The 56,182-nt window shown below is 66.8% G+C and carries 53 protein-coding genes (2 of these 53 cut by a window edge); 23 read left to right on the top strand and 30 right to left on the bottom strand.

The features are described 5' to 3' along the window. Nucleotides 1–345, top strand: partial view of an SDR family oxidoreductase gene (locus tag A5745_RS16550; RefSeq protein ID WP_076117397.1) — the end only. It extends 408 nt beyond the left edge of the window; only the last 345 of its 753 coding nucleotides appear in the window; the start codon falls outside the window, past its left edge; the stop codon is at nt 343–345. A gap of 57 nt (nt 346–402) precedes the next feature. Here the strand turns inward: A5745_RS16550 and A5745_RS16555 are convergent, their stop codons facing one another. The 3 genes from A5745_RS16555 to A5745_RS16565 all read right to left on the bottom strand — a co-directional run bounded on the left by A5745_RS16555 (nt 403) and on the right by A5745_RS16565 (nt 4,249). Further along, on the bottom strand, nt 403–1,806 hold the full coding sequence (locus A5745_RS16555) for an HNH endonuclease signature motif containing protein (protein ID WP_076117400.1): 1,404 nt from the start codon (nt 1,804–1,806) through the stop codon (nt 403–405). Between the two features lie 90 nt (nt 1,807–1,896). Continuing rightward, nucleotides 1,897–3,024 (bottom strand): Xaa-Pro peptidase family protein, encoded by a 1,128-nt coding sequence (locus A5745_RS16560; protein WP_076117402.1) that lies wholly within the window; start codon nt 3,022–3,024, stop codon nt 1,897–1,899. Next, nucleotides 3,014–4,249 (bottom strand): Xaa-Pro peptidase family protein, encoded by a 1,236-nt coding sequence (locus A5745_RS16565; RefSeq protein ID WP_076117405.1) that lies wholly within the window; start codon nt 4,247–4,249, stop codon nt 3,014–3,016. Before A5745_RS16565 ends, A5745_RS16560 begins: the two co-directional genes overlap by 11 nt. A gap of 49 nt (nt 4,250–4,298) precedes the next feature. On the opposite strand from A5745_RS16565, the gene A5745_RS16570 reads away from it, so the two are divergent. Further along, nucleotides 4,299–4,775 (top strand): nitroreductase family deazaflavin-dependent oxidoreductase, encoded by a 477-nt coding sequence (locus tag A5745_RS16570; RefSeq protein WP_076059953.1) that lies wholly within the window; start codon nt 4,299–4,301, stop codon nt 4,773–4,775. 1 nt (nt 4,776) lies between these two features. Here A5745_RS16570 and A5745_RS16575 read toward each other — a convergent pair whose 3' ends face one another. Beyond that, a complete protein-coding gene (locus A5745_RS16575) occupies nt 4,777–5,922 on the bottom strand; it encodes a serine hydrolase (RefSeq protein ID WP_076117407.1) in 1,146 nt (381 codons plus the stop codon). Between the two features lie 88 nt (nt 5,923–6,010). Here A5745_RS16575 and A5745_RS16580 point away from each other — a divergent pair, with 88 nt between their 5' ends. Continuing rightward, complete coding sequence (locus tag A5745_RS16580; RefSeq protein WP_076117478.1) at nt 6,011–7,114, top strand: sulfite oxidase; 1,104 nt, start codon at nt 6,011–6,013, stop codon at nt 7,112–7,114. A 17-nt stretch (nt 7,115–7,131) separates the two neighbouring features. Here the strand turns inward: A5745_RS16580 and A5745_RS16585 are convergent, their stop codons facing one another. Both A5745_RS16585 and A5745_RS16590 read right to left on the bottom strand, forming a co-directional pair. Next, entirely contained in the window at nt 7,132–7,752 is a 621-nt protein-coding gene (locus tag A5745_RS16585; RefSeq protein ID WP_076059887.1) for a hypothetical protein, read from the bottom strand. Between the two features lie 102 nt (nt 7,753–7,854). Continuing rightward, the gene (locus A5745_RS16590) at nt 7,855–8,661 is read right to left on the bottom strand and encodes a SigB/SigF/SigG family RNA polymerase sigma factor (protein WP_076059889.1); all 807 of its coding nucleotides are present in this window, start codon (nt 8,659–8,661) and stop codon (nt 7,855–7,857) included. A 433-nt stretch (nt 8,662–9,094) separates the two neighbouring features. Between A5745_RS16590 and A5745_RS16595 the strand changes: the two genes are divergently transcribed. Next, nucleotides 9,095–9,973 (top strand): SDR family NAD(P)-dependent oxidoreductase, encoded by an 879-nt coding sequence (locus tag A5745_RS16595; RefSeq protein ID WP_076117481.1) that lies wholly within the window; start codon nt 9,095–9,097, stop codon nt 9,971–9,973. Here A5745_RS16595 and A5745_RS16600 read toward each other — a convergent pair. Beyond that, nucleotides 9,970–10,893: an antibiotic biosynthesis monooxygenase gene (locus A5745_RS16600; protein ID WP_083662952.1), complete on the bottom strand. Its 924-nt coding sequence runs from the start codon at nt 10,891–10,893 to the stop codon at nt 9,970–9,972. The two genes, A5745_RS16595 and A5745_RS16600, sit on opposite strands and share 4 nt — an antisense overlap. Here A5745_RS16600 and A5745_RS16605 point away from each other — a divergent pair. From A5745_RS16605 to A5745_RS16615, 3 genes are read left to right on the top strand one after another with little or no spacing between them, the layout of a single operon-like run. After that, a complete protein-coding gene (locus A5745_RS16605; protein WP_076117410.1) occupies nt 10,858–12,120 on the top strand; it encodes an NAD(P)/FAD-dependent oxidoreductase in 1,263 nt (420 codons plus the stop codon). The two genes, A5745_RS16600 and A5745_RS16605, sit on opposite strands and share 36 nt — an antisense overlap. Next, nucleotides 12,108–12,704, top strand: coding sequence for a DUF4389 domain-containing protein (locus A5745_RS16610; RefSeq protein WP_076117413.1), 597 nt, complete (start codon nt 12,108–12,110; stop codon nt 12,702–12,704). Before A5745_RS16605 ends, A5745_RS16610 begins: the two co-directional genes overlap by 13 nt. Then, on the top strand, nt 12,701–13,321 hold the full coding sequence (locus A5745_RS16615) for a class I SAM-dependent methyltransferase (RefSeq protein ID WP_076117485.1): 621 nt from the start codon (nt 12,701–12,703) through the stop codon (nt 13,319–13,321). Before A5745_RS16610 ends, A5745_RS16615 begins: the two co-directional genes overlap by 4 nt. Before the next feature lie 44 nt (nt 13,322–13,365). Here the strand turns inward: A5745_RS16615 and A5745_RS16620 are convergent, their stop codons facing one another. Both A5745_RS16620 and A5745_RS16625 read right to left on the bottom strand, forming a co-directional pair. Further along, nucleotides 13,366–15,873, bottom strand: a complete 2,508-nt coding sequence (locus A5745_RS16620) for an FtsX-like permease family protein (protein ID WP_076117416.1) — start codon at nt 15,871–15,873, stop codon at nt 13,366–13,368. Further along, nucleotides 15,870–16,613, bottom strand: a complete 744-nt coding sequence (locus A5745_RS16625; protein WP_371336979.1) for an ABC transporter ATP-binding protein — start codon at nt 16,611–16,613, stop codon at nt 15,870–15,872. Before A5745_RS16625 ends, A5745_RS16620 begins: the two co-directional genes overlap by 4 nt. A gap of 317 nt (nt 16,614–16,930) precedes the next feature. Here A5745_RS16625 and A5745_RS16630 point away from each other — a divergent pair, with 317 nt between their 5' ends. The 3 genes from A5745_RS16630 (at nt 16,931) to A5745_RS16640 (ending at nt 19,569) form a co-directional block, all read left to right on the top strand. Next, nucleotides 16,931–18,316 carry a wax ester/triacylglycerol synthase family O-acyltransferase gene (locus tag A5745_RS16630; protein WP_076117418.1) on the top strand — a complete coding sequence of 462 codons (1,386 nt, stop codon included), beginning with the start codon at nt 16,931–16,933 and terminating at the stop codon, nt 18,314–18,316. A gap of 93 nt (nt 18,317–18,409) precedes the next feature. After that, a complete protein-coding gene (locus A5745_RS16635) occupies nt 18,410–19,192 on the top strand; it encodes a heavy metal-binding domain-containing protein (RefSeq protein WP_076059900.1) in 783 nt (260 codons plus the stop codon). Continuing rightward, on the top strand, nt 19,192–19,569 hold the full coding sequence (locus A5745_RS16640; protein ID WP_076059902.1) for a DUF5073 family protein: 378 nt from the start codon (nt 19,192–19,194) through the stop codon (nt 19,567–19,569). Before A5745_RS16635 ends, A5745_RS16640 begins: the two co-directional genes overlap by 1 nt. 33 nt (nt 19,570–19,602) lie before the next feature. On the opposite strand, the gene A5745_RS24770 is transcribed toward A5745_RS16640, so the two are convergent. Together A5745_RS24770 and A5745_RS16650 are read right to left on the bottom strand one after the other, a co-directional pair. Continuing rightward, nucleotides 19,603–20,079, bottom strand: a complete 477-nt coding sequence (locus A5745_RS24770; RefSeq protein WP_076117420.1) for a nuclear transport factor 2 family protein — start codon at nt 20,077–20,079, stop codon at nt 19,603–19,605. Nucleotides 20,080–20,189: 110 nt separating this feature from the next. After that, nucleotides 20,190–20,780 carry a TetR/AcrR family transcriptional regulator gene (locus tag A5745_RS16650; protein WP_076059906.1) on the bottom strand — a complete coding sequence of 197 codons (591 nt, stop codon included), beginning with the start codon at nt 20,778–20,780 and terminating at the stop codon, nt 20,190–20,192. 184 nt (nt 20,781–20,964) lie between these two features. Between A5745_RS16650 and A5745_RS16655 the strand changes: the two genes are divergently transcribed. Together A5745_RS16655 and A5745_RS16660 are read left to right on the top strand one after the other, a co-directional pair. After that, a complete protein-coding gene (locus tag A5745_RS16655) occupies nt 20,965–22,065 on the top strand; it encodes an NAD(P)-dependent oxidoreductase (protein ID WP_076117423.1) in 1,101 nt (366 codons plus the stop codon). 26 nt (nt 22,066–22,091) lie between these two features. After that, nucleotides 22,092–22,637 (top strand): bifunctional 2-polyprenyl-6-hydroxyphenol methylase/3-demethylubiquinol 3-O-methyltransferase UbiG, encoded by a 546-nt coding sequence (locus tag A5745_RS16660; RefSeq protein ID WP_076117426.1) that lies wholly within the window; start codon nt 22,092–22,094, stop codon nt 22,635–22,637. A gap of 4 nt (nt 22,638–22,641) precedes the next feature. Here the strand turns inward: A5745_RS16660 and A5745_RS16665 are convergent, their stop codons facing one another. From A5745_RS16665 to A5745_RS16675, 3 genes are read right to left on the bottom strand one after another with little or no spacing between them, the layout of a single operon-like run. Then, nucleotides 22,642–22,983 (bottom strand): thiocyanate hydrolase, encoded by a 342-nt coding sequence (locus tag A5745_RS16665; protein ID WP_076117428.1) that lies wholly within the window; start codon nt 22,981–22,983, stop codon nt 22,642–22,644. A 6-nt stretch (nt 22,984–22,989) separates the two neighbouring features. Beyond that, on the bottom strand, nt 22,990–23,649 hold the full coding sequence (gene scnC / locus A5745_RS16670) for a thiocyanate hydrolase subunit gamma (protein WP_076059960.1): 660 nt from the start codon (nt 23,647–23,649) through the stop codon (nt 22,990–22,992). Nucleotides 23,650–23,699: 50 nt separating this feature from the next. Continuing rightward, nucleotides 23,700–24,554 (bottom strand): SH3-like domain-containing protein, encoded by an 855-nt coding sequence (locus tag A5745_RS16675; protein WP_076117430.1) that lies wholly within the window; start codon nt 24,552–24,554, stop codon nt 23,700–23,702. Nucleotides 24,555–24,627: 73 nt separating this feature from the next. Between A5745_RS16675 and A5745_RS16680 the strand changes: the two genes are divergently transcribed. Further along, nucleotides 24,628–25,473, top strand: a complete 846-nt coding sequence (locus A5745_RS16680) for an enoyl-CoA hydratase-related protein (RefSeq protein ID WP_076059962.1) — start codon at nt 24,628–24,630, stop codon at nt 25,471–25,473. Nucleotides 25,474–25,550: 77 nt separating this feature from the next. Here the strand turns inward: A5745_RS16680 and A5745_RS16685 are convergent, their stop codons facing one another. The 8 genes from A5745_RS16685 to A5745_RS16720 are packed head-to-tail and all read right to left on the bottom strand — an operon-like array spanning nt 25,551 to nt 34,229. Continuing rightward, nucleotides 25,551–27,260 carry an FAD-binding protein gene (locus A5745_RS16685; RefSeq protein ID WP_076059914.1) on the bottom strand — a complete coding sequence of 570 codons (1,710 nt, stop codon included), beginning with the start codon at nt 27,258–27,260 and terminating at the stop codon, nt 25,551–25,553. Continuing rightward, entirely contained in the window at nt 27,257–28,633 is a 1,377-nt protein-coding gene (locus A5745_RS16690) for an SRPBCC family protein (protein WP_139329655.1), read from the bottom strand. Before A5745_RS16690 ends, A5745_RS16685 begins: the two co-directional genes overlap by 4 nt. 14 nt (nt 28,634–28,647) lie before the next feature. Beyond that, nucleotides 28,648–30,186, bottom strand: a complete 1,539-nt coding sequence (locus tag A5745_RS16695) for an acyl-CoA synthetase (RefSeq protein WP_076117436.1) — start codon at nt 30,184–30,186, stop codon at nt 28,648–28,650. Between the two features lie 17 nt (nt 30,187–30,203). Beyond that, nucleotides 30,204–31,076, bottom strand: a complete 873-nt coding sequence (locus A5745_RS16700) for an enoyl-CoA hydratase/isomerase family protein (protein WP_076059919.1) — start codon at nt 31,074–31,076, stop codon at nt 30,204–30,206. A gap of 27 nt (nt 31,077–31,103) precedes the next feature. After that, nucleotides 31,104–31,340, bottom strand: coding sequence for a lipoyl domain-containing protein (locus A5745_RS16705; RefSeq protein ID WP_076059921.1), 237 nt, complete (start codon nt 31,338–31,340; stop codon nt 31,104–31,106). After that, nucleotides 31,333–32,331, bottom strand: coding sequence for an alpha-ketoacid dehydrogenase subunit beta (locus A5745_RS16710; protein WP_076117439.1), 999 nt, complete (start codon nt 32,329–32,331; stop codon nt 31,333–31,335). The genes A5745_RS16705 and A5745_RS16710 overlap by 8 nt, the downstream gene beginning before the upstream one ends. Nucleotides 32,332–32,335: 4 nt before the next feature. Further along, on the bottom strand, nt 32,336–33,322 hold the full coding sequence (locus A5745_RS16715; RefSeq protein ID WP_076117441.1) for a thiamine pyrophosphate-dependent dehydrogenase E1 component subunit alpha: 987 nt from the start codon (nt 33,320–33,322) through the stop codon (nt 32,336–32,338). Between the two features lie 43 nt (nt 33,323–33,365). Beyond that, nucleotides 33,366–34,229 (bottom strand): mycofactocin-coupled SDR family oxidoreductase, encoded by an 864-nt coding sequence (locus tag A5745_RS16720; protein ID WP_076059926.1) that lies wholly within the window; start codon nt 34,227–34,229, stop codon nt 33,366–33,368. A gap of 196 nt (nt 34,230–34,425) precedes the next feature. Here A5745_RS16720 and A5745_RS16725 point away from each other — a divergent pair, with 196 nt between their 5' ends. The 4 genes from A5745_RS16725 (at nt 34,426) to A5745_RS16740 (ending at nt 36,997) form a co-directional block, all read left to right on the top strand. Continuing rightward, complete coding sequence (locus A5745_RS16725) at nt 34,426–35,646, top strand: CaiB/BaiF CoA-transferase family protein (RefSeq protein WP_076117444.1); 1,221 nt, start codon at nt 34,426–34,428, stop codon at nt 35,644–35,646. Nucleotides 35,647–35,750: 104 nt separating this feature from the next. Next, a complete protein-coding gene (locus A5745_RS16730; protein ID WP_076059929.1) occupies nt 35,751–36,020 on the top strand; it encodes a metal-sensitive transcriptional regulator in 270 nt (89 codons plus the stop codon). Between the two features lie 40 nt (nt 36,021–36,060). Further along, nucleotides 36,061–36,474: a DUF302 domain-containing protein gene (locus A5745_RS16735; protein ID WP_076059931.1), complete on the top strand. Its 414-nt coding sequence runs from the start codon at nt 36,061–36,063 to the stop codon at nt 36,472–36,474. 232 nt (nt 36,475–36,706) lie between these two features. Beyond that, nucleotides 36,707–36,997 carry an ANTAR domain-containing protein gene (locus A5745_RS16740; protein ID WP_076059932.1) on the top strand — a complete coding sequence of 97 codons (291 nt, stop codon included), beginning with the start codon at nt 36,707–36,709 and terminating at the stop codon, nt 36,995–36,997. Nucleotides 36,998–37,233: 236 nt separating this feature from the next. On the opposite strand, the gene A5745_RS16745 is transcribed toward A5745_RS16740, so the two are convergent. Next, a complete protein-coding gene (locus A5745_RS16745; protein ID WP_076117487.1) occupies nt 37,234–37,980 on the bottom strand; it encodes an IclR family transcriptional regulator in 747 nt (248 codons plus the stop codon). A gap of 66 nt (nt 37,981–38,046) precedes the next feature. On the opposite strand from A5745_RS16745, the gene A5745_RS16750 reads away from it, so the two are divergent. Together A5745_RS16750 and A5745_RS16755 are read left to right on the top strand one after the other, a co-directional pair. Continuing rightward, nucleotides 38,047–39,387, top strand: a complete 1,341-nt coding sequence (locus tag A5745_RS16750) for an FAD-binding oxidoreductase (RefSeq protein ID WP_076117447.1) — start codon at nt 38,047–38,049, stop codon at nt 39,385–39,387. Then, a complete protein-coding gene (locus A5745_RS16755; RefSeq protein WP_076117449.1) occupies nt 39,387–40,196 on the top strand; it encodes a DAPG hydrolase family protein in 810 nt (269 codons plus the stop codon). The genes A5745_RS16750 and A5745_RS16755 overlap by 1 nt, the downstream gene beginning before the upstream one ends. A gap of 24 nt (nt 40,197–40,220) precedes the next feature. Here the strand turns inward: A5745_RS16755 and A5745_RS16760 are convergent, their stop codons facing one another. After that, the gene (locus tag A5745_RS16760) at nt 40,221–41,996 is read right to left on the bottom strand and encodes a DUF4407 domain-containing protein (RefSeq protein WP_076117451.1); all 1,776 of its coding nucleotides are present in this window, start codon (nt 41,994–41,996) and stop codon (nt 40,221–40,223) included. Nucleotides 41,997–42,172: 176 nt separating this feature from the next. Here A5745_RS16760 and A5745_RS16765 point away from each other — a divergent pair, with 176 nt between their 5' ends. After that, nucleotides 42,173–42,730 carry a hypothetical protein gene (locus A5745_RS16765; RefSeq protein WP_076117453.1) on the top strand — a complete coding sequence of 186 codons (558 nt, stop codon included), beginning with the start codon at nt 42,173–42,175 and terminating at the stop codon, nt 42,728–42,730. Between the two features lie 3 nt (nt 42,731–42,733). Here A5745_RS16765 and A5745_RS16770 read toward each other — a convergent pair whose 3' ends face one another. From A5745_RS16770 to malQ, 5 genes are all read right to left on the bottom strand, one after another. After that, a complete protein-coding gene (locus A5745_RS16770; protein ID WP_076059940.1) occupies nt 42,734–42,970 on the bottom strand; it encodes a hypothetical protein in 237 nt (78 codons plus the stop codon). Nucleotides 42,971–43,074: 104 nt separating this feature from the next. Next, the gene (locus A5745_RS16775; RefSeq protein ID WP_076059942.1) at nt 43,075–44,820 is read right to left on the bottom strand and encodes a molybdopterin-dependent oxidoreductase; all 1,746 of its coding nucleotides are present in this window, start codon (nt 44,818–44,820) and stop codon (nt 43,075–43,077) included. Between the two features lie 276 nt (nt 44,821–45,096). Beyond that, complete coding sequence (locus A5745_RS16780; protein ID WP_076117455.1) at nt 45,097–45,567, bottom strand: nuclear transport factor 2 family protein; 471 nt, start codon at nt 45,565–45,567, stop codon at nt 45,097–45,099. Continuing rightward, the gene (locus tag A5745_RS16785) at nt 45,564–46,448 is read right to left on the bottom strand and encodes an LLM class F420-dependent oxidoreductase (RefSeq protein ID WP_076117457.1); all 885 of its coding nucleotides are present in this window, start codon (nt 46,446–46,448) and stop codon (nt 45,564–45,566) included. The genes A5745_RS16780 and A5745_RS16785 overlap by 4 nt, the downstream gene beginning before the upstream one ends. A 28-nt stretch (nt 46,449–46,476) precedes the next feature. After that, nucleotides 46,477–48,627, bottom strand: coding sequence for a 4-alpha-glucanotransferase (gene malQ / locus A5745_RS16790; protein ID WP_076117490.1), 2,151 nt, complete (start codon nt 48,625–48,627; stop codon nt 46,477–46,479). A 341-nt stretch (nt 48,628–48,968) separates the two neighbouring features. Here malQ and eccB point away from each other — a divergent pair, with 341 nt between their 5' ends. Together eccB and eccCa are read left to right on the top strand one after the other, a co-directional pair. Then, entirely contained in the window at nt 48,969–50,486 is a 1,518-nt protein-coding gene (eccB, locus tag A5745_RS16795; protein ID WP_076059948.1) for a type VII secretion protein EccB, read from the top strand. After that, nucleotides 50,483–54,652, top strand: a complete 4,170-nt coding sequence (gene eccCa / locus A5745_RS16800) for a type VII secretion protein EccCa (protein WP_076117459.1) — start codon at nt 50,483–50,485, stop codon at nt 54,650–54,652. The genes eccB and eccCa overlap by 4 nt, the downstream gene beginning before the upstream one ends. 1 nt (nt 54,653) lies before the next feature. On the opposite strand, the gene A5745_RS16805 is transcribed toward eccCa, so the two are convergent. Further along, complete coding sequence (locus A5745_RS16805; RefSeq protein ID WP_076117493.1) at nt 54,654–55,829, bottom strand: cytochrome P450; 1,176 nt, start codon at nt 55,827–55,829, stop codon at nt 54,654–54,656. Nucleotides 55,830–55,993: 164 nt separating this feature from the next. Between A5745_RS16805 and A5745_RS16810 the strand changes: the two genes are divergently transcribed. Then, nucleotides 55,994–56,182, top strand: the 5' portion of a protein-coding gene (locus tag A5745_RS16810; RefSeq protein WP_076059952.1) for a ferredoxin. 6 nt of this gene lie beyond the right edge of the window; only the first 189 of its 195 coding nucleotides appear in the window; its start codon is at nt 55,994–55,996; the stop codon falls past the right edge of the window.

Genomic DNA, 56,182 nt, shown 5'->3' on the forward strand with positions numbered 1-56,182 from the left:
ACCGGGCTGGTTTACGCGCCGCGGGCCTTCAACCCCGGCTATTCCACCGCCAAGGCGGGCTTGCACGCCTTCACCCGGTCACTGCGACGGCAGACGCGCCGCGACCCGATCCATGTGCTCGAGGTCTTCCCGCCGCTTGTCGACACCGAAATGACCAGTGGCTATGGCGGGCCCAAAATTGGCCCGGAAGCCGTCGGCACGGCCATCGTCAAGGCGCTGGCGCGCGACAGGACCGAGCTGCGTATCGGACGGGCGAAATTTCTGTATGCGATGTCGCGGATCGCGCCGAACGGCATCTTCTCGATGATCAACCGTGCGACCGAAAAGCGCGGGCCGGTCAGCTAGGCGGACGGAGCGCTATCAAATCCTGCTGATTGCTCCAACGTCATAGAGAATGGCGCGCTATGCGGCGTCGTCGTCATCGTCGTCATCGTTGTCGTCATCGTCGTCCCCGTCGCGCAGCAGCTTCTCGGGGTACCAGTAGGTGTTCGTGCGGGGTTGGCCGCGGTCGAGGTGTGGGGGTGGGATCCATTCGGTGTCCCCGTTGGCGCGTCTTCGCGTAGTCCAGCCGCCGGGTTGCAGCAACCGGTGGTGCGGCCCGCAGCCGAAGGTGAGGTTGTTGACATCGGTGCAGCCACAGATGGCGTAGCCGACGACGTGGTGGACTTCGCTGTAGTAGCCGGGCACGGTGCAACCGGGTGCGGTGCAGCCACGATCCTTGCCGTACAACACGATTCGTTGCGCGGGAGACGCCAGGCGTTTGGTGTGATACAGCGCCAGGGTTTTGCCCTTGTCGAAGATGGCCAGGTAGTGCCGGGCGTGGCGGGCCAGGCGGATCACATCGCTCATCGGCAAGATGGTTCCCCCGCCGGTCAGTGCCCGTCCGGCGGCGGCTTCCAGCTCGGCCAGGGTGGTGGTGACGATGATCGAGGCCGGTAGTCCGTTGTGCTGACCGAGTTTTCCCGACGCCAGTAGTGCCCGCAGCGCTGCGTTGAGCCCGTCATGGTTGCGCTGTGCGGCGCTGCGGGTGTCTTTGTCGATGGCCTCTTGCGGGGGTGGTCCGTCAACAGTGGGGATTTCATCGAGGGGGTTGCACGTGCCGGGCGTGGCCAGCTTGGCCAGCACGGCTTCGACGGTGGCGCGGGCCTCCGGGGTGAGCCACCCGCGTAGCTGCGACATGCCGTCGGCTTGTTGGTTGCCCAGGCTCAACCCGCGGCGCCGCGCGCGGTCGTCGTCGGTGTAGGTGCCGTCGGGGTTGAGGCAGTCGGCCAATGTGTCGGCCAGTGCGGCGAGTTGTTCGGGGCGAAACTGGGTGCCCTGCTCGGCGAGCTTGGCTTCGACTTGCTCGCGGGTGGCGTGGTCGATCCAGCCGGGCAGCTGGTGGAAAAAGCGGCGGATCACCGCCACCTGCCCGGCCCCCAGCTCGCCCTCGCGCTGCGCGGCGGCTGTCGACGCCAACACCGGCGGCAACTGCTCACCGGTCAGGGCTTGGCGTGGCCCCAGATCGGCGGCCTCGTTAATCCGCCGGGCAGCCTCGGCGCGGCTGATCAGTGTCCGTTCGGCGATCGCATGGGAGAGCTTGCCGCCCAACTCTTCTGGAGTGGCCTGGCGCGCCAGGGAATTGATCAGCCGATGCTCGGAGGCCGGTAGCCGGCGGCGCAGCCGCTCATAGCGCTCCAACAAGCCCAATTGCTCCGGGGACGTCAACGCCTCGAAATCGAATCCGGTCGTGTCGTCAAACGCGGCATCCAGGGTATCGAACGCCGCCGCCAGCGCCTCACGATCGACAACCCCGCCCGAACTCATACCGCCAAACTAGGACCACCCACCGACAGAAATCGCTGCCTTGTGACCACAGAAACCAATGGGGCACAAGTGATTACAACAAGGTGGCGTCTAGCTCCCGTCGGGCCACGGCCCGGCCGTGCTCATTACATCGGCGCCGTCGTCAGTGATGGCGACGGTGTCTCTGCGAAAGACCGCCCCGACGCCCTCCTGCCACACGTAGCCGGTGATCGCCAGCACCATCCCGGCATCGAGTTGATCGTGTTCGCCCGCGGCCCAAAGCGTCTCGGATACCACCGGCGCGTCGAATCCCAACCCCAGCCCGTGTGCGACGGGCATCGGCGGCACCGGCTCACCGGCCGCCGCATAGGCGGTGAGCAGCTCGTGAGTCGACGCGCCGGGACGGCACGCGGCAATCATGGTGTCGTACAGCGTCTTTGACCGCTCGAAGAGGTCGCGGACCGGTCCGTCGTCGGTGCCGCCGGCGGGGCGGGTCCGGCCAACCTCGGCGACATAACCGCCCGCCAGGGCGCCGGCCGCGAAGGCGACAAGGTCGTCGGAGCGTACCTCGGTGTGCCGGGCGCGCCGCCACGGGTGTTCCCGCGAGGTCACCCAGGCGCCGTCCTGGGTGGCCGGCGTGCTCACCCCGCCCGCGGCCATGGCCTCCAGCAACGCCCCGGTCAACGTCCGCTCGGACACCCCCGGCCGCAATTCGCCGACGGCAGCGGCGAGTCCGGTCTCGGCGACGCGAAGCGCCTCGCCGATCGCCGCGACTTCATCGGTCGTCTTGATGCGGCGCGCCGCGCGCATCGCGAGCTCGGCGTCGACGATCTCGGCATGCGGAAACGCGTCGGGCAGCAAGGCCGCGAAAGTCGGTGTGAGCGCATCGGTTCCGACCCGGCGCGCCGCTTCGGCGCCGTCGATCTTCTTCAGGACGTCGATGAGCGTCATCGGATTCCAGGCCAGCCCGTACAGGTGGTCGTGGCCGATCTCCTCGGGGACCCCTTCGTCGTCGGTGCTGTTCAGGTAGATGTCCCCAGTCGCGCGCACCACCACACACATCGGTCCGAACGGTCGCGTCCCGGCGATCCACAGCTGCGGGGCTCCGGTGACGTAACGAATATTGGCTTGCCGGCCGAGGACCAAGATGTCGAGGTCGTGGGCGTCCATCTGGGCCAGCGCCCGCTCCCGGCGACCGGTCCGCAAGGCCAGCGCGTCGGCCGAAACTTCAGTCGCCATAAGGGGAGTAGGGGTAGTCGGTGATCGGCGTGAAGCCGTCTTCGTTGATCACCACGATCTCTTCACTGCGGTAGCCGCCGGTCCCGTCCTCCCACACCACCGGCTCCAAAACCAGCACCATGCCCGGCGGAAAGACGAAGTTGTCGTCGAACTCCGCACCGAGATCTGTTCCGATCATCGGGGTTTCGGCGGGGTAGGTGCCGATGCCGTGGCCGAGGTAGAAGTGCGGCAGCCACGGCTTGCGGCCGCCGTTGGCGGCGATCGCCGCCCGCGCGAGATCGCCCGACGTCGCACCGGCTTTGGTCACCGCGAGCACGGCGTCCAGGATGTCTCGCCACTGCCGGAATTGATCTTGTTGCCGTTGCGTGGGTTGCTCGCCGACGACCCAGGTGCGGCCGAAGTCCGAGCAATACCCGGCGTAGGTGATGCTGATGTCGGTCCACAGCACATCGCCGGCGGCCAGTTCACGATCGGTGGGCAGCAGCGGCAGCGCGAGATCGCCGTGGGTCGTCCATACTCCCGCGTCCCGCGAACTCGGCATCACCTGCCAGATCGCGTCCAGCATGTTGGTGGTGGCGCCCAGCTCGAATGCGCGCCGCACCAGCGTGGCGGACAGCTCCGTCTGCCGTACGCCCGGCGCCAACGCGCGCTGCACATCCACGATCGCTTCTTCGGTGATGCGGGAGGCCCTGCGCAGACAGGAAAGCTCATCCCGCGTCTTGACCAACTGCGCCGCACCGACCACGATCGCCGCATCCATGGGCTCGCCCGCCGGGAAGAGCTTTCGAGCCGCGCGGCGCATTGCGCCGGTCAGCTCGTCGACCGCGATGCGCGCCCCCGCGGGGACCAGCTCGGCCAACTCGGCGGCGAAATGCTCGACGCCGTGGTCGAATTCGAGATAGGCCGGGCCGTGAAGGTGGTCGTCGGGCACCGGTGATTCCGCGGACGCACCGCTGCGGAAGGGCATGAAAAGATGCGGATGCTCGTCATCGGCCAGCACGACCGCCACCGGGCGCTCCACGTGCGAGAGGCCCGCATCCAAAAGCGGCCAGCTGACACCCGTCGCATACGTGACGTAGCCGTTCATCAAGAGGATCAGCGCGTCGATCCGATGGTCGGCCATCGCCGACCGCAGCCGCGCGCCGGTCTCCGCGCGCAAGCGGTCCCAGTCCGGCTCATCAGGAATGTCGATGACCGAGCCGCGGGCGGCGAGAGAGTTTGCCATCGGTCAACAGGATACGCAGGCCGGACCGCCGGGTAATAAGGTGAAGCGCGTGAATCCGCTGCAGCGGGTGGCGCGAAATCCAGCGGCGTACCGGCGGCTGTTCTTGCCGGGACGGGCCATCGCCGAGGCGCTCGAATCCCTGCTGCGCTTCGCCAGCAATGGGCGGTTCGGGGTGCTGGACCTTGCCGGGCTGCCCAACGTGCAGATCACGACCTCCGGCCGCAAAACGGGCCTTGCCCGCACAGCGACGGTCCAATACGTCCCCGACGGGGACGGGATGGTGCTGGTCGGGTCCAACTGGGGCCGCGAGCGCCACCCGTCGTGGTCGGCGAATCTCAAAGCGACAGAACGTGTCATCGTGCGCCGCAGCGGCCATCGGTTCGTCGCGAAGGTGCGTTTACTCACCGGCCTCGAACGCGATAGGGCCTGGGCCACGGTCGTCGCGCACTGGCCCAACTATCAAATCGCGCAGGACCACGCCGAGCCGCGTCAGTTCAGGCTGTTTCTCCTCACGCCGGCGCCGTGATTCAGGCCGCGGCGAGCGCGTCGAAGATCCGGGTGGCGTAGGTCGCGGTGCGCTCCGAACCGAGGATTCCGGGCCCCATCTTGTTCATGACGTAGGCGACGGTGGCCCGCCGATCGGGCCACATCAACACCATCGAGCCACCCCATCCGCCCCAGAAGCAGATCTTCTCGTCCGGAACGTACGGGAGGGCCTCCGTCCCGGCCAGTCCGTATCCGAGGCCCCAGCGCAGCGCCGCCGGTATGACGAGGTCGGTCCCGTTGGCCTGCTCGTCGAAGATCATCTCGATGGTCTCCGGCCGCAGGAGTTGCACGCCACGAACGGTGCCTCCCAACGAGATCACCGACAGGATGGCGGCCAGGGAACGCGCATTCCCGTGGCCGTTGAGGGCGCCCATGTCGGCGTCGCGCCATGCCGGTGTGTTCGCGGCGTCGGCGTTGGGCGGCGGACCGCTGAACGTCTTGCGCATCGGGCTCTCTTCGGGCAGCAGGTCGAGCGGCAGCTCGAGGGGAGGCGGCGCGATGACCTCGGCGATGCGGTCGTAATCGGCAGGCACGGCGCCGATCTGGAAGTCGGCACCAAGCGGGCCGGCGATCTCGTCACGGACGAATTCCTTGAGCGTGCTCCCGGTGACACGCCGGATCACCTCGCCGATGAGGTGGCCTTGATTGTGCGCGTGGTATCCGGACGCCGTGCCCGGTTCCCACCAGGGCGCTTGCCGGGCGAGGGCCGCGGTCGACTTGTCCCAGTCGTACATGTCCTCGGTGGTAAACGGTAGGTCCCAGCCGGACACCCCCGACGTGTGCGACAGGATGTGACGAATCTCGATGTCCTGCTTGCCATTTGCGGCGAACTCCGGCCAGTAGGCGCAGACCGGTGCCGCGGGATCGACCAGGCCGCGGTCGATGAGCATCAGGGCGGCCAGGCTGGTGACGGTCTTCGTGGAGGACCACACGTTGACGATCGTGTCCTCGGTCCAGGCGGTTGTCCGCGCGGCGTCGGTGAAGCCGCCCCAGATGTCGACGACGGGTTCGCCGTCGATGTCCACGGCGATGCACGCGCCGACCTCCTCACCGGAGACGATGTTCTCGGCCAGAGCGACCCGGACTTTGTCGAAGCGCTCGTCGCATTGTCCGTGAATCGCGTCCATGGCTGCTACCGTAGCCCGCTTGCGGCCTTCAGATCGCGGCGAAGTTAATCCAGCGCAGGCTTGCCCCCTACGGGCGACAATGGTCGTCATGACGGAGTCCGCTGCGCTGTGGAGCAAGCGCGACGACATGATCGTGCGCGGGCGTCTGCCGTACAACGCCGAGCCGCCGGCCGCGGTGTTGGCGCGCAGCGACATCACTCCGATCGACGCGTTCTACGCGCGCAACCACGGCCCGATCCCCGACATCTCGCCGCGGCAATGGCGACTCAGGGTGGACGGGTGCGTGGACGAGCCGCTCACCCTGACCTACGACCGGCTCACGACGGAGTTTGACCGGCACAGCGTGGTGGCGACGCTCGCATGCGCCGGCAATCGGCGTGCCGAGATGCTGCGGGTGCGACCGATCCCGGGCAAAGACCCGTGGGCGCACGGCGCGATCTCAACCGCGCGGTGGGGCGGGGTGCGCCTGGCGGACGTCCTCGCGGCCGCGCGATACCACGATGACGACGGCCTGCACGTCGCGTTCGAAGCGCCGGACAGCGCCGAGGAGGCCCGACCCGTTCAGTGCTACGGCAGCTCGATCCCGCTGAGCAAAGCGCTGTCAGGGGAAGTGCTGCTGGCGTTTCAGATGAACTCCGAACCGCTCCCGCGCGCCCACGGCGGCCCGGTTCGCGTTGTGGTGCCCGGGTATGTCGGCGCGCGCAGCGTCAAATGGGTCACCGGCATCCGGGTGCAATCCGGCCCGTCCGACAACTACTTCCAGGCCCACGATTACCGCATCCTTCCGCCGGAGACCGACGCGGACACCGTCGGGCCGGGTGAGGGCATTCCGCTGTCGTCGCTCGCGCTCAACTGCGACATCCTCGAGCCCACCGACGGCGACCAGGTACCGGCGGGTGAGCTGACCATCCGCGGCTACGGGATCGCCGGCGACGGCCGCAGCGTCGAGCGCGTCGACGTATCGGTCGACAACGGGCTCACGTGGCGGCAGGCCGACCTGCACCCGGCGCCCAGCAAATGGTCGTGGCGGCCGTGGGCGCTGCGCGTCGACGTCGAACCGGGGCCGTTGTGCATCGCCGCGCGCGCCTGGGACGACACCGGTGCGTTGCAACCGGAATCGGTAGCGTCGCTGTGGAATCCGCGGGGATACGGCAACAATGCCTGGGCCGTAGTCCCCGTGCGTGTCGCGTGACGGACGGCGACCCCGGCTTAGCCGCCCAGCCCCTTCTTGACGGCCGCGTCCTGCTTCTGGGCGACATCGTTGACGAAGTCGTCGGGCGGCAATGAGTCGGTCGGCCCATAGAACTCGAGCGTGACGAACGCCTTGCCCTCGGTGAACAGCAGGATCAACACGCCCTTCGACTTGTCCGGGGCGTTCCCCGACAGCGTGGTTGCGCCGGTCCCGACGTTGACGGTCCCCGTCTGCGGGTCTTTGATGTTGGCGGCCAGGCCCGGCTTCGCCGCGTTCAGCGCATCGGTAGCCGCGGCGGGGTCGCTCAGCACCTGGATGGTGTCCTTGATGACGTGGCTGTTGTCTTGGGTGCTGAACGTCGTGGCGACCCCGGGTTGACCGTTCGGGTTGCTCACCGGCGGGCTGCCGTTGAACTGCACCGGCGCGTTGATATCGGTCGCCTGGATCAGCAGCCCGGTGTAGTCGCTGGGCGCCGACGAAGCCGGCGCCGAGCTGCTTGCCGAGGTGGCGGACGTGGCCGACCCCGACTTCGTGGTCGACGTGGGCGACGACGTCTTGTTGCCGCCGCATCCGGCCACCGACACCGTCAGCGCGGTTGCCGCGGCTACGGCCGCGACCACCGTCCGGGAAATCCTCATCGCACCATGCTCCTTCCGGGTTGCCTGGGGCGACGCACTCGACTTCGTCCGCCCGAAACGCACAGTACAGTGCGCGCGTCGAGCAGGGGCCCGGTGAGCCCGTTACTCCAGCCGATCCCGCAGGGATCGCAGGGTGTTGGCCAGGATGCGCGAAACCTGCATTTGTGAGACGCCGATTCGTTCCGCGATCTGGCTTTGAGTCATCGATTCGAAGAACCGCATATGCAAAACCTCGCGCTCGCGCTGCGGCAGGGCGGACACCAGCTCGCGCACGGCCTCCCGGTTGGTGATGTGGTCGATCTGGGGGTCGATAGCGCCGATCGCGTCGGCCACCAGACGCGGCTTGCCCGAGCCGTCACCCACTGGGGCGTCCAGGGACTCCAGCTGGTAGGCGTCGCCGGCAACGAGGCATTCGATGACCTCCTCGCGGGGGACTCCCAGCGCGTGCGACAGCTCGGAGGCGGTGGGCGCTCGCCCGAGCGTTTGGACCAGATCGGCCGTCGTTCTGCTGATCTGGATGTGGAGCTCGCGCAACCGGCGCGGCACGCGCATGCCCCAGCTGTAGTCGCGGAAATAGCGCCGGACCTCACCCATCATGGTGGGGATCGCGAAGCCGATGAAGCTCGGTCCCTTGGCCGGGTCGAACCGATTGATGGCGTTCATCAGCCCCAGGCGTGCCACCTGGGTCAGGTCGTCGAGGCTTTCGCCGCGGCGCCCGAAGTGCCGGGCGACGTGGTCGGCCAGGGGTAGGCATCGGGCAACGATGCGTTCGCGCTGCTGCCGATATTCGTGCGATTCGGCGGGTAGCTCGCGCAGATCCAGGAACATGCCGACGACGTCGTCGTATGAATCGTCGGATTGTGTGGTGGCCGATCGGTTAGGGCGGGGTGGAGCAATTACGTCGATCATCTGCTGAACCGCCTCCTGCAGACTCAGCTAGTAGTGAAGACGCAGACGCGCGGACAGGTTTGCACCGCACACACTCCCTCTGAGCGTGCGCCGCGAGACTGTGCGCGCAGTCGTCCACCACTACACCCGTTTCAACGACGGGTCGGTTGTCAACAAGCGCACCCGATACTGCGGGAGAGGTGGCGTAAACGCTGTCGCCGTAGCCACGCAAGCCCAGCAGCCGTGTGTGCTGATTGGCCGCTTTGAGCTAAACGGCGACATGTCCAGAACGGACGTCGCCTTTGATAGTACCTCTCATGGCATGAACCGGCGATCGGGCACCGGGGTCGATCTTGAAAACAAGTAGATCTTGCGCGCGCGTAAATCATGCGGTAAGCACCCACAACGGTGCGCGACGGAACGCATCCTTTGAGCTGATTGTGGAATGGGTGCCATGAGTGATCGCGGCCTATTGACCGGGCGTGGCGCGGTGGTCTCCGGCGGCAGCCGCGGTATCGGGCGCGCCGTCGCCGAACTGCTCGGCAACCTCGGCGCCGGCGTGGTGGTCAACGGGCGCGACGGCGACGCGGTGCGGGAGACCGTCGCGGCGATCACCGCATCGGGAGGACGGGCCGCGCCGGTGGTCGGAGCCGCGGACGACGAGCGCATTGCCGCCGCCCTCGTCGACGCATGCATGAAGACGTTCGGGCGACTCGACATCCTGATCAACTGCGCCGGCATCGCCGAGCCGACCGGTTCCTCGATCCTGACCATCGCGCCCGACGAATTCGATCGCCTGATCAGCGCCCACCTCGGCACGGCGTTTCACACCTGTCGGATCGCGGCGCGTGTCATGGCGGCCCAGGGGCACGGGACGATCGTCAACACCAGCTCGGTGGCCTTCTTAGGTGACTACGGCGGCACCGGCTACCCGGCGGGCAAGGGCGCCGTCAACGCGCTGACCATGGCCATCGCCGCGGAACTCAAAGCCCACGGCGTGCGGGCCAACGTGGTGTGCCCCGGCGCGAGGACGCGGTTATCGACCGGCGCCGACTACGAGGCGCACATCGAGGACCTGCACCGGCGCGGGTTGCTCGACGAGATGACCATGCAAGCGTCGCTGGACGCCGCTGCGCCGGCGTTTGTGGCCCCGCTCTACGCCTACCTCGCCAGCGACCTGGCCCGGGATGTGACGGGCCAGATCTTCGTTGCCGCAGGCGGATTCGTCGGCCAGTTCGACCGCCCGGCGCCGCGCGTGTTGGGTTATCGCGACCATCACGAAGCCGAACCGTGGTCGATTGCGCAGCTGCACAAGATGATCGGCGGCGACTAAGCGATCAGCGGGAAGACCACGAGTAGCGCCCCGTAAGCGATGGCGATCACCGTCGCACCGGCCAGGCTGATCCGCCCCGACGCCCCGTCGATGGGGTCCAGCCAGCGCCGGAAGGGCCGCGAAACGGCCGGGACGAGCACCCACTGCAGCAACGCGATGCTGATCACATTGCCGACGAACACCGACAGCGACTGCCCGACGCCCAGTCGGCTGAGCGCCGGCGACAGCCACGTGGAGAGCACCATAACGGTCGGGTAGAGGCACAGCAGCACCAGCATCGCGGTCTTCCACCCCGGCGTAATCCTGGTGTGCCCCTGGTCAATTCGGATCGTGGAGCCGAATGGGGCGTTGTGCGGAAGCTCGGCGAAGTCTCTGGTCAGTTTCCCCCGCAGGCGGGGCAGGGCTTCCTGACGTTCCCGCGAGCCGACCCACGCCGCCAGCTGCTGAGCTGTACGGAACCGCAGCACCGACATCCACTGCCCCGCGGAATCCGCCGGAAAGACCGCGGTGCCTTGGTATCCGGGAAAGACGGAGCTGCTGCGAGTCAGATCACCCTGCGCGGCAGTGAATTCGGATTCGCTTCCGGCGGCCACGCTGTGCAGAAAGATACCGACGTTACCCGGCGGTGGCTCACCCTCGACAAGGATCAAGTCGGAGGCGCAGCGCCAGTAGCCCTGGGCTTCGCCGTCGCTGAGTACCGCTTGGCGTTCAGGGCCGTCCAGCCATGCGTCGAGCCGATCCGCACGGTCGAACGTGACCTCGACGGCCCAATCGAGCCGGCTTCCTTGAACCGATTCGCGCGCGCTTACGTATCCAAGGGAGTGACGGGCGCACGCTTCGTACGCGGCTACCCACCCGCTGAACCGCTCGGGGTCGGAGGGCGGATGGAAGATCGTGATCGCGGAGGCCCCAGCAGACATACGAGCTGTCTACCACCACCGAGACGCCCGCTTCGGGTTCTTGTCGTCGGCGCGGGTGTCAGCGGGATCTCGGTCGCCAGGGGCTTGCTGCGCGACGGCCACGACGTCACGGTTTTCGACCAGCGCACCGACACACGGGCGGGGGGCGGCGCCGTGACCATCTGGTCCAACGGCGAGACCGTGCTACGGCAGCTCGGCGTCGACATGGACGGCGCCGGTCAGCTGCTGTCCGGCGTGCAGGTCCTGACCTCACGCGGGCACCGCATCGCCAACCTCGACGTGACCACGATGGTGAAACGGCTGGGCGCGCCCGTCCGGATGGTGCCACGCCAGGTCCTCCTGGAAAGGCTGTTGGCCGGCTTGCCGACAAATCGCATTCGATGCGGCTCCCGCGCGGTGGGGATCGCCACCACCTCCACCGGTGTGCGGGTCGAATTCGAGGACGGCTCCGCGGTCGAGGGCGACTTGTTGATCGGCGCCGACGGCCTGCATTCGATGGTTCGCGACGTGGTCGGAGCGGAAGCGGCGCGGCCGACCGGGTGGTGCAGCTGGCAGGGACTCGTCACCGTTCCGGAGCTACCCGACAATGGCCTCGCGCTCATCGTGATCGGCGAACGCGGGAACACCGGCGTGTGGCCGGCGGGCGGCTCCGCGGTGCAGTGGTGGTTCGATCTGCCGTGGTCCGACGGCTTCGTGCGACCACACCGTCCGGTCGAGGTGATCCGCTCCAACTTCACCGGCTGGTCCGACGCGGTCGATCTGGTGCTGGCGAAGTTGACCGACGAACATCTGGCCGGCTCGCCGTACCCGCATTTTCAGCATCCGATTCCCCGACCGCTGCACGCCGGTGCGGTGACGTTGCTCGGCGACGCCGCGCACACCATGCCGCCCACGCTCGCTCAGGGGACCAACCAGGCCCTGCTCGACACCATGGTGTTGTGCAAGGCGCTGTCGGATTTCCGGGCGAACGGCGGCACTGGCGAGCTGTCCGGGGCGCTGCGCTGGTACGAGCGCACCAGGCGGCACCGGGTCAGGGCCGTATCCCGCGTGGCTTCGCTGCAGGTGGCCCATGGCGAGTCCGTGCTGCGACCGGCGACCTTGATATCCGACCGGTTGCATACCTGGACCCTGACGACCTTTTTGCGCTTGACCAGTCACCGCCGAATATCCGCGGAAATCGATCGCCGCCTTGGCGACCCGACCCCCGTCGCGGCATGCCCTCCGTGACCGAGCCCCTCACCGTTCGGGGCGATTACGACGCACCTTCGCGCTGGCTCTGGCTCGTCAAGTGGTGCGTGCTGGCCGTCCCGCACTACCCCATATTGATCGCTCTGTACCTGGTGTATCCGCCGCTCACCCTCGTGGCCGGCGTGGCGATCTTGTGCACCGGGCGGTATCCGCGGCCCATCTTCGACTTCAACGTGGGAGTGCTGCGCTGGTCGTGGCGCGTCATGAATTACCGGTTCCCGATGAACAGCACCGACAAATACCCGCCCTTCACCCTGAAGTCCCGGCCGGACTATCCGGGCGACCTCGAAGTCGACTATCCGCAGCGGCTGACCCGATGGGCGGTCCTGGTCAAATCGTGGCTGCTGGCGCTCCCGCAGATACTGCTGTGCTGGGCGATGGAACCCCTGCTGCAGGTGCTCACCGTCATCGCCGCCGTGACGCTCTTGTGCACCGGGACGATCCCGTCCGGAATGTTCGATCTCCTGATGGGCATCGTTCGGTGGCGCTACCGGGTGGCGGTGTATGTTTCGTTGATGAGCGACGAGTATCCGCCGTTCCGAATGGATTTAGGCAGCCGATAACGCGCGCTAATCCGTTGTTCCCCTACGTATATCGGTTTGGTCAGCCAATCTTCGACCGGCTCTTCTACAACCGATATCGTCGAGGCGCGCTCGCACACGCGACCGGCCGGCTGCTGTTGGTCGGACTGGGGCCCGGGGCCGATCTGAAGTTTCTGCCGCCCGTGGTGACCTCGGTCGCGGCGGTCGAGCCGGTGGCCGCGTTCCGGCGAATGGCGTCGCGGCTCGCCGCTCGCCGCGGCATTGCCGCCGACATCGTCGACGGGGCCGGCGAGTCGATCCCTTTCGCGGACAACAGTTTTGACTCGGTTCACCTCGGGCTGGTGCTGTGCTCGGTGGACGATGTGGCCGCGACACTGCGCGAGATCCGGCGGGTGCTGGTGCCGGGCGGCAGGTTGGTCGTCCTCGAGCACGTCCGCGGGGACGGCGCCACGGGCCGCTTGCAGGACCTGATCGCGACGCCATGGTCCTGGGCGGCCGGGGGGTGCAAGCCGAATCGCCGGACCGGCGAGGCGATTGCCGCGGCCGGGTTCGACATCGCGGGACTGCGCGCCGTCCGGACCCCGGTGCCGTTCCCGTGCAAACCGCATCTGCAGGGATTCGCCACCATGGCGGACTAGCCGGGTGGACTAGCCGGGCGGACTAGCCCGGGTGGACTAGCCCGCTACTCGACGCCTACCGCTTCGATGATGTTGAGTCGCGCGGCGCGCCGCGCGGGCGGCGCCGAGCCGAGCAGGCTGATCGCCACCGCCCCGAGGGTGAAGGCAAGGGCCGTCGGGCTGGGCCTGAAGGCGACCTGAAAATTCATCATGTCGCCGCTGACGAGGCTGAACAGCCATTGGTCCGCACACCCGAACGCCAGGCCCAAGGCGCCGCCGACAACGCCGATGCCCGTCGCCTCGACCAGCACCATCTGCAGGGTGAATCGGCCGCTGGCGCCCATCGCACGCAACACGCCGATTTCGCGGCGCCGTTCGAGCACCGACAGCGTCAGCGTGTTCAGCAGCGCCACCGCGGCCACGAGGACGACGATGATCCACACGGCGTTGGCGATGAACATGCTCTGATGCATCGGTGCCTCCAGGCCGGCGAGCTCGGCGCGGCCGTCATAGACATAGGTCGGCGCGGGCACCACGCGGCGGACGTCGGCCAGCAGTCGGTGCGGATCCACGCCTGGCGCGGCGGCGATCTGCAATGTCGTCGTCACCGGGCGGTCGAACCAGGCGCGCATCTGATCGAGGCCCATCCCGACGGTGCCGATGACCGTCGAGAAGTAGGGCACCAGCGCCAGCACGGTTGCCTGCTGCACCCCGTGCGGCGTCTGCATCCGTAGTTGATCGCCGACCCGGACGTGCAGAACCTTGCCCAGGTTCTGTGACAGCACCACGCCCCGGCCGTCCAGCAGCCGGTTGCGCACCCCCTCGTCAAGCGCGCGATACAGCGGGTCGGCGGATCCGGGGGAGAAGCCGTCCAGCATCACCCGGGCGCCCCCGACTTCCGCGAAACCGAACGCGCCTTCGATGACGCGGCCGACGCCCGGCACCGCGGCCACCTTCTCGGAAATCCCTTGCGGCAGCGGATCGGTGGGGAAGCTGTCGGGAGGATTTGCGCTCACCCAGACGGGGACGCCGGCGACCGGGACGAAGATGCTTCGCGCAGATCGGATCATGTCGTTGTTCGTGCCGGTAATCGCGACGGTGGTGACCACCGCGATCAGCACGGTCATCACCGTCGCCCATACCCGTCGCGGCGCGCGCTCGATGGTCGCCGCCGCCAACGCCCCGACGGAGCCGAAGGTACGCGCGGTCGCGGCCGTCGCGTTGACGATGGGTACGGTCAGCGCGAAACCGAGCGCGACCTCGGCCGAGAACACCGCGGACATCCCGACAAAAGCCGCGACGCCCCGTTGAGTGATGACCACGAAAAGCGCCACCGCGAAGACGACGACGGCCATTATCCCGGTCGTGATCCGCAGCCAGCGGGGCACGCGGTCCGCCGCGGAAACCCCGGCGGGCGCCAGCGCCTCGATCGGTGCCACCTTGTACACCTGCCGCGCGGCCATCGCCGACGCGATCACACTGGTGAGCGCGGTGGCCACGACGGCGGCCGGTATCGCGTAGCCGGGCAGCCAGTACTCGACACGCGCTTCGAGCCCCTGGGTCATGGCCGGCGGCAAACGGCCAATCGCGATGCGTCCCATCAGTATTCCGATGCCAGACCCGATGGCACCGCCGATCGTTCCCAGCAGCGCCGCCTCGGCGAGCATGTCCCGAACGATGATCGTGCGGCGGCCGCCGATCGCGCGCAGCATCGAGATGACCGGCCGGCGCTGCGTGATCGCCATGGTCATCGTGGTGTAGATCAGAAACGCACCGACCATCAGCGCGACCATCGCGCCCATCAGCGCCATGTAGTTCATCAGCTTGACACCGTCGCCGGCCCGGGTCGCCCTCATACCCGGATCGGCGACGATGGCTCTTCCGTTCACCGCGGCGCTGACCGCGGCGCGAACCTGGGCTAGGTCCGCGCCGGGATTGACGGTGATCAGGATCGAATCGAGCTGCCCCTGACGCCCGGTTATGTTCTGCGCCAATATAAGTGGGGCGAGAACGTAGTGTCCGCCGTTGAGGGCCGCAACCTGCTTGCCCGTGAGCACCTCCGTCACCGTGACCGAACCGGAGCCGAGTTGAAACGTCTCGTCTTTGGCGTGACCCACGCCCGGTCCGACGCGGACTCCGTTCGCCGGCCCGGCTGGCTGCGCAGCCCCGCCGCCCTTCAAGGCGTCTTTCAGGGCGCCGCCCAACGCCGCGACACGGTCGTCGGCGCCGAACAGCAGAACCGGTCCCGACGATGTGGACGCCGACGTGCGAATCATCGGCGCCGCAATCGCCACGCCGGGTACGCCGGCCACGTCGGCGGCTATCGTGTCGGGAAAACCCGCGTCGGTGATGCCCGACACCTCGAGCGAAGCGATGCCGGCGATCCCGTCGGCGAGGCGGTTGACCGATCCGGTGATCGAGCCGAAGATGCCGAACACGGCGACCAGATACATTGCGGATACCGCCATTACGGCGATCGACGCCAGCGTGCGCCGCCGATGCACGGCGAGTTCACGCAGGCTGAACACGCGCAGCCGGCTCGCCGCGGCACCGATTGCCCGGGCCGGTCTCACACCAGGACCGCCGAGCGGTCGTGTGAGACGACGCGGCCGTCCTGCAGCATGATCATCCGATCCGTCGCTTCGGCGGCCTCCGGATTGTGCGTCACCATCACCACCATCCGGCCACGGCCGGGTTCGTGCGCCACGTCGCGCAGCAGCGTCAAAATCGAAGCCCCCGTTGTGGAATCGAGGTTCCCGGTCGGTTCGTCGGCGAGAATCAGCGGCGGGTCCATCATCAGCGCGCGAGCCACGGCGACGCGCTGCATCTGGCCGCCGGACAGCTCCGCGGGGCGGTGCTGGGTCCGGTTGCCCAGCCCCACTCGTTCGAGCAGCCGCATCGCCTCCGGTTTGGCCTTGCCCAGCCGGACGCCGTCGAGCAGCTTCGGCACCGCCACGTTCTCCCACGCCGACAGGGTTGGCAGCAGATTGAAGAACTGGAATATGAAGCCCACGCGATGATGGCGAAACTCCGACTGCTGCCCGTCGGAAAGTTGGCCGATCTCGTCGCCGTCGAATTCGATCGAACCGGAGTCCGGCGAGTCCAACGCGCCGAGCAGATGCAGCAACGTGCTCTTGCCCGCCCCCGACGGCCCGACCATCGAGATGAACTGCCCACCCTCGAGCCGCAGGCTGATCTTGTCGAGCGCGCGCACGGTTTGGCCGCCGACCCGGTACTCGCGCACCACGTCCAGGAGATCGATGGTCAGCAGTTTGTGTTTGGGACCGGCGCAGGTGTCGACCCGTCTGAACATGATCCTCCCGCGAGTCCGCACGGCGCTGATATCCGACATAACGAGTCCGAACCCCGATCGGTTCAGCCGGCGGCAGCGGGCGCGAGGGTCGGCCAGGCTCTGATGTTTAGGTTCCTCGCCGTTCGGGGAAGTCCGTCCGTCAACAACTGGGTGCGGGCGCGCCCGGGATGTCGTTGTGTCCGAATCCGCGAAATCGCATCGCGCTCATACGGATTTAACGCGAAAAGACCTGTCAGACGGTGGATCTCCACATCTCTGCTACTTAAACTCTGTTGGGGAACCGGGGGTTCTCGACATCAATAGTCGAGAAGGCGAGTATGGAACGACTGAGTGGGCTTGACGCGTTCTTCCTCTATATGGAAACGCCGACGCAGCCGCTAAACGTGTGTTGCATCTTGGAGCTGGACACGTCGACGATGCCCGGCGGCTATACGTACCGCCGTTACCGCGCCGCACTGGCGAAGCACGTGAGGGCCGTACCGGAATTCCGCATGAAGCTCGCCGACAACCAGCTGAACCTGGACCACCCGGTGTGGGTGGACGACGAGAAGTTCCAACTGAGGCGCCACCTGCATCGTCTCGACGTGCCCGGGCCTGGGGGCCGCCGCGACCTGGCGGAGATCTGCGGGTATATCGCCGGGTTGCCGCTGGATCGCCATCGCCCGCTGTGGGAGATGTGGGTGCTCGAGGGCGGCGTACGGAGTGACGCGGTGACAGTGATGCTCAAGGTTCATCACGCCATCGTCGACGGGGTTGGGGGCGCGAACCTGCTCGCCCAACTCTGCAGCCTGCAGCCCGACGCGCCGCCACCCAGGGCAGTCCGGGGCGCCGGTGGCGGCAATCCGCTGCAGATCGCCGCGAGCGGACTGATGGGATTCGCGATGCGACCGTTGCGCCTGGCGACTGTGGTCCCCGCAACGATGCGAACACTGATACAGACGGCTCTGCGCGCGCGCGAAGGCCGCACCATGGCCGCGCCCTTCAATGCCCCACCGACCCCGTTCAATGGCCCGGTCGGTGCGACTCGCAACATCGCTTACACCCAGCTCGACATGCGCGACGTCAAGAGGGTCAAGGAGCGGTTCGGGGTGACCATCAACGACGTGGTGGTGGCCCTGTGCGCGGGGGTGTTGCGGCGATTCCTGCTCGAGCGCGGCGAGCTGCCCGACACCCCGCTGGTGGCCGCCGTCCCGGTGTCGGTGCACGGCAAATCCGACCGACCCGGGCGCAACCACACCACATGGATGTTCTGCCGCGTGGAGAGCCAGATCAGCGACCCCGCCACGCGCATTCACACGATCGCCACTGGAAACGCCGCCGCAAAGGACCACACCACGGCGATGGGTCCTACCTTGCTGCACGACTGGACTCAGTTCGGCGGCCCGACGATGTTCGGGACCGCCATGCGGATCCTGCCCCGTATTCCGCACAGTCCCGTCTACAACCTGATCCTGTCGAATGTGCCCGGACCGCAGGCCCAGTTGTATTTCCTCGGTTGCCAAGTCGACACGATGTATCCGCTCGGCCCGGTCCTCGGCTTCGCCGGACTCAACATCACCGTCATGTCGCTCAACACTGGACTCGGTATCGGCATCATCGCCTGCCCCGACCTGGTGCCGGACCTGTGGGGTATCGCCGACGCGTTTCCCGATGCGCTCAAAGAGTTGCTGGAATGCCCTGCAGGGCAACCGGAAGATAGCTGATGTCGCCGGTTAGTCGCCGGTTAGTCGCCGGTTAGAGGTGTGCGTGAGCCTCCTGCGTCCTACGCTGTGCGGGACCCAGGAGGCTATTTGCCAATGCAACCGAACCCGCTCGACCCTGTCGCCAGCGAACGGCTGTCGCACGCCGGGAAGGTCTTTACATCTGACCTGTCGATCAATGAATTCGCCTTGCTGCATGGGGCGGGTTTCGAGCCGATTGAACTCGTGATGGGCGTCTCCGTCTATCACGTCGGCTACCAATTCACCGGCATCAGGCAACAATCGGAGTTGCCCGTGCTCACCGACGCGACGTACCGCGCGCGCTGGAACGCGATGTCGCGGATGCAGGCCGAGGCCGATTCGCTGGGTGCGGACGGCGTGGTGGGTGTGCGGCTCGAATGGCGTCACCAAGAGGGCGAACACCTCGAGTTCATCGCCGTCGGTACGGCCGTGCGCTACACGGCCAAGCCGGGGGCCTTTCGACGCGGCAACGGGCAGGCCTTCACCAGCCACCTGTCCGGACAGGATCTGACGACGCTGCTGCGCTCCGGGTATACGCCGGTTGCGTTCGTGATGGGCAACTGCGTGTTCCACGTTGCCGTGCAAGGGTTTTTGACGATGCTGAAGCAGGTGGGCCGCAACGCGGAGATGCCGCAGTGGACGCAGGGCAGCTACCAGGCCCGTGAACTGGCGATGTCACGCATGCAGAGCGAGGCCGAGCGAGACGGCGGCAACGGTATCGTCGGCGTGCATTTCGCCGTCTCCAACTATGCCTGGGGACATCACACCGTCGAGTTCTATGTTGCGGGAACCGCCGTGCGCCGCAACGGCGAACCCCAGACCATCACACCGTCGTTCGTGTTGCCGATGAGCGAGTGATGACGGGCTTCGACCACGACCGGGTCAGCCGCGCCGTCGGAACCGCGTTGGCCGGTCCCGGGGGAGTTGGGCTAGTGGTCAGGGTGTTCTGTGGTGTGCCGGGAGTGATCCTGACCCCGGCACGGCGGGGATTTTTCCGCTCGCAGCCCGAGCGCATCCAGATCGGTGACTGGCGCTACGAGCTCACCGCAGACGGGCGGCTCGCCGCGGCCCACGTGGTGAATGGCATCGTGCTGGCCGAGGAGGTCCTCGCCGCGGCCGCCGTCGGCCCGCACATCGCCCGCGCGCTCGGGCAGGTGGTGAGCAACTACGGTCCGACGATCATGCCCAACATCGACGCGGCCCTCGAAATGCTCGAGGCGGGAAGCTTCGGATGAGGGATCATCAAGCGATGCAATCCATTTCGGCGCCTACGCCGTGTCGCGCGGGCCCGCCTGGTCGATCGCCAGCACCCACCGGCTGAATTTCCACATGCGGTCCTCCTTGACCGCGGTGAACTCGTAGCAGCCCGACAGGTCGGGGGTCGGCGGGCCCCCGTCCCGGATCGCGAACACCTGGACATAGCAGTATCCGGTCGCTTCGGTCGCGCCCTGGCTGGAGAACCAGAACGAATTCAGTGCGTGCCGGCGCTGGTTGTTCTCGGCCTTGAAGTCCTCTTTTCGGACCGCGAGCAACTTCATCACCGTGTCGACGTCTCCCGAGAGTGTTTTGCCCTCGTGCTGCAGGACGAGTTGCGGCGACTCGGTGAACAGCGCGCGGAAGTCGTCGAGGAGGTTCTCGTCATAGGTGTAGGCGTACGCGCCGAACAGGTTGATGATGGCCAACCGATCCGCCACGTCGAAGTCGGCGCTGCCGACGTCTCCCACCGACCGCAGCCCATCGTCCACGGTTCGACCTCCTCGATCTCGCCGCCCGTCACAGCGGCCCTCTATCGAGTGTGCGCCGACGGCCTCGAGTGTGCAGCGACGGCGCCGTGGGGGCACAGCCGTCCGGCGTCTCAGGCGACGGATGCCCCGAGTATGAGGTTGACCGCCTCGTCGAGTTGGCCGGCGATTTCGTCGTAGCTGACGAACCGCGCCGTCATCAGGGCACCGGCGAAAGTCATTTGCAAGGTGGATTTCACCGCGCGCGGCCAGCCCGGGCCTAGCGCGGCCCCGATCCGTCTGGACACCTCTTCGCCGATCTGTTCGCGCAGCGGCTTGACCGCCGGATCGTCGGCCATCAGCGCCGCCCCGCATGCGATGGTCAACTCCGGCTCGTCGGCGACGACCATCGCCATGTCCCGCATCGTCGCACTGACCCGGGTCTTGGTGGTGTCGTTGTGGGTGTGCAGCGGAAGTTCCCGCAGTAAGCGCAGATACACGGCCGCCACCAACGCGCTTTTCGACGGAAAGTACGTGTAGGCGCTGGCCGGCGATACACCGGCCCGGCTGGCGACGGCACGCATGGTCAGGGTGGCGTAGGACGATTCGCGCAATTCCGCCAGACCGGCGTCGAGTACTTTGCGGATCGTCTGCCCGGGCCGGCGGTCGGACCGGCGGGATGTGCGTGCCCCAGCGCGGACGGGAGGAGCAACGTCTCTAGACACCCGTCCAGTGTAGGGAACAAAAGGTAGAGCCGACAATTCTGCGCGCGGGCGGCGCCGATCCACCTATTACGGCGAATACGGCGTCCTTTCGCAGTTTGGTTGACCTTGCCCGCTGGCGGTGAAGCCGCTAGCCTCGGGCACCAAATACAGACATCTGTCCAGAAATTTGTCGAGGGGGGCCGCCATGACCGATAGTTGTGTTCTCGTCACGGGGGCATTCGGCCTGGTCGGCTCGGCGGTGGTGGCCGAGCTCGCCAGCCAGGGTTGCCGGGTTGTCGCGACGGATCTCGACGTTCCCGCGAATCGCAAACGCGCCGACGCCTTCACCGCCCGCCCCGGGGTGGACGTACGGTGGGCCGACCTGACCTCGGCGACGGACGTGGACGCCCTGCTCGCCGACGTAACACCCACGGCCGTCATTCATTTGGCCGCCATCATTCCGCCTTTCTGCTATGCGCGCCCCGGGCTGGCACACGCGGTCAATGTGGACGCCACCGCGAGCCTGGTCCGGGCGGCCTCGGCGATGCCGACCCCGCCGCGTTTCGTGCAAGCGTCCAGCGTCGCGGTCTACGGCGCCCGCAATCCGCACCGCACCGATGAGTTGTTGACGACGTCGACGCCGACGCAACCCAGCGACCTCTACGGCGCCCACAAGGTCCTGGCGGAGGAGTGCGTGACCAATTCGGAGCTGGACTGGGTGATACTCCGGCTCGGCGGGGTGCTCCTGGCCGAACCGCAGTGGGCACTGGACCGCGACCTGATCTTCTTCGAAGCGGTACTGCCCTCCGACGGACGCATCCAAACCGTCGACGTGCGCGACGTCGCCCGCGCATTTCGCGCGGCCACCGAAACCGAGCACGTCCGCGAAATATTTCTCGTCGGCGGCGACGACACCCACCGCGTCACGCAGGCCAACGTGACCACCGAGGCCGTCGCGGCAATGGGCTTGCGGGGCGGGTTGCCGGCGGGACGGCCCGGCAACCCCGACGACGACCGGGCCTGGTTCGCCACTGACTGGATGGACACCGAGCACGCGCAGAATGTGCTTGGTTACCAACGTCATTCGCTGCCCGCGATGTACGCCGAGATCCGCGCCAGGGTGGGCTGGCGCCGTTGGCTGCTGCGGCCGCTCGCGCCCGTGCTGCGTTGGTATCTCCGTCGGCGCTCGCCGTATCGCGGATTCCCCGGTCACCACGCGGACCCGTGGGGAGCGATCGCGAAACGCTGGGGCGACCCCCGTCCGGCGCCGCGTGTCGACGCGGAGACACCGGCCGTGCGGCGGTAGCCACCCACGCGCTTAAGGTGGCGCCTGTGAGCAGGGAGGACCGCCACCGCTGGGATCAGCGGTACACCAGCCGGGGCCCGGCCGACGCCGGCGACCCCGACCCACCCGGCGTGTTCGCCGGCTATGCGGAGGCATTCCCGACCGCGGGCCGGGCCCTCGATGTGGCATGCGGCCAGGGGCTCGGCGCGGTCTGGCTGGCCCGCCGAGGCTTGACGGTCTGGGGGCTGGACGTCTCTCCGGTGGCCATCACCCACGCGCGGCATCTGGCCGAGCGACGCGGCGTCGCCGATCGCTGCCGGTTCGATGTCGTCGATCTCGACGACGGTCTGCCGGACGGGCCGCCCGTCGACGTCGTCCTCTGCCACAAATTCCGCGACCGCCGCCTGGACGGGGCAATCATCGGGCGGCTTGCGCCCGGCGGCTTGCTCGCGATCGCGGCACTCAGCGAAGTAGGGGCCGAGCCCGGGCCATTCCGTGCCACGCCCGGCGAGCTGCCCGCGGCATTCGCCGCACTCAACGTGGTGGCCGCCGGCGAAGGGGAGGGCTGCGCCTGGTTGCTGGCCCGCGCTTGACGACTCAGGCCTCCAGCCTGGCCCGCACCACGGCCATTCGCTCTTCGAGCTCCGCCTCGTCGATGACGCCACGCGCCACCAGCGAGTGCGCCAGCGCAACCAGCCGGTTCTCGGGGTAGGGCAGATTCGAGTAAACGGTTGCCGACAACGCGTCCTCTTCGTCACGCCGATCGACGAAGCTGAGTATTTCTGGGCCGCAAGCACTTTGGTCGAGCGCATCGCACATGCCGTCGAGGCTCGTCTTCCACGGCGGCACGGGGTTATCGACGCCATGCTTGGCCGCCATGCGGCTCCAGACCTGGTTGCGTTCAACAATTTTGGACAACGGTGCGATCGAATTGCTCATCTGTCGCTAGTCCACGGGATGGATGGCCGGGCGCGTTTGGGTGATCACGTTGGAGGTCACCCCCGCTTTGGGCAAAGCGACACCGATCAGGCAATCGCGGGTGACGATTTCGGCGAGCTGGTCTTCGGTCCAGCCCTCGGTTCCTTCAGGACGGACGGGCATCACCATGAAACGGTGCTTCTGGTTGGAATCCTCCACGCGAATCTCGACCTCTTCCGGGAGGTACAGCCCGAACTCCGCCAGCACTTGCCGCGGCCAGCGCACGATGCGGCGGCGGAAGTTGGGTGTGCGGTACCACTCGGGTGAATTGCCAAGAATGGGGCGCGGATAGCAGGAGCACAACGTGCACACGATGACGTGGTGCAGGGTGGGCGTGTCTTCGAGCACGTGAAAGGCCGTGAAGTCACTCGGTGTTCCGAAACCCGTCGGTTGCAGCCAGTCGACACCGACTTCCCTACTGGCCGCAAGCGGATCGGAGAGGGCCAGCTTCTTGAAGCCAGGATCGAGCCATGCCCGGGCCACGAGGTGAGCGGCGGGCGTCGGGCCGATCTGCTCGGCGAATTCGGTGAAGCGGCGATGGTCCTCAGCGGTGAAAATCCCCTTCTCGATACATAATTCGCGAAGGGCGATCTCGAGTACTTCGAAGTCGGTGATCTCATCCACCATCGGTGCGGCGGTACGGTCGTGGTCGTGGTCGTGGTCGTGGTCGTGTGCGGTCACGCTGAGGTCCTTTCGCCGGCCGCTTCGAGCCACCGCTCGGGGATTTCCGTCTGCACCGTGTCAGTGTCCGGCCCGGTATAGCCGTGCCACAGCTCGGCGAGGTTGAACCGAACGATGTAGAACCATTCGGGCTTCTGGTCGGGCCCGTCCCAGGTTTCATCCTCGGCAGCGGGGCTTTCGTACGAGACGACGGCGATCTCGCCCTTGGCGCCACGCACATACTCCTGGGTGCGGGTATAAAACAGGATGGGCAGGTCCCGAACGACGACCTGGTCGCCGACCCGGAACTTCGGCTCGCCCGCTTGTCCGGCGTACACCTGGGGGTCGCCCTTGCCGACCGCGTGCGTATGGTGACGGTTGCGGTCGACGGTGGACGGATCGCCTTCGAACTTCGGCTTGGCCTCGAGGGGCTTGCCCTGCAGGCCACCTTGATACCGGCCCTTCACCTCGGCCATCCGTTCGGCCAACTCGGTCAGGCCGATGTGATGCTTCTCGACAAGGACGCGTGCGACGGCCAGCAGCCAGCGCCCGTAGTAGGGCAGTCCGAGGTAGATCGTGCGCCCCAGGTCGACGTTGCCCATCCGGCGGCGTTCCTCCGACAGCCAGATTCCGCGCCAGCCGAGAACCTCACACATGACATAGGTGTTTTCTTCCCATGCCTCGTATTGCTTGTTCTCCCACGGGATCGGGGCATCCGGTTCGCCGCCGACGTCGTGCGGGGTCTTGGTGTACGCGTCGAACCGCTCGTGGTCGATCAGATCGGGTGTCGGCGCGTCGGGAAGTTCTGGGTAGGAGGATTTGAGCCGGGCAACCAGGTCGAGACGGGCTACCCGGTCCGACGGAGTCGTCATGGCCTACAGCTCACTCCTAGCGCCGAGATCGCGCAACCACTAAGCGAATCCCGTGTCCGGTAATGTCACGAAGATGGAGCGGCGCGAGCTCGAAGCGGTCATTTACGAACGCGAACCGCCGATTGCCCGGATCATTCTGAATCGGCCCGAAAAGGCCAACACCAAAGATGCGGTTCTGGTCACCGAAGTCGACGGCTGCCTGAAGGAGGCCGACCGCGACAAGGAGATCAAGGTCGTCATTCTCAAGGCCAACGGCAAGGGCTTCTGCGGCGGCCACGTGGCCCGCTGGGGTCCGGACGAGAACCCGTACCCGGATTTCGGGAATACGTTCGAGGATCTCTATAAGGGCACCGCGGACCTGTTCCTGTGGCCGACGCTGTATTTGTGGGAATTCCCCAAACCGACGATCTCGCAGATCCACGGTTATTGCATGGGCGGCGGGATTTATCTCGGGCTGCTGACGGATTTCTGCGTGGCGTCCGAGGACGCGTATTTCCAGATGCCGCTGGCCCAAAGCCTCGGGGAACCCGGCGGCCACACCATGATCGAGCCGTGGTTGATGATGAACTGGCACCGGACCATGGACTGGTTGTTGCTGGCGCCGACGCTGTCCGCGCAGCAAGCCCTGGATTGGGGCCTGCTCAACAGGGTGGTGCCACGCGAAGATCTCGAGGACACCGTCGAGGAGATGGCGCGCAAGATCGCGCAAATCCCGTTGACCACGCTGATGGCGGTGAAGAGCAACGTCAAGCGGGCCTGGGAGCTGATGGGCATGCGGGTACATCTGCAGGTCAGTCACATCCTGACCAACATGGTCGGTGCGGCGTCCGATGTTCAGGCGCGGCGGGCCGAGCTCATGCAGTCGGGCATGAAGCCGCGCGAATTCATCGGCCGCGACGAGACGGACTCGGGGGACTAGCCCCGCGAACGTGACGCTGCAGTCACGTTCGAGGCCGAGCGTGACGCTGCAGTCACGTTGGAGCCGGGCGCGGGGAGTTAGCGGCTCATCTCGCCGGCGATCTTGCGGCCCGCGGCATGGCGCGCCGCGACGTAACCGAACACCATCGTGTTGGCGATGCTCGCGCCGGCGCCCGGATACGTCCGGCCCATCACCGTCGCGGTGGTATTGCCGGTGGCGTACAGACCCTCGATCACCCGGTCCTGCTCGTCGAGGACCTGCGCGTATTCGTTGGTAATCACACCCCCACACGTCCCGACGTCCGCCGGGAGCACCCTGGTGGCGTAGTACGGCGCGCGGTCGAGCGGGCCGACCGCAGCGTTCGGGCGGTAGCCGGGATCGCCCAGGCAGTCGTTGTAGGCCGATTGCCCGCGGCCGAAGTCGGGGTCCAGGCCCTTGGCGGCGAACCGGTTGAACCGCGCGACGGTGCGCGCCAGTTCGTCTGCGGGAAGGTCGATTTCACGGGCGAGGTCGCCGATGGTGTCGGCCCGCTTCACCGCGCCGCCCTCGATCAGCTCGGGCGGCAGCTGCCGGTTGCGTTTGAGGGGATTGCTGCTGGTGACGTATCGGCGAACGTAACCCTCGTCGAAGATCATCCAGCACGGCACCGCCTTGTTGGCATACATCGCTTTGCCGACCTCGACGTAGGAGTTGGACTCGTTGCAGAACCGGCGGCCCGTCGAGTCGACGTAGATGGCCCCGGGTCGCTGCCTTCCCGACCCGAGTGACGCGGCCGCGGCGCCACCGTTGGCGATGAAAACCGACGGCAGCCACCATGCTTCGTCCAGCAGATCGGTTTTGGCGCCCAGGCGCATCGCCGTCTGCAACACCTCGCCGGTGTCCCCGGCGTTGGCGATCGACCACTGCGCCTCGTTCGGCTGGTCCCCGCTGTATTTGCGCCGCATCTCCTTGTTGTGGCCAAAGCCGCCGGCGGCCAGCAGCACGCCCTTGCGCGCCTCGATGTTCAGCGTTTCGCCGTCGTGGCGGACGCGGGCGCCGACGACCCGGCCGTCTTCGACGATGAGGTCCTCCATCGGGGCATCGGTCCACAACGGAGGCTCGCCCCCAGGATCCCCGCCGAGATCGATCAGCGCCTTCAACATCTGGGCAATCAGCGAGGCGCCGTTGGTCAGGATCTGGCGCCGGCGGATCCGCGCGGATGCGGTGCGCAGGAACACCTTTGTCGCCACCGCGAACGCGCGCGGCGAACGGTTGAAATACTGAACCGAGCGCAGCTCGTTGGTCAGCACCACGTACCCGTAGTTCTTCGCCAGCGGCGGCTGCACCTTGTCGTGCCAGCTCCCGAGCTCGGCGGCGTCGAAGGGAACGCCTTCGACCGCGCGTCCGGACTCGTTGCCGCCCTTATGGTTTGGGTAGTAGTCGCTCCAGCCTGCGCATCGGATCAGCCGGACCCCTTTGCGAACAAGGAAATTGATCATCTCGAAGCCGGCGGTGAGAAAGACTTCACGACGTGCGGGCGAGGACGCGGCGCCGATGTCGCCGACCACGTCGGCCAGATATGCCAAACCGGCCTCGTGCGAATCGGCGATTCCGTCGGCCCGCATCAACGGGTTGTTCGGCATCCACACGATGCCGCCCGAGAGTCCGGTGGAACCGCCCACCAGGGCCTGCTTCTCGACGATCAGCGGCTCCAGCCCAGAGTCGAGCGCGGCCAGCCCGGCGACCATGCCACCGCCGCCGCTTCCGGCGATGAGCAGGTCGACGGAGCGGTCCCACCGGGTCGTCATCGTGCCTCCGCGGCGGTGCTCGAGCCAAAGCCGAGGTCGGCGACCGGAACGTCAATGGTGGTGTTGGTCTTCTGAATCGCGGGCACCAGCGATTCGTACGGCAGGCCGGCGAGGAAGCCGTCGACGACGCGTTCGAAGTTGGAGATCAGTCCCTCGATCCGATTCGACAGCCGCATGTATTCGAATCCCTTGGAGTGCAGCCCTTTTTGCTGACGTGGCAGGTTCGAGAAGTCCTGGGCGGGGATCGGTGGCCAGCGCGGATCGTCGGGCGCCATCGGCTCGGGTGGTGTCGGCTTGCCCGCGGACTGGTCCGCGGGCAAACGGGTCAACGACCAGATTTCGAACAACGTTTCCTCGGGACCCAGCGGGCGGATCCGGTACGACGAGGCGCTGCTGTAGGTGGGCAGGATGAAGTGGTGCGGGAAGCAGAAGCCGATCGCGTCGGTGATCCCGCGGCGGATCAGATCGTTGAGGTCCGGCATGTCGCTGCCGCGGGCCCGGTGCCAGCCGACCACGGCGTCGTTGAGGGCGCTACGCCAGGCGGTCATCGCCTCGGCCGGATCGGACGGAAGCGCGATGGTCTGCAGCCCCTCGGCGATGCGGATGTCGTTCTCGTGGGTCATGCCGCCCATGCCGTCGCCGAGGGTGCGCATGAAGTACAGGCTGCTGGCGACGACGGGATGCACCGCCTCGGACGGGCTGCCCGTCTGCGCCGAGGGGAGCAGCTGCGGGTGCGTCTGCGGGACGTGGTAGCCCTCCATGAACGCCGCCGTCGCGAGCTTCCAGTTCACCGGTAGTCGACACGATTGCCACCACTCGACGCGCAGCGATTCCACCTTCCAGGCGTCATAGATCGAGGCGAACGGCTCCATGCAGTCCCGCAACGGGGGCGCGCCGTCGTCGAGGTTGATCCATGCGCAGCCACCCCAAAGCTCGCACCGGACGGAGACGAGTTGCAGGTCGTGCGGGCGCAGGTTCTCCTCGGCGAACTCCTCCGGTCGCAACACGAACGTGTTGCGGCCGTCGATGCCCCAGCACCAGCCGTGGAACGGGCAGACGAAGGTACGCCGATTTCCGTTGCCCTCCACCAGCTTTACCCCGCGGTGACGGCACGCATTGTGGTACGCGCGGACGTTCCGGGCGTCGACTCGCACCACGATGATCGACTCGTCGAGGATCTCGTACTCCACGAAGTCGCCGGGCTTGGGGATTTCCTCGAGCCGGCAGGCCATCTGCCACACGCGCGGCCAGAACATCTCCTTCTCCAGCGCGTAGAACTCCGGATCGTAGTAGCGCTGCTTGGGAATCCGGTCGACCGTCTCCACCGCCCACGGCACCGGCAGCGGCGTCCAGTGCACATCGGTGCTCACCATTTTCGTTCCCTCGTTCATAGGATGCGCGACGCCCTGCCCTGCCAATAGCGTTCGCGGATACGCCTTTTGTAGAGCTTTCCGTTCGGGTCCCGGGGCAGTTCGGGCTCGAATTCGACGGTGCGCGGGCACTTGTAGCCGGCCAGGTGTACCCGGCAGTATTCGATGAGCTCCGCCTCGAGATCGGGCCCGGGCGTGACGCCTTCGGCCGGTTGTACGACGGCCTTGACCTCTTCGCCGAACTCGTCGTTGGGCACGCCGAAAACCGCCGCATCGACCAGTTTCGGATGCATCACCAGGACGTTCTCGGCCTCCTGCGGGTAGATGTTCACCCCACCGGAGACGATCATGAACGTCGATCGATCGGTCAGGTACATGTACCCGTCCTCGTCGACGTAGCCCATGTCGCCCAGGGAGCGCCAGCCGCGGTCGTTGGACACCGACGCGGTCTTCGCGGGATCCTTGAAGTACTCGAAATCGGGCCCACCTTCGAAGTAAAGCTCTCCAGGCTGCCCCGTGGGAAGCTCCCGTCCGTCCTCGTCGAGGACGTGCACCGGCGCCATCGGTATGCCCACCGAACCGGGATGGGCCAGCCACTCCTCGGGACCGATCGTGGTACCCGCGAATCCCTCAGTGCCCCCGTAGTATTCGTGGATGATGGGGCCGAACCACTTCATCATCTGATGCTTGACGTCGACCGGGCAAGGGGCGGCCGCGTGGATGACGCACCGCAGGCTGGAGACGTCGTATTTGTCGCGGACGGCCCTGGGCAGCTTGAGCATCCGGACGAACATCGTCGGCACGAACTGCGCGTGGGTGACGCCGTGCGTCTCGATGAGTTGCAAAACGGTCTCGGCGTCGAATTTCGCCATGACGATCGCCGCGGCGCCCACCCGATGGACCGCCATGGTGTAGTTCACCCCGGCGGCGTGGTAGAGCGGCGCGGGGGAGAGGTACACGCTCGATCGGTCCATCCCGTACTTGTGGGTGAGCGCCAGCTCCAGCACCGACTGGGCCCACGAGCCGTTGCCGTCGCCCGGAAGCGGGCGGCGAACGGCCTTGGGACGTCCCGTGGTGCCCGACGAGTAGAGCATCTCCGAGCCGTCCGCCGTCGGCGGCGGATCACCGGCCGCGGCCAGCGCGTCCTCATAGGCCCGCCAGCCCGGCGGCGCGGCACCCCCGACGACCAGGTGGACCTCGACCGCCGCGTTGACGTCGCGAACGTGAGCCGCGAGTTCGCCCATCGAGGCATCGACAAAGACCGCCTTGGCGTCGGAGTCGTCGATGACATAGCAGACTTCTTCGGCAGTGAAGTGCGTGTTGACCGGCGTGTAGTAGAGCCCGGAAAGCTGGCAGCCCCAGGTGATTTCGAAGAACTCGGGCCGGTTCGGCAGCACCAGGGCGACCCCGTCGCCACGGCGCAGCCCGGCGCCGTGCAGCATCGCGGCGACCCGGAGGCTGCGGGCGTGCAACTCGCCGAACGAGATCGTGGGGCCGCCGGCCATGATCAAGGCCGGCGCCTCGGTGGCAGCGATCGCGTGATCGGCGATGTTCACCAGCGAACCTCGAACGGTTACGTGGTCGCGGCGCCGTCGGTCGACGCGGCCGCCGCGGCCTGGCGCCGGGCCTGCTCGGACGGCAGCACCTTGTCCTTGAACACCTGCTGTATCAGCTCCTGCACGTCCCTGCTGATCGAGGCCAACGCGACGAGGTCGTTGGAGCTTTGCCAGTGCACCCGCATTCCCATCAGCTCCCAGGCCCGCTTGAGGTTGGCCTTGGTCGCCAGCAACGTCGTCAGCGGTGCCTGGGCGATGTGGCGGGCGATGGCGTCGGCGCGCGCTTCCAGTTGGTCGTTCGGCACCACCTCGTTGACCAGGCCGACCTCCAGCGCCTTCTTGGCGTCGATGACCTCGGCGAGGTACAGGTAATAGGCCGCCCGGCGCCAGTTCATGAAGACCCACGGCTCGATCGAGCATTCGCCCGACGGCATGCCGAAGCCCTGCAGCGGCGGGTAGGAGAAGTAGGCGTCCTCGGCGGCGATGACGATGTCGGTGGTCAGCCCGTAGTGGGTGCCGCCGCCGACGCAGTAGCCGTGCACCGCCGCGATGGTCGGCTTGGAGAACTCCCACAGGTTCAGGATGGGCTTGACGAACAGGTCGGTCTGCGGCTTCCACGGTGTGCCCATGTGTTTGGCGCCCTCGACGAACTCCGGGTAGTCGACCGCGTTGTTGCCGATGGCGTGCCCCGAGCAGAAGCCCTTGCCGTTGGCCTTGAGGATCAGCACCTTGATGTCGTAGTCGCGGTCCGCGTCCAGCAGTGCCGCGTCGACCTCTTCGGCCAGCTTCTGGTCCTGGGCGTTGGCCTTCTCGGGCCAGTTCAGCGTGACCCGTGCGATGGGGCCTTCCTTTTCGTAGATGATTCTCTCGCGGGTCTCATTGAGGTCCATGTGTGTGCGTACCTTTCGCTTTGCCGATTATGAAGTAATGACGCCGATTTCGGCGCCGATGTCGTAGGTGGTGCCGAGCTGGCCCGTCCACTGCACGGTGCCCGACGCCCCGGCTTCGATTTCCTGTTCCACCTTTTCGGTGGCGATCACGTAGATCGGGGTGCCCTCTTCGACATGCTCACCGGCATCGACCAGGAAGTCGGTCAGTTCGGCTTCCGAGACGGCCACCGATACTCGTGGGATACGAATGACGAAGTCAGCCACGCGCTTCCGCCCTGTCCAGGGTTCGCTGCGCGGCCGCTACGATCCGGGCCGGCGACGGGTACATCTGCGCCTCGAGCGCGGCCGCGGCCGGGTTGGGGACAAACCTGGCGCCGACCCGCTCGACGGGGGCGGCCAGCTCACCGAACAACTCCGATTGCAGAATCGCGGCGATTTCCGCTCCGGGCCCGGCGAATTGCACTGCGTCGTGGACGATTACGGCTCGGTGGGTGCGGCGGGCGGAATCGACGATCGTCTCGACGTCGAGGGGAACGAGGGTGCGCAGGTCGACGACCTCCGCGCTCACGCCCTGCTCGGCCAGCGTGTCCGCGGCCGCGAGCGCGTCGTGCACCGGGCGTCCGTAGGCGATCAGCGTCACGTCGGTGCCGGGGCGCTTGATGTCGGCCTGGCCCAACGGGATCGAGAATCCCGGGTCGAGCGGAACCGGGCCCTTCTTGCCCTGCAGGCGGATCGTCTCGACGAACAGGCAGGGGTCCTCGTCGAAGATCGCCGAAGTCAGCAGGCCTTTGCCGTCGCGGGGTGTGGAGGGCACGATCACCTTCATCCCGGGGATGTGCATGAACCACGCCTCCAGGCTCTGGGAATGCGTGGCGCCGGTGGCCAGTCCCGCGTACACCTGGGTGCGGACCGTGATGGGCGCCGTCGTGCGCCCGCCGGTCATGAATCGCAGTTTGGCGGCGTTGTTGATCAGCTGGTCGGCCGCGATGCCGATGAAGTCCATGATCATGATCTCGGCCACCGGCAGCAGTCCGTCGATCGCGGCGCCGATCGCCGCGCCGACGATCGCGGCTTCCGAGATCGGCGTGTCCAGGACACGGTCGTGGCCGTACTTCGTCGACAGCCCGGCGGTTGGACCGGAAGCCCCCGGATCGGCAATGTCCTCGCCCAGCAAGAAGACTCGGTCATCGGTCGCCAGCGCCTCGTCCAGCGCGAGGTTCAGCGCCTCGCGCATGGTCATCTCTTTGTCGTCCATGTCGTTACACCGGGAACTTGATCGGGGTTGCGTACACGTCCTGGTCGAGTTCCTCGCTCGACGGGGATTCCGCGCCCATGACGGTTTTCAACGCCGCCTCCACGGCCGCGACGGCCTCGGTGTCGATGCGGTCGAGCTCGTCCTCGGTGCAGATGCCGGCTTCGGCGAGGTGGCCGCGGAACCGCGGCACCGGGTCGGCCGCCATCGCCTCCGCCAGTTGGTCCTTGGGGATGTACGGCATCCGATCGCCGAAGTAGTGGCCGCGGAAGCGGAACGTCACGCACTCGATGAAGGTGGGCCCGGCTCCGTCGCGCGCCCGCCGCAGCGCGTCGTCAAGCGCGGACTTCACCGCAAGCGGGTCGTTGCCGTCCACCCGGATGCCGGGCATGCCGTAACCGGCGGCCCGGTCGGCGACCCGTTCGAGCTTCATGGTGTCGGCGGTCGGCGTCATCTCGGCGTACTGGTTGTTCTGGCACACGAACACCATCGGCAGGTCCCACAACGCGGCCATGTTCGCCGCCTCGTGAAACGAGCCGGTGTTGGTGGCGCCGTCACCGAAGCTGACCACCGTGACGCGGTCGATGCCCTTGCGTTTGGCGGCCATCGCCAGGCCCACAGCCACCGGCGGCCCGGCTCCGACGATCCCGGTCGAAAGCATCACGCCTTTGTCGGGTTTGGCGATGTGCATGGTGCCGCCTTTGCCGCGGCTGGCGCCGACGGTGCGTCCCATCATCTCGCCGTAGATCTCCTCGAGCGGAACCCCCTTGCCCATGAGGTCGTGCAGACCCCGGTACGTGGTCACCAGCTGGTCGTCGGCTCGCAGCGAGACGCCCATCGCTGCGGCGATCGCCTCCTGGCCGCGCGAGGGCCAATACACGCACATGAACTCGCCGGTGCCGATTCCTTTGGACAGTCGGTCATCGGCCGCCTTCATCAGGATCATGAGCGCGTAGATGTCACGCTGTACGTCTGGGGAGTGAGCGTCGGTCATCGCGTAGTTCCGTTGCGGTGCAGTCCGATTGGTGCCACTGCCGTCACGCACCCGACCAAGGCTTGACCTTGAGGAAGCCGCCGCCGTCCACCCGCAGCTGCTGGCCGGTGATGTAGCGTGCCGCGTCGGAGGCGAGGAACACCACTGCCTCGCTGATGTCCTCGGGTTCGACGTAGGGGATCGGCATCGCCTGGACCACCGGGAAAACCGGTTCGGCATCCTCACGTGTCGGTTCTTTCAAGTCGGGTCGGAAGGCCCGGTACATCGGCGCGCTGTGCAACATGTCGGTATTGACATTCGTCGGGTGCACGGCGTTCATCCGGATCGAGAACTTCGCCAACGCCAGGGCGAAGTCGTTGACGTAATGTGCGGCAGCGAGTTTGGCGAACGCATACCCGGCCCCGCCGGGACCGCCGTCGATCCCGGTGGTGTTCATCGACGACATGAATGCCGCGTTGGACCCGATCACGACGATCGACGCGCCGGCTTGCAGATGTTTCAGGCTCGCGTGCACCAGGTTGAGCACACCGAGCAGGTCCACGTCCACCGCGTCGGCGAAGGCCTGCGGCGGCAGCCCCGCGGTGAGCGGACAGATGCCCGCGTTGGCGACCACGACGTCGAGATGCCCGAACTCCGCGACACCTTCGTCGATCGCCGTGGCCAGCGCCACCCGGTCGCGGACGTCGGCAATCGCGGTGAACGCGCGCTGGCCCTCCTTCTCGACCAGGCGCGCGGTCTCTTCCAGATCCTCGGGCCGCGCCAGCGGGTACTCGTTGGTTTCGATATCCGCGCACAGATCCACCGCAATGATGTCCGCGCCCTCCGCGGCCAGCATCCGCGCATGCGACCGCCCCTGACCGCGCGCGGCGCCACTGATCACGGCCACCTTGCCCGCTACCCTGCCCATCGCCCGTCCTTTATCCCCGCGCTTATGTCGGCGACCCACGTTGGGGCCCAAAGCCGTTCGGATCGGATCAATGGTCGGCTCCATCGCATCTCTTCCACGTAAAACTGCGCATGGCTGCAGCCGGGCTCTCAGTATCCCTTAGAGTAGCTAGAATATCTAAAATAGCAAGAAATGGTGGCGGCTGAGGGGATCGGCGATGTCAGGCGTGCTGAGTGGGGTCCGGGTCGTCGAATTGGCCTCGTGGACGTACGTGCCGTCGGCCGGTGCCGCCCTGGCGGATTGGGGCGCCGACGTGATCAAGGTGGAAGGCGTCGCGTCCGGAGATCCGGGACGCGCGCTGGTCGTCGGTGGTTTCACCCGCGAAGCGGCCCGCCCGGACGCCGACTTCATCCTCGAGTTGGGCAACCGCGGCAAGCGCAGCATCGCCATCGACGTCAAGTCCGACACCGGGCGGGATCTGTTCGGCCGGCTGTTGGCCAGTGCGGATGTCTTCCTGACCAATTGGCTGCCCGCGGCACTCGAACGGGCCCGGCTGACCGTCGAGGACATCCGCGCGTTCAACCCGAAGATCATCATCGCGCGGGGGACCGGCCTCGGGGTGCGTGGCCCGGACCGGGATCGCGGCGGTTTCGACGCCGCCACCTACCTGGCGCGGGGCGGGGTCGCCTACACATTGACGCCGTTCGGGTCCGAAACACCCGCCGTCCAGGGCCCGGGGTTCGGGGATCTGCAGGGCGGGGCGACCCTGGCCGGGGGCGTGTGCGCCGCGTTGTTCCACCGGGAGCGCACCGGTGAGCCGACGATCGTCGATTCGTCACTGCTGGCCCAGGCGATGTGGGCCATCGCACCGGCGATTTGCGCGGCCGATTTCTTCGACATCGACGGTATTCCGGGCGTGCCGCCGGGGTTGGCCATCAATCCACTCGTGAATAGGTACAAGACCAAGGACGGCAGGTGGATTCAGCTGGTCTTCTTGCAGCCCGACAAATTCTGGGCCGGATTCTGCGAGCGGATCGGTCTGCCGGAGCTGGCCACCGACGAGCGCTTCGTGCCGTCGAGCAATCTGATCGCCAATGCGGCCGCGGCGACCGAGATCGTGGCCGAGACGTTCGCCCGCCATGACCTCGCGCACTGGCAGAGGGCGCTGGCCGACGAGCCGGGGGTATGGGCCGCGCTGGCCACGCCGCGAGAGACCCTCAACGACCCGCAAGTCGAACCCAACGGATACGTGGTGACCAACGTCGACGACCACGGCGAGAAATACCGGATCGTCGCGGCGCCCGTCCAATTCAACGAAACCCCGCCGGGTCCGGCGCGTGCTCCAGAGCATGGGCAGCATACCGAGGAGATTCTGCTCGAGCTCGACGTCGACTGGGACGACATTGCCAAGGCAAAGGACCTCAGAGCCATTCTGTGAGGCCGGCGGCCACCGCTTGATTTTGATACCCCATGGGGTATAGTGGCGGTTGGCGATATACCCCCAGGGGTACTGGTGGGTAGCGCAACGAAACGGAGGATTCAGTGGTCGGCGATCAGCACAGCATCACGGCGGTGCTCAACCGCCTGCGCCGCGCTCAGGGACAACTCGCCGGGGTGATCTCGATGATCGAGCAGGGCCGCGATTGCAAGGACGTCGTCACCCAGCTCGCCGCGGTGTCGCGAGCCCTCGACCGCGCCGGGTTCAAGATCGTGGCAACCGGCTTGAAGGACTGTGTCGCGGGTACCACCGCCGACGGCGCGGCACCCATGAGCGAAGCCGAGCTGGAGAAGCTGTTCCTGGCGCTCGCCTGAGGCGCGTGTGGGCAGCTTCCGGACAGGAAAGGAAAGTCGAATGGACATCGCGATCTCAACACCGCTGCGGGCCTCTTTCGAAGATGCGGTCGGACGGACTCGTGAGGCGCTCGCGGAGCAGGGATTTGGCGTACTGACCGAAATCGACATGAAGGCCACGCTGAAAGCCAAACTCGGCGAGGACATGGAGAACTACCTGATCCTCGGCGCCTGCAACCCGCCGCTGGCGCATCGGGCAGTGGAGGCGAATCGCCAGATCGGCCTACTGCTGCCGTGCAACGTCGTCGTCCGCGCGGACCCTGATGATGCGGACACCGTGCTCGTCGAAGCGATGAACCCAGGGCTGCTGGTGGAGGTTACCGGCGAGCCGGAGCTGCGTCCTGTCGCCGAAGAGGTTACGGGCAGGCTGCAAGCGGCAATCGACTCGTTGAAACACGATCAGCCGGTCAGCTGATAGGCTCACGCGAATTATCTTCTGCGCCCGCGTGTTTGGCATCTGATCGATCTCAACACGATCACAACCGCGTATCGATGTAGGCGCCGGTCTGGCACAACCACGTCGATCCACAAATCATGGCACAGGGCACCTTTGAAGGATCGGGTCGCGAGTTGCGGGGACTCGCAAGGGATCCTGGCTCCACTGAGTGGTGGATTTCGGCAAGGCGTCAACAGGAGGTATCCGCAGCATGATGGCGAACTGGGTCCCGGCCCAGACTACGTGTGGCCCGAACTCCGGTCGCATTCTCGATACCGCGCGGGGCATTCTCATCGGACTCCGGCGGTGCCGCTCGGACGCGGCTTTCGACGAATTGCACAGCGCGGCACTGCGTCACCGGGTGCCGGTGTTTGCAATGGCCTGGGCGCTGGTCCACCTGGCCGGTGATGGCGAGAAGACGACCAGCTTCACCGATGCGCAGTCCGCGGCGCGTCGCGAGTGGGGGCCGCTGTTCACCGAGTCCGCTGCGGTGATGAGTTGAGTGGCGAAGAGGAACTTGGCACGGCCGGGGTCCCGGGGGGTACCGCGGCCGTTGCCAACTCTCATCGAGCGAGTCAAAAGCCCTCGGAGCGTGATGTTTTCCCGCTGCGGCTGCACTGGCCCACTCGATCGCGGCGCACCAGGCACTACCGTAAGAGCGGTATACGTCCCGCCGTCACCGACGATCGCGTGGTGAATTTTCGTCGGTGACGCCTGCCGGTCGGCGTCTTGACGTCGTCAACGCGTCCAGGCCGGCGCGCCGGCCGCGGTGCGCAAAGCGTCGACAATGCGTTGCTCCTTCTCGAGGAAACGCTCGGTGGGTGCCGGCACAGATATTGCGACCACAATGTCACCCATCGTCCGTCGTGCGATCGCGGCCGCGGAAATGCCCGGGGTGTGTTCCCCGCGATCGAAAGCGATTCCGGTGCCGCGGATCTCGCTGATCTCGCGGCGCAACCCTTCGGCGACTACCGGGTCAAACCGGGCGATGAGGCTCTCGGCGTCGGCGTCGTCGAGCGCGGCGAGGGCCGCCTTTCCGTTCGCGGTGACATCTAACGGGAATCGCAGGCCGACGGCCGAAACGGCCCGCAGGCGGTGTGACGATTCGATCTGGTCCACGAACCACATCCGCTGGCCACGCAGTATCGACAGGTCGACGGTCTCGCCGTCGGTGGCGCGCGAAACCCGCTCTATGGTCGGACGGAAGATCGCCGCGACGCGGTCACCGGCGGCGCTGCCGAACCCCAGCACGCGATCGCCCAGCGCGAAACGGCCATGCGAATCCACACTGGCCAGACCGACTTCGACAAGGCCCACCAGTAACCGGCGGGCGGTCGACTTGGCCAGCCCGAGCCGCTCACTGAGGTCGACGAGGCGCAGGCGTCCGGGCTCCGCGGCGATCTCATCCAGCGCTGCGGCGGCGCGACGCAGGACCTGGATGCCCTCGTCGCGATTCGTCTGAGATTTCTGTTCCATGCGCGGCACCACCCCACTATAGTGTTCCGCATTACGGATCGTAAAGAACCGTATTGTGGATCAAAGGAGCTCCCGATGAGTGCGCTACCTGGAGGTCGGCACTATTTCCGCGGCGACGACGGGTATGAAACCGCTCGCCGCGGCACCGTGTGGAACCAACGTGTTCCCGAGCGCTACCCGGAAGTGATCGTCGTGGCCGCGGGCGTCGACGATGTCGTCGGCGCGCTGCGCTACGCCCGGGCCAACGGCCTCAAGGTCAGCATCCGGTCGGGCGGACACAGCTGGGCAGCCAACCATCTCCGTGACGGCTCCTTGCTGCTCGACATGAAAGGCGTCGACCACGCGACGATCGACGCCGATAAGGCCACCGCCGTCGTCGGCCCGGGGAAGGGTGGCAGTGTGCTCATGGGCGAGCTGGAGGCTCAGAATCTGTTCTTTCCCGCCGGCCACTGTAAGGGTGTCTGTGTCGGGGGCTATCTGCTTCAGGGCGGCTACGGCTGGAACAGCCGCGTCTGGGGTTTGGCGTGTGAGAGCGTGATCGGACTCGACGTGGTCACCGCGGCCGGCGAACTGATTCACTGCGACGCGGAGAACCATCCGGATCTGTACTGGGCCGCGCGCGGGGCAGGACCCGGCTTCTTCGGAGTGGTTACCTCCTTTCATCTCAAGCTCTTCCCGCGTCCGGCCGCTTGCGGTACGAGCGTGTACGTCTACCCGATCGAGCTGGCAGACGACATCTATACCTGGGCCCGTAACGTCAGCGCCGAGGTCGACCGACGCGTCGAAATGCAAATAGTCGCAAGCAAAAGCGTCCCGAGCATGAACCTGGACGGCCCGGCCATCACGTTCGCCTCCCCGGCGTTCGCCGATTCCGAAAAGGAAGCGGAGGAGGCGCTGGCGATCTTTGGCACCGTCCCCGTTGTCGACAAAGCGCTCGTCAAAATTCCTTACCTCCCAACCGATATGCCCACCTGGTACGACGCCGTGATGAGCAACTACCTGTCCGACCATCGCTATGCCGCGGACAACATGTGGACATCGGCCTCCGCCGAAGACCTGCTGCCCGGCATTCGCAACATCATCGACACGATCCCGGACCATCCGTCGCACTTCCTGTGGCTGAACTGGGGGCCGTCACCGCAGCGCCCGGACATGGCCTACAGCATCGAAGACGAGGTGTATCTGGCGCTCTACGGCGCCTGGAAGAACGAATCCGACGACGGGAAGTACGGCGACTGGGCACGATCCAACATGGCGGCGATGTCGCACTTGGCCACCGGAATTCAGCTCGCCGACGAAAACCTGGGTCAGCGACCGGCCCGATTCGCCAGTGACGAGGCCATGGTTCGCCTGGACAGGGTGCGCGCCGCCTATGACCCCGACGGTTTGTTCAACAGCTGGATGGGGCGAGTCTGATGAACGGCGAACTCTACCTCGGCTATCGCGACGGCGACGCCCAGACGCCGTTCGGCAAGTTCTTCAAGCCCGAGATGGCAACGCTGCCATCACATGTCGTCGAGGCGTTACATCACGGTCCGCAGGCCGGGCCCGCGCTGCTGGCGTTCGAATCCGCGGCGAGCCTCGCCGACGAGGGGTACCAGCAGACGGAGAACGGCTACGGCGTGCTCGACGACGGGAGCATGCAGGTGTCCGTGCGCACCGACATGCCCGGTGTCGCGCCCGCGATGTGGGCGTGGTGGTTCGGCTGGCACGGCAGCGACACCCGTCGATACAAACTCTGGCATCCGCGCGCGCACCTGTCGGCTCGATGGAAAGACGGGGACGATGCGGGCCGTACGGGCGCGCAGCGCTACATCGGGCGTTGGTCGATGATCAGCGAGTACATCGGTTCGGCAAGGCTGAATGCCGCAATTCAATTCGTCACGCCGGCCACCGTGGGCCTGCCCGCCGATAACGACGATGCGGTGGCGATCTGCGCGCGGCTGGGCTCGGGCGACGCCCCGGTGGACGCGGGCTGGTTCGTCCATCAGGTCCGGTCGACCCAGGGCGGCGCCGAAATGCGGTCACGGTTCTGGATGGGTGGGCCGCACATCGCGGTGCGCAACGCTCCCGGCGTGGCGTCGCGGGCCGTTCGTCCCCTCGCGGCGCGGGTGCTCGGCAACTCGGAGTCGTACGCCCGCAATCTTCTGGTGCACTGCGCCCAGGAGATGAATCACCTGGCGGGTTTCCTACCCGAGCTGTTCGACTCGTTCGGCGACGATTGACCGGGCTCAGGCGAATGCCGGCGGTTATTCGGCGGGCGGCAATTCGCGCGGGCCGTCGGGCGCACGGAGTCGACGGGGTCCGCTTCGCTCCACCAACTCCCGCCCGTGGTCGCGCTGCGCGAGTGACAAACCCTCCGCGTCGCCGCCGGGCAGCGGCCGCGACGAGTGCGGCTGATGACGACGTACCTCATCATGCGCGTGGCGTTCGCGCGACGATTGAATGCCGTGTCGGGACGGCTCGTCGGCCGGCTGCCGGTCGACGGGGTCCGAACTCTCGGAGTCGACCGTGATTTTGCGAGTCCGCTTGAGCGAGAACGTGATCTCCTCGACCTCTTCGAACACCTGACGGGCGGTACGCAGCGGCTGGGTGGTGTTGTCGATCACCCGCGCAACGAACGGCGGCACCAGCGGGCGAATCCAGCGCGCCGCGGCCTTCGTCGCGTCCGGAATCGAGGGGATCAACGGTGTGGCTCGTTCGTCGTGGGCGTCGACCTCGCCGCTTGCCTCGATCTCCGCCGGCAGGCTCTCGACGTCCTCCGCGCGGTGATCCTGTGCGCCGGTGGGCAATTGGGCGAGCGCTCGGCTGGCCGCCTCCGCTTCCGCGGCGATCGGCAGATACATGTCTTCCTCCCTTGGCTCGAACGTACGCTGCGCCGACGCGCGCCGCGGTGCCTCGAGAGCTTCCGCGACCCGGCGACGTTGCTGCTCGCGGTCGATTTCGGCCTGGGCCTCGACAGCGAGGCGGGCCTGGGTGAGTTGGTGCTCGGCCCAGAGGATTTCGGCCTCGCGGCGAACCTCGGCCCGCTTGACCGCAATCGCGGTATCCGCCTCGAGTTCGGCGCGTTCACGCTCCGCTCGCGCCGAGGCATGCCGATCCTGAGTCGTCTCGCCACGCCAGAGCCGCAGGATCAGCGGCAGCAGGTAGATCAGCACAAAGAACGCGATCGTCAGCAGCCGCAGCATCAGTGCCCCGGTGCTGGCGAAAGTGAGGTCGTTCATCGCGACCCAGCGTGCGCCGAGCCCGCGACCGGCGTCCGCGACCACGCTTTGGCGCGCCTGCGTCAGCGCCTGCTCCTCGCGGGAGACTTTGGCGTCCAGCTCCGGGGCCTGGCGGTCGCGAGCCGCCAAAGCGGTGTCCAGCTCATGCTGCGCATCGGCGAGAAGCTGGTTGGCGGTTCGTGTTTCGGGCCCGGCACCGGGGACTCCGGTGATTCGCGTCTGCGGGCACGCCGGCGTGGGATTGAATTCGCAGCGCGCGACCACCAAGGCCTGATCCTGATGCAGGCGGGCCTGTTCGACCGCGTTGTCGAGCGCGGTGCGCGCATCCCGTGTCTGTCGCAGCGATGCCGACGCTTGCGCGACGGAGGGCGACGAGTCCGCGCCGCGTAGGGCCCGCTCGTCGAGGCGATGCTCGATCGATGCGGCGAACACCACCAGCGCGGCGAGTTCGCCGACGACCACGCCGACCGCCATCGCGACCGCCGCGCGTCCGGCAATGCCTGGTCGACCACGGTCGGGACCTGTGGCGGTGCCCCGCGTCACCGCCCCTACCAGCAGGCCGAAGACGAGGGTCAGCGGCACGATGGCAAGCACCGGCCAGCGCGCCGACTCCGAAACGGCCAAGGTCGCCACCAGCCAGGCCAGCGCGGACCCGAACAGGACGACGGCGCCGGCGACGGCATGGGTGGACCGCTCGTGACGTTCGCCGAGTTCGCGCCAGTGTCCGCCGCCAAGCCAGGTGAACAGTGCCGCGATCGCGGACGTGGCCGAGCGCGACTCGGTAGCTTCGTGGGCGCTCATAAGACTGAAAAACACCTCCAAGTCCTCCAGGGTCCCAGGCCGCCGGCCGACACACCGAATCGAAGCGACCGGGTGTGGTGTTGTTCACAACGGGATCAGGGCATCCGGTGCGAAATTCCTGCGACGCGAGCAGATCAGCGGCCGTTTCGGCAGGTGACATGAGACGGTATAGGCCTATGCAGAACCACGATTATGTCACCTACGAAGAGTTCGGCCGCCGGTTCTTCGAGGTCGCCGTGACCCCCGAGCGAGTCGCGAACGCGTTTGCCGACATCGCGGGCAGTGAGTTCGCGATGGAGCCGATTGCGCAGGGCCCCGGCGGCATTGCCAAGGTCAGCGCCAACGTAAAGATCCGCGACCCGCGAGTCACGCGCCGCCTGGGTGACAGCATCACGTTCGTCATACACATTCCGCTCTCGATCGACCTCCTGCTCGACCTACGGCTGGACAAGCAGCGGTTTGTGGTCTCCGGAGACATCGCGTTGCGCGCCACGGCACGAGCCGCCGAGCCGCTGCTGCTGATCGTCGACGTCGCGAAACCGCGGCCGTCCGATATCACCGTCAACGTGTCGTCCAAATCTTTTCGCGGCGAGATATTGCGCATCCTTGCCGGCGTTGACGGTGAGATCCGGCGCTTCATCGCGCTATACGTCGCCGAAGAAATCGACAAGCCTCAGTCGCAAGCCGCACAAGTCATCGACGTCGCCCACCAGCTGAACGAGTCCTGGCCCTAGCGTTTACCGGCCGACGAGCGATTCGCGTTCGGCTTGTCGTATCCGCCTGCGGTCCATGGCAAGCCAGTCCAGACCGGCGCCCAGGGCCAGCAGCCCTACGATTGCCGCGTCGATGCCGGCGTTGGCGTGGCCCAACGCAAAATTGACCACGCAGACCACCAACGCAAGCACCGCGGCCGCAACCGCGACGCGCCCGGTGGTGCGGCCATGGCCGAAAAGATCGCGCGAGACGTGCCTCATCAGCCCTCCTCCGCTGTTTGACGCTGGCCCGGACAGCTCCTTTTACGAGCTACCCGAAAAACCTTCCCGCCAAACGACTTCGGAACGCCGGCGCCGTTGTGCCCTTAGAGCGTCTGGTGACGCCCGAAATATTTGTGGTCTTCGCTGTAGCCGCCATAGCCACTACCGATATCGGAGTAGTCGGCGACGAACTCGATGCCTTTGATCCACTTCACCAGCTTGAAGCCGTGCTGCAACTCGTTGCGCAGCCGCAGCGGTTTGCCGTGCATGTAGGGGAGAGGTTGGTCGTTCATGTTGTAGGCCAGCATCGTCATGTGGTGATCCATCTGGCCGATGTGATGGGCGTTGTAGTAGATGCCGCCGGTGGCGCCGAGGCCCATCGAATAGAACACCACCCATTTGGCCTCGGGCAGCGGTTTGACGATGTCCATGATGGTCCGCATCTGCACGCCGCCCCACTTGGCCACGCCGGACCAGGCCTGGATGCAGAAATGCTGGCTGATCTGGTCGTGATAGGGCAGTGCCTTCAAGTCGTCGAGCGAGAACTCCATCGGGTGCTCGACCAGGCCGTAAACCTTCAGCCGCCAATCACGAAAGTCGTTCTGCTCCAACTCTTTGTACTCAACGGTCTCGGGCAGGCGGCCATTGCGCCAGTGGTGCGGCGAGATGTCTTCTTCGGTGAAAGCACCGGGCTTGGGGTCGAGCTGCTCCAGCATCCGCTGGAACGGGCCGACGAGCGCGTAACCGACCCGCTGGACGACGCGTGGGTGCTTGATGGTGAACGGGGTGGCCCACACCCAGGCGACGGCGGTCACCACCATCGCCGCGGCGAAGATCCAGAAACCCATCCAGCTGTTGTCGTCGCGGGCGGCGAACATGTGGTTGAGGTTTTTCAGCGCGCTGGTCGCGAACACCAGCGTCACGTGCACGACGATGAAGAAGAGGAAATACACCAGCACCAGGAAGTGCAGCGACCGCGCGTGCTGAATGCTCAATCGCTTGCTGAGCCAGTGCACGCGTTGCGACAGCGCGGGTGACATGCCCAGCCCCGTGATCAGCGCGGCCGGGGCGGCGATGAAAACGGTGGTGAAGTACGCCAACACCTGCAGGCCGTTGTAGGCGACCCACCCGTTGTCGGCCGGCCAGTGCTCCACCGACAGGTACTGAATCGCGACCGACGCCGCGTTGGGGAAGACGTCCCAGCTGGTCGGCACGATGTGGCGCCACTGCCCGGTGGTGAACAGCAGCACGTAGAAGACCGCGCCGTTGAGCAACCACAGCACGTCGATTCCGAGGTGCCACCAGCGGGCCAACCCGATCGAGTGGCGGAAACCGGGCAGCCCGAACTGCGGTGGTAACGCGACCGTGTCGGCGTTGGCGGTCCACAGCTCGTCGTCGGGTACCGGCGGGCCCACTCGCAGCCACTCGTCCTTGCCGGGGGTGGCGTTGCGGCTGAAATAGAGCCGCGGATGGTCACAGAGAATCTGGATGCCGGTCCGGATGATGAACATCATCATGAACAGGTTGAAGAAGTGGGTCCAGCCAAGCCACGCGGGCACGCCGGGCGCCTTGGCCGGGATGTCGGCGCCGGGGTAGCGCTGGATGAACGCGTGCACCGCCGGCATGTTGTACAGCCCCTTGCCGATCGCGACCGCCGCGACCAGCGCGGCGAAGCCGATGGGGATCAGCCACATGAGGTTGAACCACTTGTCGCGGCCGACGCGCAGCTTTGGAGCGGTGGCCCGCCGGGTGAGGTCGAACCCGCCCCCGTAAGCCTCGACGTCGATCGTGTCTTCGGCGGTATGAATCTCGTTGCGGTAGTCCGGAATTGACGTCAGCGGCGTGCCCACCGCCAGTGTCGATACAGAGCCGTCGTGTGCTGCCCGATGATCGGTATTCGTCACGCGGCAGAAATTACCCCAAAGCGCTTGTACTAATTGGCCTCGATCGGGACGAAACAACCCGCCCGCCCCTTGCGGCCGTCGGCAATAGTTGCTCAGGGGCAAAATCCGCCGCGGCATGGGTCCACGATCTCCGCAACTGCCGGATAATAGCCCAAATTTCGCCGCAAACGCGGTTTCTTGGGGTGCCCTGTGAGTTTGGGCAGAGTCTTCTGGCAGGCGCCGCTAGGCCGAGTCGTGCGGCAGCAATCGGCGCACCGGCCGGGTTTCGATGGCGTTGATCGTCAACGCCCTGCGGCCGATGCGCCAGCCCGCGTCGGTCAACTCGTAGTCGTCGTCGTAGCGCAGGTGCCAGACGACGTCGATGACCTCGTCGGGGCGTTGCGTCCAGTGATGCGCGATGCAGGCGATGCGTCCCCGCGCGCGGTCGGGGTAGGCGAGCTCGTCGTATACCTCGCCGATGATCGCGTGCTCGGTACGCGCGACCGCACCGACCGCGCCGACGGCCGCCGCGATCGCCTGGGGACCCCGATGCGAATGTATCGGCTCCAGCGCGGACGGCGGATCCGGCACCGCTAGCTCGCCGTCGGTGGTGAAAAGTCCAGCGACAGCGTCGAATTGACGATCGTCTACGCCGGCGGCGTACCGGTGCACCAAGTCGCTGAGGCCGGCCCGGTCGTCCGCTGAAAGGGTCATGACGGGATCAGGGACAGCCGTTGCGCGCAGGCGGACAGGATGTCTTGGGCCTCTTCGATATTGGAGGTCGGCGGCATCGACAGCACGATCCGATCGGCGCCCTGATCGATCAGGCTGCCGGCGCGGTCGGCGTCGATCTTGGTGACAGCGTGACCCAGCGACACTTCGAGGCCCGCCGGATCACGGCCCGCCGACGACGCTTCCTCGCGCATCAGCGCGATCAGCGCCGCCAGCTTCGGTCCTGTCACGCCGAGCGGCTGAAAGCCGTCCCCGAAACGTCCGGCGCGCCGCGCGGCCGCGCGGCTGTGCCCCCCGATGTGAATCGGGAGCCGTTCGCCGGCAACGGGTTTGGGGTAGCACATGGCATCATCGAAGCCGAAGAACTCGCCGTGATAGGACGCGCCGCCGGGCTGGTCGGCCCACAGCGCGCGTAACACGGCCAACTGCTCGTCGGCCCGTCGGCCCCGGCTGTCGAAATCCGCGCCGCATGCCTCGACCTCTTCCCTGAGCCAGCCGACGCCGACGCACAGCCGCAGCCTGCCACCCGAGAGCGCGTCGACGGTCGCGGCGCGTTTGGCAAGCACCACCGGATGGTGGTTGGGCAGCACCAAAACCCCGGTGGCCAACCCCAGCCGGCTGGTGTGGCCGGCGAGAAACGCCAATAGATCGAGGGGATCCGGAATGGGACAGTCGGCCGCCAGCCCGACCCGGCCGGAATTGTCGTAGGGATACACGCTGTCGTACCGGGTGACCAGGACCGTGTGCTCCACAACGACGATCGATTCGAACCCGCACCGCTCCAGGTGGCTCGCGAAGGCCGCCATCCAACCGGGATCCGCGGTGACGCCGTCGGCGACCGGGGCGACGACGGAAACCTTCATGGCACCCGAAGCTAACAGGTGGTCCTCGTCAGACGGCGGGAGGCGCGACAGATGCGCGAACGGCCTCGGCCAGCGTCGCCGCCCGGCGATCCGTGAACACGTCCTCGAGCATCACCGGCCGGCCGCTCGGGCCGGTCAGCGGAACGCGCCAGTTCGGGTATTCGTCGGTGGTGCCGGGCTGATTCTGCGTCCTGCGGTCCCCGACGGCGTCGGTCAGCGCCACCCCCAAAAGACGCGACGGCGTGCGGCCCAGGTATCGGTGCAGCGCGAGGACGATCTGTTCGGGATCTGCCTTGTCGGGCCCGTCTTCGCTCAGCAGCCCAACCCGGCGCAGTTCGGCCAGCCAGGCCGCCAGTTCGGCGCGGTCGGACTCCAGCTCGGCCTCGACGGGCCGGGTCAGCAATCCCAGAGATTCCCGCAGCCGCACATGATCGCCGGCCAGATAGCCGGCGGTGGGTGGCAGGTCGTGGGTGGTGACCGACGACAGGCAGTATTCGCGCCAGCGCTCGGCCGGCAGGGGCCCGGCATTCCCGTCGCGATCCAATTCGAACCAGAGGATCGAGGTGCCCAGCAGGCCGCGGAGTAGTAGGTAGTCGCGCACCCACGGTTCGACCGTGCCGAGGTCCTCGCCGACGACGAGGGCGCCGGCCCGGTGCGCTTCCAGCGCGACGATGCCGATCATCGCCTCGTGGTCGTAGCGCACGTAGGTGCCCTCGGTGGGCCGCGCGCCGTCGGGAATCCACCACAGCCGAAACAATCCGATGATGTGGTCGATGCGCACGCCGCCGGCATGGCGCAGCACCGAGGAGATCAGCGCGCGAAACGGCCGGTACTCCTGCTCTTCCAGCCGGTCGGGCCGCCACGGCGGCTGCGACCAGTCCTGGCCGAGCTGATTGAACTCGTCCGGCGGCGCTCCCGCGGTCACGCCGAGCGCCATCACGTCCTGCAGGGCCCAGGCGTCGGCACCGTTGGGGTGCACGCCGACGGCCAGGTCGTGCATGACGCCGATCGCCATGCCGGCCCGCCGCGCCTGCGATTGCGCCATGGCGAGCTGCTCGTCGAGCTGCCACTGCATCCAGCGGTGGAAATCGACTGTGTCCGAATGCTTTTCGACGAATCGGGCGACCCCGGCTCCGGTGGGATGCCGCAGGAAGCCCGGCCAGTGATGCCAGTCGCCGCCATACTTCTCGGCCAGCGCACACCAGGTGGCGAAGTCGTCGAGCGCGCGGCCCTCACGGTCCCGGAATGCCGCGTAGGCCAGCTCACGACCCGCCGATCGGGGTGCCCGATGCAGTAGCTTGAGCGCCGACCGCTTGGCCAGCCAGGCGCTGTCGCGGTCGATGGCGTCGACCTCGGCGGCCCGTTGCTGGACTTCCGAACGCAACCGCCGCACCCGGCCGCGCTTGGTCAGTTCGGAGTATTCGGGGATGGCCTCGACGCGAAGGTAGAGCGGGTTGAAGAAGCGGCGCGACGTGGGCAGGTACGGCGACGGCTCCATCGGGATCGTCGGAGTGGCCGCGTGCAGCGGATTGACCAGAACATAGTCGGCGCCGTGGCGGGATGCGGACCACACCGCGAGGTCGGTCAGATCGGTCAGGTCGCCGACGCCCCACGAGTGTCGGGACCGCACGCTGTAGAGCTGAGCGGCGAGCCCCCACGCGCGGCGGGCGCCGAGCTGCTCCGGCAGCCCCAACCAGTCCGGCGTCATGATGAGCGCCGCGCTGGTCTCGGAGTCACCGGAACGCAAATGCACCCGGTGGTAGCCCAGCGGCAGGTCGGCCGGCAAGACGAAGCTGGCCTCCCCGACCCAGCGGCCATCCAGATCGAACGGGGGAGAGAAGTTGTCCACCTGCTGGATCCCGCCGTGCACCGTGCCGTCCTCGAGCCGCAACCACACCTCCGCGGGATGACCGTGCGTCACGTGCGCCCAAAACCGCGTCGGTGCGCCGGTGCGCCCGACGATGGTCGCCGGCAGCCGACGTTCCCAATACGCGCGAAGTTGCGCCGTCATGGCAGCGTTGCGCTCCTGCTCGGTGCCCGCCGCCACACCGAGGGCCGCGAGCACCGCCACCAGCGTGCTCTCGCTGACCTGCACCCCCCGGCCCGTCCAGTCCTCGTAGGCGGTCGCGATGCCGAACCGCCTGGCAAGTTCGACCAGCGAGGGTGCGAGCTCAGTCATGCCGCCCATCTTGCGTCCATGACCCGACCGGCAGCGACTCGGCTCGGTGTCGCCTTGCTTTGCCGGCGACCGATCCACCCACTGTTCGCTCGCACGTCAGCAAGCGTTCAACCAAACGCCTCGTCAACAGGACGAAGCCGCAAATTGCCGCTACCATTCCTAAGACACCAAGAAATCCGGCCGGGGGGTCAGCGGGGCTGGGTTCAGGGATATAGCAATACGTAAAAGCGAACGCGAACCGCGCCACATGGCGATGTGTTTGCGGGTGCCTTACGGTTATCGGGTAGTTCGCGCGCCGGACGAGGTCCAGGCGTTCTAGCAGACCGGATGGTGAAAATAACGTGGCGGAGGAAAGTCGCGGACAGCGTGGGTCGGGATACGGCCTCGGGTTGTCGACCCGGACCCAGGTAACCGGCTACCAGTTCCTGGCCCGGCGGACGGCAATGGCGCTGACCCGTTGGCGGGTCCGGATGGAGATCGAGCCGGGGCGCCGGCAGAACCTGGCCGTCGTCGCGTCCATTTCCGCGGCGCTCGTGATCTGCCTGGGAGCGTTGCTGTGGTCGTTCATCAGCCCGTCGGGCCAGATCAACGAGTCGCCGATCATCGCGGACCGCGACTCGGGCGCGCTGTACGTCCGCGTCGGTGACAAGTTGTATCCGGCGCTGAATCTGGCGTCGGCGCGCCTGATCACGGGGCGCCCGGACAACCCGCACCTGGTTCGCTCAAGCCAGATCGCCAAGCTTCCGCGCGGCCCGATGGTCGGCATCCCCGGTGCGCCGTCCACCTTCGGGCCCACCAGCCCCTCCTCGTCGTCATGGCTGGTCTGCGACACCATCGCCTCGACCGGAGCCGGGTCGCCGTCGGGGGTGACCGTGACGGTGATCGACGGCACCCCGGACCTCGGCGGCCACCGCCGGGTGCTGAACGGATCGGACGCGGTGGTGCTGAGCTACGGCGGCGACGCATGGGTCATCCGGGACGGGCGCCGGTCGCGTGTTGACGGCGCGAACCGGGCGGTGCTGCTGCCGCTCGGAATGACGCCCGAGCAAGTCAGCATGGCGAAGCCGATGAGCCGCGCCCTGTTCGACGCGTTGCCGGTGGGGCCCGAACTGACCGTGCCCGAAATCCAGAACGCGGGCGCGGCGGCGACGTTCCCGGGAGCTCCCGGCCCGGTGGGAACCGTGCTGGTCACCCCGCAAATTAGTGGGCCGCAACAGTATTCGCTGGTGCTGGCCGACGGCGTCCAGACGCTGCCACCGTTGGTGGCCCAGATTCTGCAGAATGCCGGCGGCCCGGCCAACGCCAAGCCCGTGACCGTCGAACCCGCGGCCCTGGCCAAAATGCCGGTCGTCAACAAGCTGGACCTCTCGTCCTATCCGGACAACCCGTTGAACGTGATGGACATCCGGGAGAACCCGGCGACCTGCTGGTGGTGGGAGAAGACGTCCGGAGAGAACCGGGCTCGCGTTCAGGTCATCTCCGGGCCGACCATTCCGGTCGCCCAGGGCAACACCAACCGGGTGGTGTCGCTGGTGAAGGCCGACACGAGCGGTCGCGAGGCCGACCAGGTCTACTTCGGACCCAACTTCGCGAACTTCGTGGCCGTCACCGGTAACGACCCCGGCGCCAAGACGACCGAATCCCTGTGGTGGCTCACCGATGCGGGCGCCCGGTTCGGAGTGGACGACACCCGTGATGTCCGCGAGGCGTTGGGGTTGCAAACGAAGCCGAGTCAGGCCCCGTGGGTGGCGCTGCGCCTGCTGCCGCAGGGACCGACGCTGTCGCGAGCGGATGCGTTGGTCCAGCACGACACCCTTCCGATGGATATGTCCCCTGCAGAGTTGGCGGTACCGAAGTGAAACGTGGTTTTGCCCGGCCCACACCGGAAAAGCCTCCGGTAATCAAGCCGGAAAACATCGTCCTACCAACGCCATTGAGCGTTCCTCCACCGGAGGGCAAACCGACGTGGCTGATCGTGGTGGGCGTTCTCGTCGTCGGCCTGCTGATCGGCATGGTGGCGATGGTCTTCGCCAGCGGCTCGCGCGTATTCGGCGGCGCCGGAGCGATTTTCCCGATCTTCATGATCGGTGGTGTCGCGATGATGATGTTCGGTGGCCGGTTCGGCGGCCAGCAGCAGATGAGCCGGCCGAAGCTGGACTCGATGCGCGCCCAGTTCATGTTGATGCTGGACATGCTGCGCGACACCGCCCACGAGTCGGCCGACAGCATGGACGCCAACTACCGGTGGTTCCACCCCGCACCCGACACGCTGGCGGCCGCGGTGGGGTCGCCGCGGATGTGGGAACGCAAGCCCGACGGCAAGGACCTCAACTTCGGTGTCGTCCGAGTCGGCGTGGGCATGACGCGTCCCGAGGTGACGTGGGGTGAACCCCAGAACATGCCGACCGACATCGAGCTGGAGCCGGTGACCGGTAAGGCGCTACAGGAGTTCGGGCGCTATCAAAGCGTCGTCTACAACCTGCCCAAGATGATTTCCCTGCTGGTCGAGCCGTGGTACTCCCTGGTCGGCGACCGCGAGCAGGTACTGGCGCTGATGCGGGCGATTGTGTGCCAGCTGGCGTTCTCACACGGCCCCGACCACGTGCAGATGGTCGTGGTGACTTCCGACCTGGAGGAGTGGGACTGGGTCAAGTGGCTGCCGCACTTCGGCGACCCGCGGCGCCAGGACGCGGCGGGCAATGCGCGGATGGTGTACGCGTCGGTGCGTGAGTTCGCCGCCGAGCAAGCCGAATTGTTCGCCGGCCGTGGCTCGTTCACGCCCCGGCACGCAAGTTCGTCGGCGCAGACCCCCACGCCCCACACGGTCATCATCGCGGACGCCGTTGATCCCCAGTGGGAGTACGTGATCAGTGCCGAGGGTGTCGACGGTGTGACGTTCTTTGACCTGACCGGGTCGTCGATGTGGTCATCCGTGCCCGAGCGCACGCTGCGATTCGACGAGAAGGGCGTGATCGAGGCGCTGCCCCGCGACCGCGACACCTGGATGGTGATCGACGAGAAGCCCTGGTTCTTCGCACTGACCGACCAGCTCAGCGCCGCGGAGGCCGAGGAATTCGCGCAAAAGCTGGCGCGCTGGCGCATCGCCGAGGCGTACGAGGAGATCGGCCAGCGGGTGGCCCACATCGGCGCCCGGGACATCTTGTCCTACTACGGAATTGACGACCCGGCCGACATCGACTTCGACGCGCTGTGGGGTAGCCGCACCGACACCATGGGCCGGTCGAGGTTGCGCGCGCCGTTCGGCAACCGCTCCGACAACGGCGAGCTGCTGTTCTTGGACATGAAGTCGCTCGACGAGGGCGGCGACGGGCCGCACGGCGTCATGTCCGGGACAACAGGTTCGGGTAAGTCGACGCTGGTGCGAACCGTGATCGAGTCGCTGATGCTCAGCCACCCGCCCGAGGAGCTGCAGTTCGTTCTGGCCGACCTCAAGGGTGGGTCCGCGGTCAAGCCCTTCGCGGGGGTGCCGCACGTCTCGCGGATCATCACCGACCTCGAAGAAGACCAGGCGCTGATGGAGCGCTTCCTGGACGCGCTGTGGGGCGAGATCGCCCGCCGCAAGGCGGTGTGCGACAACGCCGGCGTCGACGACGCCAAGGAGTACAACAGCGTGCGGTCCAGGATGCGCGCCCGCGGCCAGGACATGCCGCCGTTGCCGATGCTCGTGGTCGTCATCGACGAGTTCTACGAGTGGTTCCGCATCATGCCGACCGCCGTCGACGTCCTCGACTCGATCGGCCGGCAGGGCCGCGCGTATTGGATCCACCTGATGATGGCGTCGCAGACCATCGAGAGCCGGGCCGAAAAGCTCATGGAGAACATGGGATATCGCTTGGTGCTGAAGGCCCGCACCGCGGGTGCGGCGCAGGCGGCCGGTGTGCCCAATGCGGTGAACCTCCCGGCCCAAGCGGGTCTCGGTTACTTCCGTAAGAGCCTCGAGGACATCATCCGGTTCCAGGCCGAGTTCCTGTGGAGGGACTACTACCCGCGCGGGATCGACCTCGACGGCGACGAGACGCCGCAGCTGGTCCACAGCATCGATTACGTACGCCCGCAATTGTTTACGAACTCGTTCACCCCGCTCGAGGTGAGCGTCGGCGGGCCGGACGTCGACACGGTGGCCGCCGAGTCGAATGGCGAGGCGCTCGAGGTCGAGTCCCTCGAGAGCGAGGACGACGAAGAGGGGATCAGGACACCGAAGGTCGGCACGGTGATCATCGATCAGCTCCGCAAGATCGATTTCGAGCCGTACCGGTTGTGGCAACCGCCGCTGACCCAGCCCGTCGCCATCGACGAGTTGGTCAACCGCTTCCTTGGCCGCCAGTGGCAACACGACTACGGCACCGCCAGGGATCTGGTGTTCCCGATCGGGATCATCGACCGCCCGTTCAAGCATGACCAGCCACCGTGGACGGTCGACACCTCCGGGCCGGGCGCCAACGTGCTGATTCTGGGCGCCGGCGGCTCGGGCAAGACCACCGCATTGCAGACACTGATCTGCTCGGCCGCGCTGACCCACACCCCGGAGCAGGTTCAGTTTTACTGCCTGGCCTACAGCAGCACCGCGCTGACGACCGTCGCCCGGCTGCCCCACGTCGGTGAGGTGGCCGGCCCAACGGATCCCTACGGTGTCCGCCGAACGGTGGCCGAACTGCTGGCGCTGGTGCGGGAGCGCAAGCGCAGCTTCCTCGAATACGGGATTGCGTCGATGGAGGTGTTCCGGAGGCGCAAGTTCGGTGGCGAGGCCGGCCCGGTGCCCAACGACGGGTTCGGCGACGTCTACCTCGTGATCGACAACTACCGGGCCCTGGCCGAGGAAAACGAGGTGCTGATCGAGCAGGTGAACATGATCATCAACCAGGGGCCCTCTTTCGGGGTCCATGTGGTGGTCACCGCCGATCGGGAATCGGAGCTGCGCCCGCCGGTCCGGAGCGGTTTCGGTTCCCGGGTCGAGTTGCGACTGGCCGCGGTGGAAGACGCCAAGCTGGTGCGGTCGCGGTTCGCCAAGGACGTTCCGGTCAAGCCGGGGCGCGGCATGGTCGCGGTCAACTACGTCCGACTCGACAGCGACCCGCAGGCGGGTCTGCACACGTTGGTGGCGCGGCCCGCGCTGGCCAACACGGCCAGCAACGTCTTCGAGTCCGACAGCATCGTCGACGCCGTCAGCCGCGTCGCGAGCGGCCAGGCGACGCCGGTCCGCCGGCTGCCCGCCCGGTTCGGCGTGGAGCAGGTGCGCGAGCTGGCCGCCCGGGATACCCGCCAAGGCGTGGGTGCGGGCGGAATCGCCTGGGCCATATCGGAATTGGACCTGGCGCCGGTCTATCTGAATTTCGCCGAGAATGCCCACCTGATGGTGACGGGCCGTCGCGAATGTGGTCGAACCACGACGCTGGCCACCATCATGTCCGAGATCGGCCGTTTGTACGCGCCGGGCGCCACCAGCGCCCCGACACCTCCGCCGGACCGGCCGTCGGCCCAGGTGTGGCTGGTCGACCCACGCCGTCAGCTGCTGACCGTGCTGGGCTCCGAGTACGTCGAGAAATTTGCCTACAACCTCGACGGCGTGCAGGCCATGATGGGTGAGCTCTCCGCGGTGCTGGCCAGTCGCCAACCGCCCCCAGGGCTGTCCGCGGAAGAGTTGTTGTCGCGGTCATGGTGGAGCGGGCCGGAGATCTTCCTGATCGTCGATGACATCCAGCAGCTTCCCCCGGGCTTCGACTCGCCGCTGCATCAGGCCGCGCCCTGGGTGACCAGGGCGGCCGACGTCGGCTTGCACGTCCTCGTGACGCGGACGTTCGGCGGCTGGTCGTCGGCCGGCAGCGACCCGATCCTGCGGGCACTGCACCAGGCGAACGCACCATTGCTGGTGATGGATGCCGACCCCGACGAGGGCTTCATCCGCGGCAAGATGAAGGGTGGCCCGCTGCCCCGGGGCCGAGGCCTGCTGATGGCGGAGGACACCGGCGTGTTCGTTCAGGTGGCGGCGACCGAACTGCGTAAGTAGGTCAGTCCCAGCGCAGGGGTAATGACTTGAGCGCGAAGGACTTTGACGGGAACTTGATTTCCGGGGCGTAGTCCGTCGGCACCTCGAAGTCGGGGATCTGCCGAAGCCATTCGCCGACGATCACCGTCAGCTCGATCCGTGCCAGATGGGAACCCAGGCAGCGGTGCGGTCCACCGCCAAATCCCCAGTGACGGTGCACTTTTCCGTCCATGACCAGGTCATCGGTGGACCAGGCGTCGCTGCCGTCGCGGTTGACCGCGGCCATGCACAACCGGACCTGAGAGCCCGGCGGCAGCGTCATGCCGCCGACGTCGACGAACTCGGTGACGATCCTGGGCGCCACCGGCGCCGGCGGCTGCAGTCGAATGATCTCTTCGATGAAAACCCTTATTTGCTTGGGATTGCCGCGAAGCTCGGCGCGCAACTGCGGCCTGCGCGCCAGCTCGAACAGAGAAAAGCCGATGATCGCCGTCACCGTGTCCAAACCCGCCAGGATCAACAGGTGGCTCATGCCCAGCAGCTCGAGATCGGTGAAATCGCCCGGTCCGGTCATCACCCGCGACAGCATGTCCGGGCCCGGCTCCTCGCGGCGCTGTTGGACCGCCGCGCTGAGATACTCGAGCAGCTCCAGCTCTCCTGCCTGGATCTCGGCGATGGTGACGTTTTCCTTGTCGCCGATGATGGCGTCTTTCCATGCGATAAGTCGGTCACGGTCCTCCAGCGGCAGGCCGTAGAGGTCGAGGAAGGCCTGAAACGGGTAGAGCCTGGCGAAATCCGCCATGACCTCGCACTCGCCCCGGCCGGCGAGCTCCCCGATCATCTCGGCCGCGTGCCGCTGCAGCACCGGCTGAGACTTGCTGAGCGCGGCCGGGCTGAAATACGGCTGCAGGATTTTGCGGTAGCGGGTGTGCTGCGGCGGGTCGAACGCCAGCGGGAGCACCGGCAACGGATCCGAGGGCGGTTGCAGGATCGTTGACGAAAAGACCTTGGGATTGCGCAGCGCTGCAAGCACATCCTCGCGTCGCGTCAGGTAGTAGTAGCCATTCATGAACACCACGGGCCCGGCGTCGCGCAGCGTCTTCCATCCGACCCCGCGGTCTTCGGCCATCGGCAACGTGTGATAGTCGAGGCGCGGTAGGTAGAACGTGCCTGGCTGCCAATCGCCAAGGGTGCTCATGCGCTCCGATCTCCGCTTGTCTTTTCCGGTTTTGGTTTCCGAGTCACCGATGCGGCCGGCCAATACCGGCAAGCAATCTTCTAGACTCTAGCGACCGCCTGATCTACCCGCCGATTTGTCAAGTCCGATCCGCTGCACACGTCGTGCCGTCGGGGGAGGAAGCCGTGAGGGTTCGTCTCGAAAAGTCGAAATGCGTGGGCCACGCGCAGTGCTACGCCGTCGACCCAGACCTGTTCCCCATCGATGAGTCGGGCTATTCGATCCTCGAGGAGCACGAGGTAGCGCCCGGGGATGCGCAGTTGACTCGCGACGGTGTGGCTTCGTGTCCGGAAATGGCGCTGATCCTCGACGAG

The organism is Mycobacterium sp. IS-2888 (assembly GCF_001954215.1).
Lineage (GTDB): Bacteria > Actinomycetota > Actinomycetes > Mycobacteriales > Mycobacteriaceae > Mycobacterium.

Excerpts from the sequence above, each read along its gene's own strand:
- A5745_RS16715 (WP_076117441.1), bottom strand. The coding sequence starts at position 33,322 with ATGACCGACGCTCACTCCCCAGACGTACAGCGTGACATCTACGCGCTC.
- A5745_RS16665 (WP_076117428.1), bottom strand. The coding sequence starts at position 22,983 with ATGAGCAATTCGATCGCACCGTTGTCCAAAATTGTTGAACGCAACCAG.
- A5745_RS16555 (WP_076117400.1), bottom strand. The coding sequence starts at position 1,806 with ATGAGTTCGGGCGGGGTTGTCGATCGTGAGGCGCTGGCGGCGGCGTTC.
- A5745_RS16725 (WP_076117444.1), top strand. The coding sequence starts at position 34,426 with ATGTCAGGCGTGCTGAGTGGGGTCCGGGTCGTCGAATTGGCCTCGTGG.
- A5745_RS16750 (WP_076117447.1), top strand. The coding sequence starts at position 38,047 with ATGAGTGCGCTACCTGGAGGTCGGCACTATTTCCGCGGCGACGACGGG.
- A5745_RS16635 (WP_076059900.1), top strand. The coding sequence starts at position 18,410 with ATGCAACCGAACCCGCTCGACCCTGTCGCCAGCGAACGGCTGTCGCAC.
- A5745_RS16575 (WP_076117407.1), bottom strand. The coding sequence starts at position 5,922 with ATGGACGCGATTCACGGACAATGCGACGAGCGCTTCGACAAAGTCCGG.
- A5745_RS16805 (WP_076117493.1), bottom strand. The coding sequence starts at position 55,829 with ATGAGCACCCTTGGCGATTGGCAGCCAGGCACGTTCTACCTACCGCGC.
- A5745_RS16685 (WP_076059914.1), bottom strand. The coding sequence starts at position 27,260 with ATGACGACCCGGTGGGACCGCTCCGTCGACCTGCTCATCGCCGGAAGC.
- A5745_RS16785 (WP_076117457.1), bottom strand. The coding sequence starts at position 46,448 with ATGAAGGTTTCCGTCGTCGCCCCGGTCGCCGACGGCGTCACCGCGGAT.
- A5745_RS16580 (WP_076117478.1), top strand. The coding sequence starts at position 6,011 with ATGACGGAGTCCGCTGCGCTGTGGAGCAAGCGCGACGACATGATCGTG.
- A5745_RS16720 (WP_076059926.1), bottom strand. The coding sequence starts at position 34,229 with ATGGGCAGGGTAGCGGGCAAGGTGGCCGTGATCAGTGGCGCCGCGCGC.
- A5745_RS16675 (WP_076117430.1), bottom strand. The coding sequence starts at position 24,554 with ATGACGACTCCGTCGGACCGGGTAGCCCGTCTCGACCTGGTTGCCCGG.
- A5745_RS16590 (WP_076059889.1), bottom strand. The coding sequence starts at position 8,661 with ATGATCGACGTAATTGCTCCACCCCGCCCTAACCGATCGGCCACCACA.
- A5745_RS16600 (WP_083662952.1), bottom strand. The coding sequence starts at position 10,893 with ATGTCTGCTGGGGCCTCCGCGATCACGATCTTCCATCCGCCCTCCGAC.
- A5745_RS16755 (WP_076117449.1), top strand. The coding sequence starts at position 39,387 with ATGAACGGCGAACTCTACCTCGGCTATCGCGACGGCGACGCCCAGACG.
- A5745_RS16760 (WP_076117451.1), bottom strand. The coding sequence starts at position 41,996 with ATGAGCGCCCACGAAGCTACCGAGTCGCGCTCGGCCACGTCCGCGATC.
- A5745_RS16655 (WP_076117423.1), top strand. The coding sequence starts at position 20,965 with ATGACCGATAGTTGTGTTCTCGTCACGGGGGCATTCGGCCTGGTCGGC.
- A5745_RS16560 (WP_076117402.1), bottom strand. The coding sequence starts at position 3,024 with ATGGCGACTGAAGTTTCGGCCGACGCGCTGGCCTTGCGGACCGGTCGC.
- A5745_RS16740 (WP_076059932.1), top strand. The coding sequence starts at position 36,707 with ATGATGGCGAACTGGGTCCCGGCCCAGACTACGTGTGGCCCGAACTCC.
- A5745_RS16640 (WP_076059902.1), top strand. The coding sequence starts at position 19,192 with ATGACGGGCTTCGACCACGACCGGGTCAGCCGCGCCGTCGGAACCGCG.
- A5745_RS16605 (WP_076117410.1), top strand. The coding sequence starts at position 10,858 with ATGGAAGATCGTGATCGCGGAGGCCCCAGCAGACATACGAGCTGTCTA.
- A5745_RS16735 (WP_076059931.1), top strand. The coding sequence starts at position 36,061 with ATGGACATCGCGATCTCAACACCGCTGCGGGCCTCTTTCGAAGATGCG.
- A5745_RS16770 (WP_076059940.1), bottom strand. The coding sequence starts at position 42,970 with ATGAGGCACGTCTCGCGCGATCTTTTCGGCCATGGCCGCACCACCGGG.
- A5745_RS16710 (WP_076117439.1), bottom strand. The coding sequence starts at position 32,331 with ATGGACGACAAAGAGATGACCATGCGCGAGGCGCTGAACCTCGCGCTG.
- A5745_RS16765 (WP_076117453.1), top strand. The coding sequence starts at position 42,173 with ATGCAGAACCACGATTATGTCACCTACGAAGAGTTCGGCCGCCGGTTC.
- A5745_RS16565 (WP_076117405.1), bottom strand. The coding sequence starts at position 4,249 with ATGGCAAACTCTCTCGCCGCCCGCGGCTCGGTCATCGACATTCCTGAT.
- A5745_RS16610 (WP_076117413.1), top strand. The coding sequence starts at position 12,108 with ATGCCCTCCGTGACCGAGCCCCTCACCGTTCGGGGCGATTACGACGCA.
- A5745_RS16625 (WP_371336979.1), bottom strand. The coding sequence starts at position 16,613 with ATGTTCAGACGGGTCGACACCTGCGCCGGTCCCAAACACAAACTGCTG.
- A5745_RS16780 (WP_076117455.1), bottom strand. The coding sequence starts at position 45,567 with ATGACCCTTTCAGCGGACGACCGGGCCGGCCTCAGCGACTTGGTGCAC.
- A5745_RS16680 (WP_076059962.1), top strand. The coding sequence starts at position 24,628 with ATGGAGCGGCGCGAGCTCGAAGCGGTCATTTACGAACGCGAACCGCCG.
- A5745_RS16700 (WP_076059919.1), bottom strand. The coding sequence starts at position 31,076 with ATGGACCTCAATGAGACCCGCGAGAGAATCATCTACGAAAAGGAAGGC.
- A5745_RS16585 (WP_076059887.1), bottom strand. The coding sequence starts at position 7,752 with ATGAGGATTTCCCGGACGGTGGTCGCGGCCGTAGCCGCGGCAACCGCG.
- A5745_RS16595 (WP_076117481.1), top strand. The coding sequence starts at position 9,095 with ATGAGTGATCGCGGCCTATTGACCGGGCGTGGCGCGGTGGTCTCCGGC.
- A5745_RS16630 (WP_076117418.1), top strand. The coding sequence starts at position 16,931 with ATGGAACGACTGAGTGGGCTTGACGCGTTCTTCCTCTATATGGAAACG.
- A5745_RS16690 (WP_139329655.1), bottom strand. The coding sequence starts at position 28,633 with ATGGTGAGCACCGATGTGCACTGGACGCCGCTGCCGGTGCCGTGGGCG.
- scnC (WP_076059960.1), bottom strand. The coding sequence starts at position 23,649 with ATGGTGGATGAGATCACCGACTTCGAAGTACTCGAGATCGCCCTTCGC.
- malQ (WP_076117490.1), bottom strand. The coding sequence starts at position 48,627 with ATGACTGAGCTCGCACCCTCGCTGGTCGAACTTGCCAGGCGGTTCGGC.